The sequence below is a fragment of the Microcoleus sp. Pol1C5 genome, assembly GCF_036701115.1.
Lineage (GTDB): Bacteria > Cyanobacteriota > Cyanobacteriia > Cyanobacteriales > Microcoleaceae > Microcoleus.
In genome coordinates this window covers 173,014-230,684 of record NZ_JAUBQE010000001.1, presented here as the reverse complement: position 1 = coordinate 230,684, position 57,671 = coordinate 173,014, and the positions used below count along the sequence as shown (strand labels likewise).

At 45.2% G+C, this 57,671-nt stretch carries 46 protein-coding genes and 1 tRNA gene (1 of these 47 running past the window's edge); 18 read left to right on the top strand and 29 right to left on the bottom strand.

Annotated features, from left to right (window positions below):
- A protein-coding gene (locus QUA23_RS00890; RefSeq protein ID WP_333072785.1) for a lipid-A-disaccharide synthase crosses the window boundary here: on the top strand, positions 1-441 show its end. It extends 840 nt beyond the left edge of the window; only the last 441 of its 1,281 coding nucleotides appear in the window; the start codon falls outside the window, past its left edge; its stop codon occupies positions 439-441.
- Positions 442-573: 132 nt separating this feature from the next.
- Here QUA23_RS00890 and QUA23_RS00885 read toward each other — a convergent pair whose 3' ends face one another.
- From QUA23_RS00885 to QUA23_RS00875, 3 genes are read right to left on the bottom strand one after another with little or no spacing between them, the layout of a single operon-like run.
- Positions 574-744, bottom strand: coding sequence for a YqaE/Pmp3 family membrane protein (locus QUA23_RS00885; protein WP_333041499.1), 171 nt, complete (start codon positions 742-744; stop codon positions 574-576).
- A gap of 39 nt (positions 745-783) precedes the next feature.
- Positions 784-1,728 (bottom strand): fused MFS/spermidine synthase, encoded by a 945-nt coding sequence (locus tag QUA23_RS00880; protein ID WP_333072784.1) that lies wholly within the window; start codon positions 1,726-1,728, stop codon positions 784-786.
- Complete coding sequence (locus QUA23_RS00875; RefSeq protein ID WP_333072783.1) at positions 1,718-1,987, bottom strand: hypothetical protein; 270 nt, start codon at positions 1,985-1,987, stop codon at positions 1,718-1,720. The genes QUA23_RS00880 and QUA23_RS00875 overlap by 11 nt, the downstream gene beginning before the upstream one ends.
- A 355-nt stretch (positions 1,988-2,342) precedes the next feature.
- On the opposite strand from QUA23_RS00875, the gene QUA23_RS00870 reads away from it, so the two are divergent.
- On the top strand, positions 2,343-3,413 hold the full coding sequence (locus QUA23_RS00870) for an ATP-binding protein (protein ID WP_333072782.1): 1,071 nt from the start codon (positions 2,343-2,345) through the stop codon (positions 3,411-3,413).
- 79 nt (positions 3,414-3,492) lie between these two features.
- Entirely contained in the window at positions 3,493-6,054 is a 2,562-nt protein-coding gene (priA, locus tag QUA23_RS00865) for a primosomal protein N' (RefSeq protein ID WP_333072781.1), read from the top strand.
- 30 nt (positions 6,055-6,084) lie between these two features.
- Here priA and QUA23_RS00860 read toward each other — a convergent pair whose 3' ends face one another.
- Both QUA23_RS00860 and gltD read right to left on the bottom strand, forming a co-directional pair.
- The gene (locus QUA23_RS00860; RefSeq protein ID WP_333072780.1) at positions 6,085-6,618 is read right to left on the bottom strand and encodes a hypothetical protein; all 534 of its coding nucleotides are present in this window, start codon (positions 6,616-6,618) and stop codon (positions 6,085-6,087) included.
- Positions 6,619-6,894: 276 nt separating this feature from the next.
- On the bottom strand, positions 6,895-8,379 hold the full coding sequence (gene gltD / locus QUA23_RS00855; RefSeq protein WP_333072779.1) for a glutamate synthase small subunit: 1,485 nt from the start codon (positions 8,377-8,379) through the stop codon (positions 6,895-6,897).
- A gap of 526 nt (positions 8,380-8,905) precedes the next feature.
- Here gltD and QUA23_RS00850 point away from each other — a divergent pair.
- From QUA23_RS00850 to QUA23_RS00835, 4 genes are all read left to right on the top strand, one after another.
- Positions 8,906-9,937 (top strand): sulfate/molybdate ABC transporter ATP-binding protein, encoded by a 1,032-nt coding sequence (locus tag QUA23_RS00850; protein ID WP_333072778.1) that lies wholly within the window; start codon positions 8,906-8,908, stop codon positions 9,935-9,937.
- Positions 9,938-10,155: 218 nt separating this feature from the next.
- The gene (locus QUA23_RS00845) at positions 10,156-12,099 is read left to right on the top strand and encodes an ATP-binding protein (protein WP_333072777.1); all 1,944 of its coding nucleotides are present in this window, start codon (positions 10,156-10,158) and stop codon (positions 12,097-12,099) included.
- 155 nt (positions 12,100-12,254) lie between these two features.
- Positions 12,255-12,986 (top strand): serine O-acetyltransferase, encoded by a 732-nt coding sequence (gene cysE / locus QUA23_RS00840; protein WP_333072776.1) that lies wholly within the window; start codon positions 12,255-12,257, stop codon positions 12,984-12,986.
- A gap of 87 nt (positions 12,987-13,073) precedes the next feature.
- Positions 13,074-13,658: a Crp/Fnr family transcriptional regulator gene (locus QUA23_RS00835; RefSeq protein ID WP_333072775.1), complete on the top strand. Its 585-nt coding sequence runs from the start codon at positions 13,074-13,076 to the stop codon at positions 13,656-13,658.
- A 346-nt stretch (positions 13,659-14,004) separates the two neighbouring features.
- Here the strand turns inward: QUA23_RS00835 and QUA23_RS00830 are convergent, their stop codons facing one another.
- Entirely contained in the window at positions 14,005-14,238 is a 234-nt protein-coding gene (locus QUA23_RS00830; protein WP_333072774.1) for a hypothetical protein, read from the bottom strand.
- A gap of 110 nt (positions 14,239-14,348) precedes the next feature.
- On the opposite strand from QUA23_RS00830, the gene QUA23_RS00825 reads away from it, so the two are divergent.
- Positions 14,349-14,786, top strand: a complete 438-nt coding sequence (locus tag QUA23_RS00825) for an Rrf2 family transcriptional regulator (protein WP_333072773.1) — start codon at positions 14,349-14,351, stop codon at positions 14,784-14,786.
- Between the two features lie 18 nt (positions 14,787-14,804).
- Positions 14,805-15,785, top strand: coding sequence for a cysteine synthase A (gene cysK / locus QUA23_RS00820; protein WP_333072772.1), 981 nt, complete (start codon positions 14,805-14,807; stop codon positions 15,783-15,785).
- A 229-nt stretch (positions 15,786-16,014) separates the two neighbouring features.
- Here cysK and QUA23_RS00815 read toward each other — a convergent pair whose 3' ends face one another.
- The 9 genes from QUA23_RS00815 to QUA23_RS00775 form a co-directional block, all read right to left on the bottom strand.
- Positions 16,015-16,809 (bottom strand): sulfite exporter TauE/SafE family protein, encoded by a 795-nt coding sequence (locus QUA23_RS00815; protein WP_333072771.1) that lies wholly within the window; start codon positions 16,807-16,809, stop codon positions 16,015-16,017.
- Positions 16,810-17,112: 303 nt separating this feature from the next.
- Complete coding sequence (locus QUA23_RS00810) at positions 17,113-17,613, bottom strand: hypothetical protein (protein ID WP_333072770.1); 501 nt, start codon at positions 17,611-17,613, stop codon at positions 17,113-17,115.
- 171 nt (positions 17,614-17,784) lie between these two features.
- A complete protein-coding gene (locus QUA23_RS00805) occupies positions 17,785-18,021 on the bottom strand; it encodes a hypothetical protein (RefSeq protein WP_333072769.1) in 237 nt (78 codons plus the stop codon).
- A gap of 19 nt (positions 18,022-18,040) precedes the next feature.
- Positions 18,041-18,463, bottom strand: a complete 423-nt coding sequence (locus tag QUA23_RS00800; protein ID WP_333072768.1) for a DUF202 domain-containing protein — start codon at positions 18,461-18,463, stop codon at positions 18,041-18,043.
- Between the two features lie 39 nt (positions 18,464-18,502).
- A complete protein-coding gene (locus QUA23_RS00795) occupies positions 18,503-18,925 on the bottom strand; it encodes a DUF202 domain-containing protein (protein ID WP_333072767.1) in 423 nt (140 codons plus the stop codon).
- Positions 18,926-19,070: 145 nt separating this feature from the next.
- On the bottom strand, positions 19,071-19,742 hold the full coding sequence (locus QUA23_RS00790) for a hypothetical protein (RefSeq protein WP_333072766.1): 672 nt from the start codon (positions 19,740-19,742) through the stop codon (positions 19,071-19,073).
- 554 nt (positions 19,743-20,296) lie between these two features.
- The gene (locus QUA23_RS00785) at positions 20,297-20,947 is read right to left on the bottom strand and encodes a cadmium resistance transporter (RefSeq protein WP_333072765.1); all 651 of its coding nucleotides are present in this window, start codon (positions 20,945-20,947) and stop codon (positions 20,297-20,299) included.
- A gap of 20 nt (positions 20,948-20,967) precedes the next feature.
- Positions 20,968-21,672, bottom strand: a complete 705-nt coding sequence (locus QUA23_RS00780; protein WP_333072764.1) for a cadmium resistance transporter — start codon at positions 21,670-21,672, stop codon at positions 20,968-20,970.
- Between the two features lie 212 nt (positions 21,673-21,884).
- The gene (locus QUA23_RS00775; RefSeq protein WP_333072763.1) at positions 21,885-23,387 is read right to left on the bottom strand and encodes an APC family permease; all 1,503 of its coding nucleotides are present in this window, start codon (positions 23,385-23,387) and stop codon (positions 21,885-21,887) included.
- Positions 23,388-23,778: 391 nt separating this feature from the next.
- Here QUA23_RS00775 and QUA23_RS00770 point away from each other — a divergent pair, with 391 nt between their 5' ends.
- The gene (locus QUA23_RS00770) at positions 23,779-24,693 is read left to right on the top strand and encodes a LysR substrate-binding domain-containing protein (protein WP_333072762.1); all 915 of its coding nucleotides are present in this window, start codon (positions 23,779-23,781) and stop codon (positions 24,691-24,693) included.
- A gap of 137 nt (positions 24,694-24,830) precedes the next feature.
- On the opposite strand, the gene QUA23_RS00765 is transcribed toward QUA23_RS00770, so the two are convergent.
- A complete protein-coding gene (locus tag QUA23_RS00765) occupies positions 24,831-25,676 on the bottom strand; it encodes a prohibitin family protein (RefSeq protein ID WP_333072761.1) in 846 nt (281 codons plus the stop codon).
- Between the two features lie 56 nt (positions 25,677-25,732).
- Positions 25,733-26,938, bottom strand: a complete 1,206-nt coding sequence (locus QUA23_RS00760; protein ID WP_333072760.1) for an EAL domain-containing response regulator — start codon at positions 26,936-26,938, stop codon at positions 25,733-25,735.
- Positions 26,939-27,357: 419 nt separating this feature from the next.
- Here QUA23_RS00760 and QUA23_RS00755 point away from each other — a divergent pair, with 419 nt between their 5' ends.
- The gene (locus QUA23_RS00755) at positions 27,358-27,873 is read left to right on the top strand and encodes a heme-binding protein (protein ID WP_333072759.1); all 516 of its coding nucleotides are present in this window, start codon (positions 27,358-27,360) and stop codon (positions 27,871-27,873) included.
- Here the strand turns inward: QUA23_RS00755 and QUA23_RS00750 are convergent.
- The 3 genes from QUA23_RS00750 to QUA23_RS00740 all read right to left on the bottom strand — a co-directional run bounded on the left by QUA23_RS00750 (position 27,860) and on the right by QUA23_RS00740 (position 30,833).
- Positions 27,860-28,276: a secondary thiamine-phosphate synthase enzyme YjbQ gene (locus QUA23_RS00750; RefSeq protein ID WP_333072758.1), complete on the bottom strand. Its 417-nt coding sequence runs from the start codon at positions 28,274-28,276 to the stop codon at positions 27,860-27,862. The two genes, QUA23_RS00755 and QUA23_RS00750, sit on opposite strands and share 14 nt — an antisense overlap.
- A gap of 96 nt (positions 28,277-28,372) precedes the next feature.
- On the bottom strand, positions 28,373-29,473 hold the full coding sequence (locus QUA23_RS00745; RefSeq protein WP_333072757.1) for a glycosyl transferase: 1,101 nt from the start codon (positions 29,471-29,473) through the stop codon (positions 28,373-28,375).
- Positions 29,474-29,819: 346 nt separating this feature from the next.
- Positions 29,820-30,833 (bottom strand): hypothetical protein, encoded by a 1,014-nt coding sequence (locus tag QUA23_RS00740; protein ID WP_333072756.1) that lies wholly within the window; start codon positions 30,831-30,833, stop codon positions 29,820-29,822.
- 122 nt (positions 30,834-30,955) lie between these two features.
- Here QUA23_RS00740 and QUA23_RS00735 point away from each other — a divergent pair, with 122 nt between their 5' ends.
- On the top strand, positions 30,956-31,522 hold the full coding sequence (locus QUA23_RS00735) for a hypothetical protein (RefSeq protein ID WP_333072755.1): 567 nt from the start codon (positions 30,956-30,958) through the stop codon (positions 31,520-31,522).
- Positions 31,523-31,526: 4 nt separating this feature from the next.
- Here the strand turns inward: QUA23_RS00735 and QUA23_RS00730 are convergent, their stop codons facing one another.
- Positions 31,527-36,875 carry an AAA family ATPase gene (locus QUA23_RS00730; RefSeq protein WP_333072754.1) on the bottom strand — a complete coding sequence of 1,783 codons (5,349 nt, stop codon included), beginning with the start codon at positions 36,873-36,875 and terminating at the stop codon, positions 31,527-31,529.
- A 443-nt stretch (positions 36,876-37,318) separates the two neighbouring features.
- Between QUA23_RS00730 and QUA23_RS00725 the strand changes: the two genes are divergently transcribed.
- On the top strand, positions 37,319-39,787 hold the full coding sequence (locus QUA23_RS00725; RefSeq protein WP_333072753.1) for an ATP-dependent Clp protease ATP-binding subunit: 2,469 nt from the start codon (positions 37,319-37,321) through the stop codon (positions 39,785-39,787).
- 107 nt (positions 39,788-39,894) lie between these two features.
- Here QUA23_RS00725 and QUA23_RS00720 read toward each other — a convergent pair whose 3' ends face one another.
- The 7 genes from QUA23_RS00720 to gshA all read right to left on the bottom strand — a co-directional run bounded on the left by QUA23_RS00720 (position 39,895) and on the right by gshA (position 50,650).
- A complete protein-coding gene (locus QUA23_RS00720; protein WP_333072751.1) occupies positions 39,895-43,944 on the bottom strand; it encodes a hypothetical protein in 4,050 nt (1,349 codons plus the stop codon).
- A 214-nt stretch (positions 43,945-44,158) separates the two neighbouring features.
- On the bottom strand, positions 44,159-44,698 hold the full coding sequence (locus tag QUA23_RS00715; protein ID WP_333072750.1) for a redoxin domain-containing protein: 540 nt from the start codon (positions 44,696-44,698) through the stop codon (positions 44,159-44,161).
- 105 nt (positions 44,699-44,803) lie between these two features.
- The gene (locus QUA23_RS00710; protein WP_333072749.1) at positions 44,804-45,403 is read right to left on the bottom strand and encodes a peroxiredoxin; all 600 of its coding nucleotides are present in this window, start codon (positions 45,401-45,403) and stop codon (positions 44,804-44,806) included.
- A gap of 128 nt (positions 45,404-45,531) precedes the next feature.
- A tRNA-Met gene (locus QUA23_RS00705) sits at positions 45,532-45,604 on the bottom strand.
- Positions 45,605-45,742: 138 nt separating this feature from the next.
- Positions 45,743-48,217: a peptidoglycan DD-metalloendopeptidase family protein gene (locus QUA23_RS00700; RefSeq protein ID WP_333072748.1), complete on the bottom strand. Its 2,475-nt coding sequence runs from the start codon at positions 48,215-48,217 to the stop codon at positions 45,743-45,745.
- A gap of 582 nt (positions 48,218-48,799) precedes the next feature.
- Positions 48,800-49,261 (bottom strand): tRNA (cytidine(34)-2'-O)-methyltransferase, encoded by a 462-nt coding sequence (locus tag QUA23_RS00695; protein WP_333068971.1) that lies wholly within the window; start codon positions 49,259-49,261, stop codon positions 48,800-48,802.
- Positions 49,262-49,498: 237 nt separating this feature from the next.
- Positions 49,499-50,650 carry a glutamate--cysteine ligase gene (gene gshA, locus QUA23_RS00690; protein WP_333072747.1) on the bottom strand — a complete coding sequence of 384 codons (1,152 nt, stop codon included), beginning with the start codon at positions 50,648-50,650 and terminating at the stop codon, positions 49,499-49,501.
- Between the two features lie 417 nt (positions 50,651-51,067).
- Here gshA and QUA23_RS00685 point away from each other — a divergent pair, with 417 nt between their 5' ends.
- Positions 51,068-52,111 carry an AI-2E family transporter gene (locus QUA23_RS00685; protein ID WP_333062618.1) on the top strand — a complete coding sequence of 348 codons (1,044 nt, stop codon included), beginning with the start codon at positions 51,068-51,070 and terminating at the stop codon, positions 52,109-52,111.
- A 156-nt stretch (positions 52,112-52,267) separates the two neighbouring features.
- Here the strand turns inward: QUA23_RS00685 and QUA23_RS00680 are convergent, their stop codons facing one another.
- Positions 52,268-53,083 (bottom strand): cobyrinic acid a,c-diamide synthase, encoded by an 816-nt coding sequence (locus tag QUA23_RS00680; protein ID WP_333072746.1) that lies wholly within the window; start codon positions 53,081-53,083, stop codon positions 52,268-52,270.
- A gap of 494 nt (positions 53,084-53,577) precedes the next feature.
- Between QUA23_RS00680 and QUA23_RS30950 the strand changes: the two genes are divergently transcribed.
- From QUA23_RS30950 to QUA23_RS00665, 4 genes are all read left to right on the top strand, one after another.
- Positions 53,578-53,745 (top strand): Mo-dependent nitrogenase C-terminal domain-containing protein, encoded by a 168-nt coding sequence (locus QUA23_RS30950; RefSeq protein ID WP_445243460.1) that lies wholly within the window; start codon positions 53,578-53,580, stop codon positions 53,743-53,745.
- Between the two features lie 330 nt (positions 53,746-54,075).
- On the top strand, positions 54,076-54,939 hold the full coding sequence (locus QUA23_RS00675) for an Npun_R2479 family HD domain-containing metalloprotein (RefSeq protein ID WP_333072745.1): 864 nt from the start codon (positions 54,076-54,078) through the stop codon (positions 54,937-54,939).
- 252 nt (positions 54,940-55,191) lie between these two features.
- A complete protein-coding gene (locus QUA23_RS00670; protein ID WP_333072744.1) occupies positions 55,192-55,320 on the top strand; it encodes a hypothetical protein in 129 nt (42 codons plus the stop codon).
- 287 nt (positions 55,321-55,607) lie between these two features.
- Positions 55,608-57,533 (top strand): alpha-amylase family glycosyl hydrolase, encoded by a 1,926-nt coding sequence (locus tag QUA23_RS00665; RefSeq protein ID WP_333072743.1) that lies wholly within the window; start codon positions 55,608-55,610, stop codon positions 57,531-57,533.
- Positions 57,534-57,671 lie beyond the last annotated feature (138 nt).

Here is a 57,671-nt window from a genome sequence, read left to right as displayed (position 1 = left end):
TGCAGCCTGTGTTTAACTACTGTGGGAGCGAATACTGCCGAATTGGGTTCGTTAGCCGTACCGATGATTGTTTTGATTCCGACGCAGCAATTGGATGCGATGAAAGCTTGGGACGGATTGCCGGGATTGCTGGCAAATTTGCCGTTAGTCGGTTCAGCTTTTGCGACGGCGATTAATTGGCTAATCTGGCAATTGGGAAAGGGAAAGCTTTATGCTTGGCCGAATATTTGGGCACAGGAAGAGATTGTGCCGGAGTTAATTGGGAAGCTGGAACCCGATGCTGTGGCTCAATTGGCGATCGACTATTTGAGCCATCCTGATAAATTAGCACAGATGGGCGATCGTTTGCGTGCGGTTCGAGGAGAATCGGGGGCGGCTAAAAAAATTGCTGAATTGGTCTGTGAAGAAATTGAGGTGCAATCAAATTCTGATAAGAATTAGATTTTTTTATTTTTAACCGCAGAGGCACCCGGATAAACGCCGATTTAATAGATATTAATTGGTGAAAACAGGCAAAAGAAAACTTATTTTCTCTTGCCTGTTTATTATCCAAAAACTGGATTTGCCCTCAAGTTAAGCTCGATCGTGCTTAGCAATCACCCAAACAGCGTGAATGATACCGGGAATAAAGCCCAAAAACGTGAGAACCAGGTTGATCCAAAAATCAGTACCGATGCCGACAGTCAAAAATACGCCCAGAGGGGGAAGAAAAATTGCAGCGACTATGCGAATTAAATTGTCCATCTCAGTTACTCCAAACGAGTTTTCTCTTTCAATTTAACTTCACTGACCAACCGAACCTTTCCCGAAAAACTTAGGCGGTGCTGCCATAGTGTAAACTTCGGTTTCAGCGGCGATTACCTGTCGTAAGTGACCGGGAACTTGCATCAACCCCAACAGTGTAATCCCGTCCAACATCCGCAACCCGCCAGTTGTTTTCTCGGCGAGTAATTTGTCAGTAACTTCTGGTTCGGGTCGCGTATTTATTTCTTGATTAGAAGCTACGGCAAAACCCCAAGGAGCTCCATAGGTAGAAATAAAGCTGGTGCAGGATTGAACATTGGAGAAAACAGATTTCAGGGTATTTACAATGCGAGCGTGCATTTTCATTTCTGCCGGAGAAACGGGGCCCGCTTGCACTACGAAATATCCGTTAGGTGACATTACCTTGCGAACTTTCTCAAAATACTCTTTGGTAAACAACTGGAAAGATGGGCCTTCTTCAATGGGATCGGACAAGTCAGAAATGACAATATCCCAATCATTGTCAGTTTTATCTAAATAGTCCAAAGCATCGCCGATTACTACTTCGCAGCGGGGGTCATCAAAGGCATTTTGGTGCATTTCGGGCAGGTGTTCGCGACAAGCTTCTACTACTTCGCCGTCAATGTCGATCATCACGACTTTTTCAACTGTTTTCCAGCGCAGCACTTCTCTAATTGTAGCTCCTTCTCCGCCGCCAAGAACGAGGACTTTTTTGGGTGAACCGTGACAAATCATGGCTGGGTGCACCAGGGGTTCGTGGTACAGAAACTCATCGCCTGTACAAGATTGCCACTTACCGTCCAAAACTAAGCCTTTGCCGTAAGTACCGGTCTGAACGACATACATTTCTTGATAGGCTGTTTTCTTGTAAGCGAGCACCGCGATGACGCCGTGAACGTAAATATCCCAAGGGGTAATGTACTCGCTCATCCAAAAATCGGCACGAACTTCGCTACCTGACATCAATTACTCTCCAAATATAAACGGCTGTGTCGATGTTGTCACAAGTAGTAGTTATTAGCACAAAATGGTGCGGGTGTGTGAGTACGATCGACACATTAAAGTGAGATTTCTCAGCAATGCTATAGTGTGATTGCGTTCTGGGAGAGAGCAACGAGCTTGTTACTTGAGATTGCTTGTGCGCGATCGCGCGCCCAGTCGATCGCACTTTTCCCGTGCCCCCCCGTCGATCGCACTCACATTTAATATTTTCGCTTTGCATTGCTGACGAGTTTTGTACAAAGGTTGTCTGAATCGGGCAATTTTTCGCGCTGGGCCCGCCTTTATAAGTTTGCGATCGCCCTGCTTATTTACCAATAATCGGATGAAAACCATGCAAATGCGAGAGTTATGAATAAAAGTAGCGATCGGTTTTAACCATATTTGTTATTAATATGTTGACATTGTGAATGTATCTTCGATAAGATTTTTATATCGTCCAAAATAAAGGAAGTGTTGAAATTTTCGGACACAATTGGATAGACGATATGCGCCGAAATTCTAACTAGGTAAATGGTGCAACTAAATTTACTGATAAAACTGTTATGACACTATTTTTAGGTTCAAAATAATAGCCGATGGAACCAACAGACTGGGAAAAAAGAATCAAAGAGCTGGAAAATGAAAATCTAATTCTGCGGAAAAAACTCAAAAATTCGGAAATAGAACGCAGCAAATTACAAGCCCTTAATCAAAAACAAGAATCTTTGCTAAAAATAGTCACTGAGGAGTTTAGAGATTCCGAAAATATTTTTAAAGCAAAAATGTCTACACTAGAAAAAGCTCTAGAAAACCAGCAAACAACGCAGATCAAATTGATCGAAGCCGAAAAAATGTCGGCTTTGGGAATTTTGGTAGCTGGTATTGCCCACGAAATCAACAATCCCGTTAACTTCATCTACGGCAATATTACCTATGTCAATGACTACGCAGGCGACCTTTTAAAATTGCTCGCAATGTACCAGGATAGGTATCCCGAAACAGATGCAGAGATTGAAGCTTTTCTGGAAAAAATTGACATCGACTTTCTCCGCGAAGATTTGTTGAAAACTCTTTCGTCAATGAAAGTGGGCTCCGAGCGCATCCGCGAAATCGTGTTGACTTTACGCAACTTTGCGCGGGTAGATGAAGGTGAAAAGAAACCAGTTAACATTCACGAAGGAATTGACAGCACCTTGTTAATTTTGCAGCATTTAACTAAAGAAAAACCAGGTCATTCGGCTATAAAAATTATTAAAAATTATGGATCTTTGCCCAAGGTAGAGTGTTATGCTGGGCAATTAAATCAGGTGTTTATGAACCTCATTAATAATGCTGTGGATGCCCTGCGGGAGCGAGAGCAAAATTCGTCAGTGGACGAGATAGAAGCTAACCCTATCCAGATGACAATTACTACTTCTATTATTTCCGAAAATTGGGCAAGAATTAGCATCAAAGATAATGGCATGGGAATGAATGAAGCTGTAAAAGCGAAAATTTTCGATCCGTTTTTCACCACCAAAACAGTTGGTCACGGGACGGGTTTGGGATTGTCAATTAGCTATCAGATTGTTGTGGACAAACACGGCGGGAGGTTGGAGTGCATCTCCGCAATTGGAGAAGGCACTGAATTGGCGATCGAGATTCCGATCGCCAATTCCCGCAGCTAAGATCGATCGATCGAGCTAAACTGAGGGATAATGAAAACTCCCTTTGACCGCGGCTCCTCCTAGTTTGATGTGCAACCCTATGTCTACTGTCACTTTTGGTTTGTCAACCCCTATAGCGGCAGAGGCCGGGGCATCCTACGGCAGCAGCGAACCGCCACAGCGCCCCACCGTGCGGGCAGAGTGGATCGAGGTATTGGTGGACTCTCCTTTCAGGGTTGCGGGGGACTCGCCTGGGGAGGAAAATAAGTTATTTACCTATCGTTTACCTGCGGAACTTACCGTGCAACCAGGGGATATTTTGAGTGTACCCTTTGGCAGTCAACAGGTAGGCGCGATCGCGATTCGGTTCATTTCTCAACTGCCGCTAGACTTAGATCCGGCGCGAGTTAAAGATGTCGAAGATGTTGTCAGTACGGGATTTTTCCCACCGACTTACTGGGAATTACTCGAACGCACTGCGACCTATTATTGCACACCTTTAATTCAAGTAATTAGAGCCTCCCTGCCGCCCGGTTTGTTAAGCCGTTCTGTGCGCCGAATTCGCTTAATTAAGGACGCAATTTCTCCGAATGCCGAAACATTTCTCAATCCCGCCGCGAGTCAAATTTTGCAATTGCTGCAAGCTCAAAAAAACGGCGATTACACTTGGCAATACCTCCAGCGCCAAGTTAAGGGAAGTTATCGGGGATTGAAAGATTTATTGAAACGCGGTTGGGTAGAAAGTTATTTAGAACCGCCCAATCCTCCCAAACCACAACTCAAACCGGCAGTGACATTAATTGCTAGTGCATTTGTCACAGATTTAACGAAGCGGCAACAAGAAGTATTGGAAGTTTTGCGGCGCGGCGGTGGTGAAATGTGGATGAACGATTTGCTGAGAATTTGCAGCGCGAGTTCTTCTGTTGTCAAAAATTTGGAACAAAAAGGTAGCGTTGTCATCGATCAAAGGGAAGTTCTCAGGCGCGAGCGCGGAATTTCTCAATTGCCCGATGCACCCAAAACTTTAACTCATTTTCAAGCTCAAGCATTAGCGTTTATTAACTCTTTTTCGGGATTCCGTCAAGTCCTGCTGCACGGCGTTACAGGTTCCGGGAAAACCGAAGTGTATTTGCAGGCGATCGCCCCAATCTTAGCCAGCGGCAAATCCGCCCTCGTACTCGTTCCCGAAATCGGCCTCACACCGCAACTTACCGATCGATTCCGCGCCCGTTTTGGCGAGCAAATTTGCGTTTACCACAGCGCCCTATCCGACGGCGAACGTTACGATACATGGCGTCAGATGCTGACTGGAACCCCGCAAATTGTCATCGGCACGCGATCGGCCATTTTTGCTCCTTTACCTCACCTCGGCTTAATTATCCTCGATGAAGAACACGACAGCAGCTTCAAACAAGACCAACCAGCCCCCTGCTACCACGCCCGCACCGTTGCCAAATGGCGCGCCGAATTAGAAAATTGTCCCTTAATTTTAGGTTCCGCAACGCCCGCTTTAGAGACTTTTGTCGGGACGCGCCGAGATTATTACTCGTTACCAAATATCCATTATTTATCATTGCCCGATCGCATTTATTCGCGCCCGATGCCGCCTGTGGAAATAGTCGATATGCGCCAAGAATTGCGGCAAGGGAACCGCTCAATTTTCAGCGCTTCCCTGCAAAATGCCCTCGAACAATTGCGAGCAAGACAACAGCAAGGTATTCTATTTATTCACAGAAGAGGACACAGTACCTTTGTGTCTTGTCGGAGTTGCGGGTATGTGATGGAATGCCCGAATTGCGATGTTTCGCTTTCTTATCACCACGTCGGCGAAGCAACCGCAGAAATATTGCGCTGTCACTACTGCAACCACACCGAACGCCACCCCCAAAACTGCCCGGAATGCAGTTCTCCTTACTTTAAAAACTTTGGCAGCGGCACTCAGCGAGTCGAACAGGAATTAACGAGATTATTTCCAGAATTGCGGGCAATTCGCTTTGACAGCGATACGACTAGAAATAAGGGCGATCACCGCCGATTGTTAACGCAATTTGCCAATGGGGAAGCTGACATTTTGTTGGGTACGCAAATGCTGACGAAAGGGTTAGATTTAGCTGGAGTCACATTGGTGGGAGTTGTGTCTGCTGACGGGTTGCTGAACTTATCGGATTATCGGGCAAGCGAACGAGCTTTTCAAACATTAACTCAAGTCGCGGGACGTGCGGGCAGAGGCGACGATCCGGGAAGGGTAATTATTCAAACTTACACTCCCGAACACCGGGTAATTCAAGCAGTTAGGCGGCACGAATATGCAGATTTTGTGGAAACAGAATTAGCAGAAAGAGCGGCGCTGAATTATCCACCTTCGGGGCGGCTGGTATTGTTGCGGTTGAGCAGTGTAGATGCAGCAGAAGTGGCGGTGACGGCGGTACAATTGGCGTCTGTTTGTCAGGAGTATATGGAGCGATTGTCTGTACCGGGGGGTGAGTTGTTGGGGCCTGCACCTGCGGCGATTATGCGGGTGGCAAATCGCTATCGGTGGCAGATTTTGCTGAAGTTGCCTTTGGATGAGTCGGTGGATTTGTCGGATTTGATCGGATTGCGCGATCGCACGCCGCGTTCTGTTAGTTTAACTATTGATGTCGATCCGTTGAATTTTGGTTGAGCGAGGGCAACCTAAAAGCCCGGTTTCGGATTAAGGTTGTAAAAGCTTTTCTACCGATTGAGCAATAGCAGTCTCACCCTGGAACTCAGAATTATCAATCTCTAAATCCCAAGGCAGCTCGACCAGCAACGCACGTTCATTAATTTCTTTTAACCTATGGTCTGAAACAGGAATGTGGACTGAGGCATCTCTCGTCATGACTCGCTCTATACAGGTATCGAGTGGAGCTTGTACATGGATCAGGAACACGCGGAAGCCTTGTCGCAAGGCTGTTAATAACTTTGAGAAGGTATGGGCTGTGCCTGTAGACTCGATGCAAAGGGTGGAGTGTGATTTAGCTAACTCATCGAGTTTTTCTAACACAATTTGGAATCCTCGTTTCTCCAACGGAATTCCTTCTAATCCTGGCTCTAGCCTGAGTACCTCAAGAAATATAGGTTCAATCCGTAGAAACTTTACATCTAGATATTTCTCCAAAACACTACCAATGAACGTCTTGCCAACTCCTTTGAGTCCTACTGGCAGCAAAAGGTTACACGGTTTTGTATTGTAAGATGAGTACATATTTCTTTAACAATAGTTACGCTACATGAGTCAATTTTTATAATATGTTTTTTACACTATTTACACACTATTGACACTATTATGTAGTTGTAAGCTGCGTAGTTCGTACCCTACAAGTAGAGTCTCTGCGTAATACCAATTTTTTATGAGGCTGCATAGAATCTGATCCCCCTTAATAAGGGGGGGACAAGATTCTTCTCAAACTCCCCCTTCTTAAGGGGGATTTAGGGGGATCGAGATATGTGCAACTTCACCTTAAATTGGTATAAGTCCTATTTAAGGCAAATCAGTGCTCCCCATCAGATAAAGGTCGCACTCGCGGGCCACGCCGCGCCCTTCATTAATCGCCCAAACCACCAAACTTTGTCCCCGGCGACAGTCACCAGCGGCGAAAACTCCCGGAATGCTGGTTGTATATTTTTCGTGCTCGGCTTTCACATTGCTGCGCGCGTCCCGTTCCAATCCCAAGTCATCCAGCAAGGGCTGTTCGGGGCCGAGGAAGCCCATCGCTAGCAACACAAGCTGTGCCGGCAAAACTTTTTCCGTGCCCGGGATGTGGTTCGGAATGAACTGCCCTTTCTCGTTTTTCGCCCACTCCACCTCAACGGTGTGCACAGCTTTGACATTGCCGTTTTCGTCGCCCTCGAACTTGGTCGCCGTGGTGAGATAGCCGCGCGGGTCGTCGCCGAATTTGGCTGCTGCTTCTTCTTGGCCGTAGTCGAGGCGGTAGACTTTCGGCCATTCGGGCCAGGGATTGTTGGCCGCCCGTTCCGAGGGCGGTTTCGGCAGGATTTCTAACTGTACCAGGCTTTTGCAGCCGTGGCGGATGGAGGTACCCACGCAGTCGGTGCCGGTGTCGCCGCCGCCGATGATCACGATATCTTTGCCTTCGGCGGAGATGAAGTTATCGTTGGTGCTCTTGTCTAAAACTGCTTTGGTGTTCGCAGTCAGGAAGTCCATTGCGAAGTGGATGCCTTTTAATTCCCGGCCGGGGATGCCCAAGTCGCGGGGTTTGGTGGCGCCGGTACAGAGCACAACGGAGTCGTATTCTTTTAGCAGTTGTTCCGCTGGTAAGTCTTTGCCAACTTCGGTGTTGCAGACGAATGTCACGCCTTCGTCTTCGAGGACTTTGAGGCGGCGCATTACGACTTGTTCTTTGTCTAGCTTCATGTTGGGTATGCCATACATTAGCAGGCCGCCTGGTCGATCGGCTCTTTCGTATACTGTTACCCAATGACCGGCTTTGTTGAGTTGCGCGGCGGCGGACAAACCGGCGGGCCCGGAACCGATGACGGCGATTTTTTTGCCGGTGCGTTTGGCGGGTGGTTCGGCGGTAATCCAGCCTTCATCCCAGCCTTTATCGATAATTGCCGCTTCGATGTTTTTAATCGTCACCGGCGGGTTGTTGATGCCGAGCACGCAAGCGCCTTCGCAGGGTGCGGGACAGACGCGGCCGGTGAATTCGGGGAAGTTGTTAGTTTTGTGGAGTCTGTCTAGGGCTTCTTTCCAGAGTCCGCGATATACGAGGTCGTTCCATTCGGGGATGAGGTTGTTAATCGGGCAGCCGCTTGCCATGCCGCTGATAATTGTACCCGTGTGGCAAAACGGAATGCCACAATCCATGCAGCGCGCGCCTTGGGTGCGGAGTTTGTCCTCCTCCATCGGTAGGTGAAATTCGTCCCAGTTGTGGACTCTCTCGACTGGTGAGAGTTCAGAGGGCAATTCGCGCAAGAATTCGATAAAGCCTGTTGGTTTTCCCATAGTGGTGTTCTGGTTAGAATTTACTATTCTGTCAGTTTCTCAAAGGTGAAGCTGGCGGGCTTCTGAATTAACTATTGTGATCTAAATTGTGTGCGATCGCACTTCAGATTGAGCAATTCCTACCTGAAATCTTCAATATCGCCGGGAGTCGGGGAATTGTCGGCAGCCGTAAAATATACAGCGACAGCAAAGAAAGCGGGTTTTTTACGGGGATTAAAGGTTTTAAAGGTTTTGATGCAGTATTTTCGTCCATCAAACCCGGTTTCTACATAATTTCAGCATTGCTTACTCTGGGACGATCGCACGTCACCGATAATCCCACATCTGGAAACGCTGACGGGTTAACTCTTCGGACCCGCCAGGGTCAACTTTCAAGCCCAGTCCCCATCAGGAGGGCATCGAGATCCAATACAAAAAGTTACACGGGTTGCAGAATAAATATTATTTTCAGGATATACTACTGTAACCCGGTCAGATAAGCGGAGTTAACTTGTTTCACTCAGTCCGAAAATAGGTAAATAGACTCATGAGCATTACAATTCAGAACGTATCGAAACACTTCGGCTCGTTTCACGCAATTGACAACGTGAATTTGGAAATTAAAAGGGGCTCTTTAGTCGCGCTGTTGGGGCCTTCCGGTTCTGGGAAATCGACTCTGCTGAGGATGATCGCGGGGCTAGAACCGCCGGACAGCGGTCAGATTTACCTGATCGGTGAAGATGCTACTCATCAGTCGGTGCAGGAACGCCATATCGGTTTTGTGTTTCAGCACTACGCTTTATTCAAACACATGAGTATTCGGAAAAATATTGCTTTTGCGATGGAAATTCGCAAAGTTCCTAAAGGTTCTATTAGCAGGCGGGTTGATGAACTTTTGGAGTTAGTGCAGTTGACAGGTTTGGGCGATCGCTATCCTTCGCAACTTTCTGGGGGCCAGCGGCAGCGGGTTGCTTTGGCGAGAGCTCTAGCAGTTCAACCAAAAGTGCTGCTGCTAGACGAACCTTTTGGAGCATTAGATGCTAAAGTCCGCAAAGAATTGCGATCGTGGCTGCACAACCTTCACAAAGAAGTTAACATCACTACAGTTTTTGTGACTCACGACCAAGAAGAAGCTATGGAAGTAGCCGATGAAATTGTGGTGATGAACAAAGGTAGAGTCGAACAAGTTGGCACTCCTGCTGAAATTTACGACAAACCGGCATCAGCTTTTGTGATGAGTTTTATTGGGCCGGTCAATGTGCTCTCGAATGCTGCAGGTTTGTTCGCCAGCAACGGCACAACGGCTCGCCATAATGGAGCCGCTCATTCGGACGTAGTGTTTTTGCGCCCCCACGACGTGGAAATTAAAACTAAGCCGGAGTCTGGTTTTTCATTAGCAAAAGTCAGCCGCATCATTCATTTAGGGCGGGAAATACAAACCGAGTTAGTGTTAGAATCCGAGCAGGTAGTAACAGCTTACGTGAGTCGCGAGCGCTTCGATTCTCTACAGTTAACGCGAGATCAGCACGTTTACGTCAAGCCCAAACACGCGATGACTTTTCCTGCTTATTCAATTTAAATCAGCGACTGCATCTTACTCAAAATACTATCCGGGCGCTTCTACAAAACACTGCTCCCACATCGTTACCAGGCTCGTGCCTGGTAATGCTGTCTCGTGGCTCCAAACCGGAGGCAGAGCCTCCTGAATGAAATTCATTCCCAGGCAGACTGAGAACGAGAAAAACGAGAAATCCCAGGCAGAGGCTGGAAGAACTAGAAAAAAGATAGGTGAAGAATATGACTGCTAACAAATTCAAGAATTTAGCAACTAGCACTTTACTTAGTTATCGCCGTTACCTCCAGGCAGGATTAACACTTTGTGCAGGATTGGGACTGTCTGCGATCGCCTCTTCAGTTGCGTACAATTGGGAATACAAATCCATGCAAGCCGAACTGCAAGACCGGCTGGACAAAATAGCTACAGACATTCAGAGAGATGTTAGCGGCAATTTAGAAATAATTCGGGCGGTGGGAGCATTTTACAGCGTATTTGACGGCGTTAAAAAGCCCGAAATTAATACATTTGTTGGTCCTGCCCTGTACCGCCATCCGAGCCTGAAGGCGATCGCTTGGCTGCCCCGTTTTTCTGACTCTCCGCAATTCCTAACTGATGAAATAGATTTAGGTTTAGATTTGACTGCCAATCGGCTAGCGTTAGAAAAAGCCGCCAAAAGACAAGAAATTATCGCGACTGACCGTCAAAAATGGTCTTCACAAAAACAACCAAGCGTCTTTGTGTTTCTGCCAATTTTTAGTCAATTTTCTGCTGACGATACCGCAGAATTGCCGCAAAAATTACTGGCTAGAAACCCAGAAAATTTGAAAGGTTTTGCTTTGGGAATTTTGCTCGTTGATGCTATTGTGAAGTCGGCTTTACAGGAAACTCAACTCAACTTTGTTAATGTGTATCTTCAAGATGCTATGGCTCCTGAAGCAGAAAGATTTCTCGCTTTTTACGAAGCAAAGACTAAAAGGATCGTCACCGACGAAAACATTAAAAATCAACTCCAAATTGGGGAAAGAGCTTACTGCCCGGATGGCAGCAGTTGCACCCGCATTCTCAATATTGAAAATCGCAGGTGGTTGCTGCAACTGCGACTAACGCCAGAGTACATTAATCCTCTAAGATTTTGGCGCTCTTTGACTGTTTTAGTTTTGGGGACAATCTTAACTTTGGCGGGGACACTTTATCTAATGAGCTTGTGGAATTATACCGCTTTAATTGAAAAAATAGCAGCAGAACGCACGGCTAAATCTCAAAGGCTAGAACAAACTTTGCAAGAGTTGCAGCAAACTCAAAGTCAATTGATTCAGCAGGAAAAAATGTCTAGTTTGGGTTTATTAGTTGCTGGTGTCGCCCACGAAGTGAACAATCCTATTAGTTTTATTTACGGCAATATCCACCACGCCAGCGCATATACTAGCGATTTGTTGGAGTTGGTAAAACTCTACCAAAAACAATATTTACACCCTCCTTCTGAAATTTCCGAGTATTTAGAAAATATTGACTTTGACTTTCTCAGCAAAGATTTGCCGCAACTTCTATCTTCGATGAAAATAGGAGCAGATCGCATTGTTCAAATAGTCCAATCTTTGCGGAATTTCTCTCGCTTAGATGAAAGCGAAATGAAACCTGTCAACATCCATGAAGGCATTGACAGCACTCTGCTAATTCTGCAAAGTCGCTTGAAAGCTACAGCCGATCGCCCGCCGATCGAGATTGTTAAAAACTACGGCAATTTACCTTTAGTAGAGTGCTATGCCGGACAATTAAATCAGGTGTTTATGAATATTCTGGCTAATGCGATCGACGCCCTTGAGAGTTACAACTTCGATCGCGGGCCCAAAGCAGCAAAAGCCAATCCGATCGCGATCGCCATAACCACAGAATATTCAATCCCTGACAAAATAATTGTGCGGATATCTGACAACGGCCCCGGTATGGCAGAAAATGTCAAAAAACGGCTGTTTGACCCATTCTTTACGACGAAACCGGTCGGAAAAGGGACAGGATTGGGGCTGTCCATCAGCTATAAAATTGTCGTAGAAAAGCACAAAGGTACGCTGCGCTGCGATTCGACACCGGGATTGGGGACGGAATTCTCGATCGAGATTCCGCTGCGACAAGAAGTCAAACAAGCAGTACCGTTTGTTTCGCGGAAAATATCGGAGGCAGCTTAGAAAGGGCTGGGGAAAAAAATTTTTTTTACATAAACTACTGTAATTTGGTCGGATTACAGTATTATATGTAATAATGCCAAAATCAAGACTGCTTTAGGCAGCTTAAACCGTTGACACTGCCGATACTGTATAACCCAAACACGGCGAGACTAAATATGTTCAGTGACTTGCAAATTATTTACGAACGCGACCCCGCGGCGCGCAACTGGCTGGAAGTATTATTTTGCTATCCCGGACTGCAAGCACTTTTTTTGCACCGGATAGCAAACTGGCTTTATTCCGCTGGCCTGCCGTTTGTACCGCGCTTGATTTCCCAAGTAAGTCGCTTTTTAACAGGTATTGAGATCCACCCAGGAGCAAAAATTGGTAGGGGCGTGTTTATCGACCACGGCATGGGGGTGGTAATTGGCGAAACTGCGATCGTTGGAGATTATGCTGTAATTTATCAAGGAGCGACCATTGGCGGCACGGGTAAAGAAATAGGAAAACGGCATCCGACGCTGGGAGAAAATGTAGTTGTGGGAGCCGGTGCTAAGGTTTTAGGCAATATTCAAATTGGCAATAATGTTCGGATTGGTGCGGGTTCGGTAGTGCTGCGGGATGTCCCTAGCGATTGCACAGTTGTGGGAATTCCCGGCCGTATTATCTCTCGAAAAAAGCAGGTGGAAGATCCTCTAAATTCTCAAGGCTTACCGGATTTGGAAGCTCAAGCTATTCGAGCTTTGTTCGATAGAATTAAGGATTTAGAAGAGCAGGTGGATTTTTTAAAATCTCAATTATCTCCGCTCAAAACAACTCAATCAGAGCAAGCCGAGGTCGAAAAACATGAATTATTCCTGTCTTCGGATTTATTCATTACACAGTTCTTAGATGGTGCAGGAATCTAGTAAAGCTTTAATTTATATAGATTTTTGCCAGCCACACTATCCTGCTGTCATTGGACAAACTAACTTTTATTCTTTCAGTAACTGGCTATGACTATTGCTTCTCTTTCCACTAAAACTTTTGATGAAACGAGCAGACATATATTTTCTCGTCGCTCGCACTTGCCCAACAGAAGCAATGCTCTGTGGCGAATTGAAAGTGGAGTAGTGCGAACTGTAACGTGGCTTGAAGATGGCACAATTATCACCTTGGGATTGTGGGGGCCTGGTGATACGATCGGCAAAGCGATATCAAAATGCGATCCTTTTCAAATTGAATGCCTCACTAAAGTCGAGGCAATTTTACTATGTGGCGATCGCTGGCTAAATAGAGATATTTTGCTCAGTCACATTCAGCAGGCTGAAGATTTTATGGTAATGCGAGGTTACAAAAGAGTTGATTTTATGCTCTATCAACTCTTAACTTGGCTGGCTAAGAGGTTTGGTTCTGAGGTAGAGAAAGGACATCTAATCGATATGATTTTAACGCATCAAGACATTGCAGAAATCCTCGGTACAAGTCGCGTAACTGTCACTCGCACCCTCGGTAATTTTGAGCAGCAAGGCTTGATTAATCGTCTGCCGCTCCACCGGATTATTCTGCAACCTTCCGAGGTGTGGCACTACGAAATATAAAATGAGATTAACTGTTAAGTGTTAACAGTTTAGGGTTGCCGATGTAGGTGGTAGGAATGCGGTACAAAAAAAATTGGCGGACAATGCGATATTCGAGCAAATTCAGAGTTCTTTAGACAACAGATAATTTATATCGAATTTGCGTTAATTAAATTTTCTCATCTACTCGTCAATAAGTTCAAAACCAAGTGCGATGTCGCCCTTGCTTTTTTCTTTCTGTTGATTTCTTTCTTCTCACTGCCAACAGATGCGATATCTCGCACCTGTTGACTGCCCCTAAGTAGGTCAGTATGGATAAACTTAACTATGACAGAGCATATATGCGCCTACCTACTTAGCAGTTACTTTAAGGGGGCGGTATTGCCTGTAAAATACTCGCTCCCTGCAGCATTTGAGGCTTTCGGGCTCTACCCGCTTCTGGGTTTTCCCAAGAGGGTGCAAAGGGCGGAACCAAGAAGGGGCAAGCTTTCCACCCACCCTGTACCGCCACGCCGAGCATCTGGCAGTTTCCGCCCCTGTGCCCGTGCTGCTCGTAATACCGACAGTGCCGACAGCTTAAACCTACATTTACGTTGCTCACGGGATTTCTCCAACCGTTTTTGTAATAAAAAGATACTAACACCTGTACACCTACCGGAATTGTGTACTATGATATAATCTACAATTTAAACTCGATCGCCAGTGGGGAATGTGGAACTATCTTCTAGAGTAGAATATGCCCTGTTAGCGCTCTTGGAACTGGCGAGCCACCACCCGAAGGATTCGCCCCTAACAGTGAACGAACTTACTGCTTCTCAAGAGATACCAGAACGCTATCTAGACCAAATTCTTGCCGTGCTGCGGCGTGCAAGTATCGTCCAGAGTTTGCGGGGCGCTAAAGGCGGTTATTTGCTGGCAAAAGAGCCTTGGCAGATTACTTTGCTAGAGGTGTTTTCGACACTTGAAGGCGACGGCAGCGGCCAGACTCAAAAAGTTTCGGAATCTGTAACAATAGAAAAAACTGCGGTGCTAGAAATCTGGCAGGAAGCTCAACAGGCATCTTGGGCTGTTTTGGGCAAATACACATTACAAGATTTGTGCGAACAGCGGGATGTTCGCAAACAAGTACATCCCATGTACTACATTTAAGGGGAGACAAATTAAACCATGAGAATTGCTAAGGATGTTACAGGAATAATTGGCAGAACTCCTTTAGTTCAGCTCAATAAAATTCCCCAAGCCGAAGGAGTAGTTGCTCAAATTGTGGCCAAATTGGAAGGGATGAATCCGGCTGCTTCGGTGAAAGATCGGATTGCGGCGAGCATGATTCAGGCGGCAGAAGATGCGGGGTTAATTCAACCGGGGAAAACTATTTTAGTTGAACCGACTTCAGGAAATACTGGAATTGCTTTGGCAATGATCGCTGCAGCGAAAGGCTACAGTCTGATTTTAACTATGCCAGATACGATGAGTTTAGAGCGCCGATCGATGCTGAAAGCTTACGGAGCTCAGTTGGAATTAACTCCGGGACATGAAGGGATGTTAAGCGCGATCGCCCGTGCGGAAGAAATTGTAGAAGAAACCCCCGACGCTTTCATGCTGCAACAGTTTCGCAACCCCGCTAATCCGAAAATTCACCGGGAAACAACGGCTGAGGAAATTTGGGAAGATACAGAAGGTAAAGTAGATTTTTTAGTGGCTGGAGTTGGCACCGGCGGTACGATTACTGGAGTTGCTGAGGTAATTAAACAGCGGAAACCGAGTTTTAAGACGATCGCAGTTGAACCCGCTAACAGCCCCGTGCTTTCTGGAGGCAAGTCTGGTGCTCACAAAATTCAAGGAATTGGTGCAGGATTCATCCCGGAAGTGTTGAAACCAGAGTTAATTGATGAAACAATCGCAGTTAGCGATGAAAATGCGATCGCCTACAGTCGCCGACTAGCCAGAGAAGAAGGATTGTTGTCAGGAATCTCAGCAGGTGCGGCTTTGTTTGCCGCCATTCAAGTCGGCAAGCGTCCCGAAAATGCAGGAAAATTGATAGTTTTTGTGCAGCCTTCTTATGGCGAACGCTACCTCAGTACAGTCTTGTTCAAAGACTTAGAATTGCCGACAGTCAGCGAACTCGAAGCATTAGTCACCAATTATTAATACGTAGTAGAGCATTGGTGACAACTTAACGTCAAACCGACCGTCTCTCTTGTTGGATCGAAGTCTAGATCCCCCCTCACCCCCCTTAATAAGGGGGGGACAAGATTCTTCTCAAAGTCCCCCTTATTAAGGGGGATGCGAGGGGGAGCTAGACTCGGCTATAAACAAAATATACAAAGGTTTTTAGGGGATTGTTGACACCAATGGGCGGGTGACTACCCCCTACCTTTCAGACTTGATACAACTTCCAACTAGCCATCGCCAACATTCCGTAAATAACAAACTTTAGCGGGCGTTGAGGCATAATTTGGCAGAATTTAGCCCCTACCAAAACTCCCGGCACCGAACCCAACCAAATTGGCAAAACTAAACTCCAGTTTACTGTTCCGAGGCTGAGGTGTCCCACAGATGTAAACATCAACAAAATTGCCGCCTGCGAAATATCTGTACCCACCAATTTAGAAGTATCCAGGCGGAAAAAAGCAATCAGCAACAGTGCAAACATCGAACCGGAAGACACGCTAGTGATTCCCACTATGCAGCCTAAAATTGCTGCCGCACTCACAGTACAAATACGGCCATAATTAGTATTTAAGTCCCATTTAGGGGGCGAAGGCAATTTAAACTTAGGGAAAAATGTTTTGAGAACTAATTGGGTCAGCGATAAAGCGACAATTAGGGCGATCGCTACTCCGAGAACGCGCAGCAATATGCTGTCTAAGTCTTGACTTCCGCTGGATTTGATGCAGTGTAAAATCCACACGCCAGTCAGCGAACCGGGCACGCTGCCCAAAGCCAGCCACTTAACTACTTGCAAGTCCAGGGTCTTTTGCTGCCAGTGTTTGAAGCCGCCAACAACTTTCATAAGTGTGGCCGCTACGACATCTGAACTAATAGCAATTGATGCTGGAATTTGGAAAACAAAAATTAACATTGGGGTGATGAGCGAGGCTCCGCCAACTCCGGTCAAACCAACGATAATGCCCACGAAAAAGCTGAGAAAGGATAGTAATAAGTAGTTCACGGTTATGCCCAAAAACTGTGTAATTAAGCGCTGCCAACCAACAAATAGATAACTGGCGCGGCTATTGCAACACAGCTACACAGGCAAAATATTACTCGCATTTCAATATTTTTAGCCAGAAATTTTGGTCTTCAACGCTTGAAATTTACCGCGTGTTCAGCTACAAAATTCTTGGTAAAAGTAAGTAAATGCTAATAACCAAAACTACATAAATTGTAGTGTAAAAGCTCCCTGATTTTATTATATCTACCTGTGTAACTGATTAAAAACCCTCGATTTATTTATGGGTTTATATTCCGCTTTCTACCTGGAAGTGACGAGCGTCACAGGTAAAGCAGAGCTGAGGTTAACCGACTCTTTGCCGGAAAAGAAATCGGGAGTTTCGAGAAGATTAAAATGAATCAATGCCACAATGACAACAGTGAAGGCGGTTGAGGAAACTAAACCCGTCAATAACTCTTTTTTGAGGTTTTTTTCCTTGGGTTTGTCTGTAAAAACATCTAAAGTTCCTAGCTGCATCAACAGAATTCCCGCAATATTGGAAAACCAGTAGCCGACAATTGTGCAAGGAAACAGTAAATCTGGGGAAAGCCAACTACAGATATACCCAAAGGCGTAGGCAATTGGCAGATTGAAAAATATGTCGTTCCACCAACACAGCGGGGATAGCAAATATCCAATTGCCAGAAGCAAGCCACCTCTAATCTTTTTAAACCAGACTTCCTTAAAGCCCTTAGCTGGCAACTGTTCGATGAGTTGTCCTGCAAGTTGGTACTCTTCACTGACTTTTTTAGCGTTTTCCACGTTAATAGCTCATTACTCGATCGACTTACCGTAGTTTAGCATCGCAGCAGAGCTATGTCTAGTAAGTCGATCTAGTTACCGTATTTTATGGGGATCGCCTAAATATACTTGCTTTCCGGTACAAAAATATCTATCCGGGAGAGGTTGTTGAGAATGCTGGGTGGTGTATGTTTAGGCTGCGATCGAGAAATTGAAAGTTTCAGGCAAATGCTTGACAGTTTGCCAAAGATATGCGATGTCTATGCCCCAGTAAAATTGCAGGTAAACGAGCAACAGCCCGATCGCGACTGTCACGCCGAGCAATTTAGGGACTATTTTCGCTACAGTCTCCAGCACTACGAATGCGGCCCAGATAGCAGCACCTAAGATGAGAATGGAAGCGATCGTGGCAACTGTATCGCTGTTCATGGTTAACTCCTGTTGACAATCAATCGGGTATTACAAAACTACTTGGGCTCACGGCGGCTGCAAAGATAAAATAAATTACTCCAATCCCCAATAAGCCGACAGCCGAACTGAAGAGGAATATCAACCAATCTGAGGGTTCGTAGGTATGCTCGTCAATTTGGCGGCGAACGGTGAAGTAGTGCAAAGTTGAGATTAAGACTGTCGCCAAACCTATTAGAGAGAAGATTAAACCCAACTTCCACCCCATCCCCAGGCGGTACTGTACGGGCATTTGCCCGACGCGAAGTCGGACGATGATGACGCCAAAACCCATGAGGGCGACCGCAGCCCGCATCCATGCTAAGAAGGTGCGCTCATTTGCAGATCGATCGATCGCCCGCGACAGATTTTGCTTGTTTAGTTTCTCGTCATCTACTTGCATCGGTTGGAACGATAATTGCACGCGATCGAACTCTTTAAGATTAATATAAAACCAGCGCCATTATTCTGGTGCCATCAAACCTTCTAAGCTAGAAGGAATGGTGAACATATAATAAATTACCCCAGCCCCTAGGATGGCGATCGCGAGGCTGAAAAGAATTACCCAGCGATCGGTAGGTTCATAAGTATCGTAATCTATATCGTGGCGGACGCCGAAGTAGTGCTTAGTTGATAATAGCACCGTCAGCAAACCCACTATTGAAAAAAGCAAACCCAACTTCCAACCATTGCCGGGAGTTGGCAGCAGAGGGGGATGGAAGGCGCGAAGGCGCACGATAACTACGCCAAAACCCATCAGCGATATTGCTGTCCGCATCCATGCTAAATAAGTGCGCTCGTTTGCCAAGTGATCCCGCACCCGCGACGGATTTGGTCGCTTAATCTTTTCTGTATTTACTTTCGTGGATTTCCACTTTAATAGCATAGATCGACCTTTTAATTTTAACGGGAAATAAGAAGGTAAACCGATATATTTTCGCTGGGACGATTATCCGCCGGGGAGCGATCCCGGCGGGTTCTTGCGTTGCAACGGGCTTTATACAGCAGATCGCATTACAACTTCACCAAAACTAATCATTTTCCTCAGTAGGGGCGTTGGGAAGCTGCGTATCTATGTAGGCCTGAGTCACGTCAGGAACAAACCAATTCGCATCCCCAGGCTGGAAAACCTTAGCAGTAGGAACGTTGAATTCTACAGCCCCCGTATCGGGATTAGCTCTCGCTACAAATTGAGTTCCGTCAACTATCTTAACAGCTAGACCGCCAGTCAATTCTTCTGAAGGTTGATCGGTCGTTCTTAAATCGGTTGCATTGACATCGCTGGGTAGAAAAATCCCATCGCAATCCCATTTATGTTCAGTTGTTTGGCCGTCAGCTAGAAAATACAGGGCATTATCGTAAGAAGAGTCCGCTGCTTTTTTGCCTTTCGGACCGTAGACAGCCAGGGTTTTCCCTGTCTCGTTGCGGCACTGACCCCAAGGTTTTCCCGTTTCTAAAGTGTATTTTTGAAACTCCAATTGAGAGATTTTTTTGTGGAGTTCTTTAGGGGTATAATTCTGGGCGGTATCGGGTGAGTCTTTCGCAGCCTTGAGAGTGTTCAGAGCTTCAGTCAGAGCTTCACTCACCTCTATGTAATCGGGATTGCTCGCATATTTCGGCGTTTTTGGAGCGTCGGCCCAGGAGGGAGGAGCGAATACTAAATTGGCGACCATTACCAAGAGCACTAAAACAAATTTGAACATTTTCACAATTTTTCTCCTTTTCTAGATTGTCAGGTTTTTTCCAACTTTCTGTTTGCTTGCTATTTTAAGACTTAGGCAAAAACCAGCTCTCTTTAACTTGTTTGCCCGAGCGACCAAATTTTGCAGAATCGAAAAATCTGGTTTTTTAGCGTTCTACCTATTGTCAAAGCCGAGCTGCGTAGGTTAGTGGCGAAGTGTTCGGGCGCTCTTTTAGGGATTCATCCTCAAGTTTTTAGCTCGGTTTGATTCACCACTACAGGATTTCTTGAGACCACAGGTATGTTGTTGCCTAAGTCTGGCAATTGTCTAGCTCAAAAGATGGTTTCAACTTTCGTGAATACTTGAGGCTAAATTACTTTGAAGCTGCTTTTAGCTTGATTACTCACTTCATCATTAACTTAGCATATTTCTTGATATATTTCAAGCGATTTAGCGCAATTTTTAAGCAAACAATTGTTAAGGTAAAAATGATGAGTTAGGAGTTATGAATTATGGATAATTATCTACCTAAAGAGGGATGGAAGTAGCAGAACATTGGGTAATTATTAGTTAAGTTAAAAGGGCGGAATCAGCCGATAAGTACCGCTTTCAATCAGAATAAATATTCCCAAACCAATCAAAACAAAAGGAACAACAACCTTGGTATAGCGAGTCAAAATACGGGCGATCGCCCTTTGGCGAGTTAATCGGTAAGCGGCATAAGACCAAACACCTACCATCACCGAGAAAACCGCCAAAATCACCACCAAGCTCGGCAAATCGCTGCTAGCAAACAGCGGCAAATAAATACCGATGTTGTCACCCCCGTTGGCTATAGTAACAGCAGCCACATTCAAAGTTTGGGGGTTGAAAAGATTTGCTATTTTTGACACAAGTGAATTAGATTTCCGGTTAAATTCGCCCGATACGGCTTGTACGTCATTTTCCTCATTATCTCTCTTGACTAAGTGACTGATGCCGATCGCGATCGGAACCAAACCCAGCAAGCCAATCCAAGCTTTCGGCACAATTAAACCGCCAAAAAAACCGGGCAAACTAGCAGCGATGAGTGCTGCAAATCCGAGGTACTTACCCACAAAGATATGCCGGGGGCGGAAAGTATCATCTACCTGGGCGAAGAACAGCATGGAAAGCACCATATCGTCGATATTGGTTGCGGCGAAAGATGTAATCCCGGCAATAATCGCTGCTGCAATCCAATTCATGTGCTATCCCTTCAATATTTCTAAACTTCAGTTTCCCTGGCGTTACTTTTGCTCATAGTTATCAAACAGAAAGCGCAACCCAGTAAAGATATTATACTTAAAGTTGGGCTTGCCAGAGTGCCGCTTTTAACCAGAATCGCTATTCCCAATCCGATCAAAACAAAAGGCACAAGCTGATTGCCGTAGCGAGTCAGAGTATCCGCGATCGCCCGCATCTGAATTAACCGATAAGCAGCGTAGCACCAAACGCCCACCATCCCGAAGAATACAGTGAGAACCACCGCCAAACTTTCTAAAGTATTGCTAGCAAAAAGCGGCACATATATGCCGATATTGTCGCCCCCATTTGCCACCGTCACCGCTGCTACGCTGTAAGTTTGAGGAGACAGAAAACTGCTAAAAAAAGATTTCTTAGATTGCTCTAATTCTGCCTCAGCTTCCGAATCGTCAGTTTCTGGATTCAGCAAGCGGCTAAGCCCGATCGCAATTGGCAGCAAACCCAGCATTCCGATCCAATCTGGCGGAAAGATTAAGCGACTAAAAAACCCCGGAAGGCTAACCAAAACCAGTGCAGTAAAGCCCAGAAACTGACCGAAGACGATATGCCTGTGCCGAAATACTGCATTTACCTGCGAGAAAAACAGCAGCAGAATCAGAATATCGTCTAGATTCGTAGCCGTAAAAGCTGTCATTCCCGTAGAAATTGCTGTTAGTAATTCGTTCATTTCTGTGTCTCCTCCGATTTTTTATTTCGTTGTACTTGCTGGGTTCGTATCTTCGGAACTGGCAAGATGCCCGTTCCACAAAAATTAAATTTTATTGTGGGCTGTCGATCAGAGCAACGCCTTTGAAATGCTTATTGACAATGCTGCAATATCTCAGTAAAAACCCAGTTGCTCAACGCTCTTCGTCCTGACAGCGAACTGGTAAATGCTAATCAAAAACGCTCACTGTCAAAGGGGACGGCTTTCAATCGAACACCGCCGTAAATTGCATTTTCTTCCTCGAATTTGGCGTGAATTGCGTCAATACCCTGCTGCATCGATCCCGTCAGTTCAGGAGAACGCAGCCGCTGCCAGAAAAACCATCCGCAAGTAAGCACCAAGTACATCAAGAACAAGTAAGGAAACGCATCGTAAGGAGCTTCCGGAGGTGGGAACATAGTGCTGCCGGGAATGCCCACGCTGCCCGCAATCGGAATCATCATAAATGCGATCGCCACAGCCGAGAACGCTACATCCCGGAGGCGCAATTTACCAATTTTGTGCAGGTAAACCGGGGCTGCGATCGAAATTAAGACGTAAACGGTTAAAAATCCGTAGCTGCAAATTGCCCCCAAATAACCCATACAATCGAACAGTTTGATGTTAAACATAGACATCACAGCCGGCACCAAAAATGTCAGAAATGTACACATGGTTACTGCAACGTGGGGAGTTTTATTAGACGAATGCGCTACACCTAATGAAGAGTGAAACAAACCGTGGCGCGCCATCATAAAAAACACTCTTGCCGCTGGATTGATGCTGCCGAGCACGCAAGCAAAAAAGCTAAATAAAGCGCCGAAAGCCACTAACTCTCCCAGCCAGCCCATGCCCACTTGCTGCGCCAGAAAACTTAGAGGTTCTTCACTATTAGTAATAGAAACTCCAGTACCGCTAAAACCCAAAACCTCAATATAGGTCATCAAAATGAAGAATATGCCTGCCATGACAGCACTGCCCATAACAGCCCTGGGGATATTTTTTAAGGGTTTTTTCGCTTCGTCGCCCAGAGATGTCGCGCTTTCAAAACCAGAGAAACCAAACATTACTAATACAAGTCCCGTCGCTATGCTGCCGGGAGTTACACCTTCCAAAGTCAGTTGCGACATATCCAGGGCAAAACCTTTGTGCGCCCAGATGATGATTCCTAAAAGTGCGATCGCCGCCACTGATGCCCCCTCTAGCCACAGCATCGCCATAGCTGAAAGCTGGATATCTTTGTAACCTGCATACCAAGCAACCCCGGCCCCGATCGATAACAGCGTAATCGGTGACGGATGGATGCCTAAATGACCGATGAAAGTACCCGTAAAGTTGGCAAAACCACACAAAACGGCCATCGCAGTAAATAGATAAGCGAGTACCAAACTCCAGCCGCAAATTACGCCGGCAGTTGGGCCAAGTCCTTTAACAATGTAAGAATAAAGAGAACCTGCAGAAGCCGATCGACTCGCAAATTGGTTGATATTGATGCTGACAAATACTAGGCCTATCAAGCCGATGAGAAAGCTCAGCCAAGCCCCGTTACCCGAAAGAGCGACAATTAACCCTATATTAGATGCGGGTATAGTTGTAGGTGCAATAACGGCAAAGGATTGAGCTAAAACCTCCCCGAAGGAGAGGCAGTCCGGCTTTAAGCCGTGTGCACTCTGATTTTTTGGCGTTTTCTTGGTCATTTATCTTCTCTCTTTTTGTCGATCGACTTTTGGCGATCGGCTTAAACTTGTGGGTGCTGCTTCAGCATTGGGCCCTGCGTTAGAAGCTTGAATATAACTGTAATCCCCTTCTGGGGTAGAATCAAATGTTGTTTTTTATCGAATTAATAAATGCAAGTGATGCTGTGCCGCCACAAAATAACTGTTGGAATACCAGACGTATCTGTCGCCACCAGCTCAAACCCTTGACATTAAAAGGAAAATTAAAAGAGCGGCTGACAACCGTGCTTTCTGGGCAATTCCAACCTCTACAATAGAGTCGATCGAAAAGTTCACGTCAAAGCTTCGCCGCAATAGATTTTAATCTCAAAAAATAACTGTATTTAGTAAAAAGGTACTCAGCATGGCCGGAATGACACTTGACCAACTGCGAGTTTTTCTAGCTGTGGCGGAACACCTGCACTTCAGCCGCGCGGCGGAGGAACTTTACATTACCCAACCTGCTGTCAGCGCCGCTATCCAATGTTTAGAGGCGGAATATGGAGTAAAACTATTTCACCGCATCGGCCGCCGCATCGAAATCACAGATGCTGGGAAGTTGCTGCAAGTTGAAACTCAAAAAATTCTCGACCAAGTTGCTTTGACTGAGAGAGGTTTGCGGGAGTTGAACGACTTGCAGCGAGGCGAATTAAACTTGGGTTGCAGTCTGACCATTGGCAATTATTGGTTGCCTGATAAACTTAGCAAGTTTAAACAGCAATATCCTGGTATTTCCGTGAATTGTACTCTGGCAAATGCCGAAGAAATTTGTGCGGGGACAGCGACGGGAACATTTGATTTAGGTTTAGTGACGGGAGACATTAAAGCTTCGCTTAAGAGCACTCTGGAGGAAGAAGTTGTAGGCAGCGAACGCTTGCTGATTGTAGTTGGCCAATCTCACCCTTGGTTTGAACGGGCAGAGGTGAGTTTAACGGAAATTGCGAAAACGGATTGGGTGATGCGAGAAGCTGGTTCTGGAGTTCAGCAAATGTTGGAACAAGCTTTACAAAGTTGGGGCATTAATCCCCATGAATTAAATGTAACTTTAGTTTTGAATAGCAGCGAAATGGTAAAAGCAGTAGTGGAAAGTGGCACAGGTGCAGCGGCTATTCCTGAATTGATGGTAAAAAAAGAATTGCAGCTATCTACACTGCGAGCGATTAAAATTATAGATAGCCAACCAAGCTCTAATGTATGTTTTGAAATAATTAAACCTGTTTTAAAACTGAAGCACCGACAGCGTTTTCAAACTAGAATTACTAAAGCTTTTGAACAGATATTAACTTAAGGCACTGGTAATTGGTTATTCAGGACTTAGGCACGAATACTCAAGAAAGCGGTTTTTTTACCAACATCAAAAGCTAAACTCCCTGTATTTTCGTAAATAAACCCGGTTTCTGGCCACCCGTGCGTCCAGGATTATAATTATCTCTCCACCAATTTCCTCAAGTCCAATAAATTTTTACCCCCATCACCAACAATCAGCGGCAATTTCCCATTCCATTTTTCTATAGCCTGCCTTTCCAAAAGTTCTGGAGTCAAATTGTCCCGCAGCAACCTTTGCACTTCGGCTTCTCCCTTGGCTAAATTCACCTTAGCCTCGGCCTCTTTTACTGCCTTTAGCGCTAAAAACTCCCCTCTTTTTGCCTCCTGTTCGGCAATTTGTTTCGCCTCCACCGCCTCGCTAAACCGCTCAGAAAAATGAACGTGTACTAAAGAAATATCGTCAACGGCAATATGATATGTAACCAGTCTCAAGGTCAAATAATCATCAACTGCGGCTTTAACTTCTCCCCGTTTAGTAATAATTTCTTCAGCCGTGTATTTGGCCATGACTGCTTTTAATACTTCTTCAACTGCCGGATCGATAATGCGAACAACCACTTCTTTTTCGTCACCTATTTGTTGAAATATAGCATTAGCTTCTTCTGGGATAATGTGCCAGTTCAGCGCTACATCCGTGAAAACATCTTGCAAATCTTTTGAGGAAGCTTCAGCGGAACTTTCCTGTTTTTGCACCCTAACGCTCAACTTTTTTACACTATAAACTGTGGGGAATATTACGTGAAGTCCTTCTCCGAGTACCTGTTCTTGCACTTTACCAAACTGCATCAGTACGCCCCGTTCTCCAGCGTTGACAATGACAAAAAAATTGGACAAAATAGCTAGGAAAACTATCAGTAGAGCTAGTTGAACAGCTATGTAAAATTCCTTATTTTTTTTATTGTTTGATTTGAGTGAGTCAACCTTACTTCTGGATTCTTCCATCATATCCCACCCCGACGATCGCACTTAATTATAGGACCAACATTGACTTAATAGATATTTTATTTTCCGGCCACCAACAACTGTTCAAAATCCGCTGCTGCCAAAGGAGGACTAAACAAATATCCTTGCATTATATCGCACTTATAGCGCCAGAGAAAATCTTCTTCTGCTTCCGTCTCAACTCCTTCGGCAATTACCTTAAGACAGAGACTGTGCGCCATTTCAATAATAGCTTTCACAATCGCTGCATTTGTGGAACCATCGGTGATATTGCTGATAAAACAGCGGTCTATTTTTAAAGTATCGAATGGGTATTGCGTCAGATAGCTTAAAGAAGAATACCCTGTTCCGAAATCATCAATAGATATAGAAACTCCTAAATTTTTCAATTGTTGCAAAGTAGCGATCGCACTTTCGGCATCCTCCACCATCAAACTTTCGGTCAGCTCTAATTCCAAACTTGTCGGTTCCAAACCAGTTTCTGCTAAAATTTGGGCAACTCTGCTGCTGAGATCGGGTTGGTGAAATTGGCGCGGCGACAGATTCACCGCTACCCGCAACCCCGAAAAACCAGCATTTTCCCAAACTTGCATTTGCCTGCAAGCTGTCTGCAAAACCCAGTCGCCTAATTGTACGATGAAGCCAGTTGCTTCGGCATGGGGAATAAATTCTGCGGGTGAAATCAGCCCTTTTTCTGGATGCAGCCAGCGCACTAAAGCTTCTGCGCTCATAATTTTACCAGTGTGGACATTGATTTGCGGCTGATAGTAAACTTGGAATTCTTCTCGTTCCAGTGCACCGCACAAACTTGTTTTTATCTGCTCTAACTTGTCGGCGGCATCTTGGATCAATTCGCTGCTTGGCGATCGCAAAGTATTGTACTGTTCGGCGAAAGCTTCTTGTTTTTTCAAGCGGCTCGATATCGCCCCCACAAGTTCAGCTTTAGTAAAAGGTTTAGTCAGGTAATCATCTGCTCCCAATTCCATACCTTGCCGCATTTCAGAGCGATCGGCTTTACCGGTGAGAAAAACAAAAGGTACTGTAGCAGTAACAGGATTAGATCGCAAGGCCATCAGCACCCCATACCCGTCAAGTTCTGGCATCATCACGTCGCAAATAATCACATCGGGAAGATTTGATACCGCCGCATATAAACCTTTTGCTCCATTTTCTGCACCCGTCACGTCGAAACCTTCAGCTTTGAGGAGTTTGAGAATATTCTCCCGAATTACTTGCTCGTCCTCAATCACTAGAATCTTTTTCATACGTCATTCCCTGAAAGCGACATAATTGATAGGCGTTACTGAACGCGATCAGCGTGGCAATAACTGAGAACGCACAGCTCGATCGGCCCAACAGCCGAATATTTTCCGATACAAATAGCAAACGCCTGAAAACACTAATTTTTCAAGCACAACTAGATTAATGTTTCTCTGTTTAGTCAGTGCCGTCCGTATTATTACGAGGTTAATTAATAATCTCTCAACTAATTCTAGGCGATCGATAGTTAGCAGCGCCTTAAATAACTGCTAAACTAATTGTGCCACCTGAACGATTGTCTGCAAACAATCTCAGCCTATTTATACCAGTTGCCAAAAATAATGCAACTGCAAGCAAGTTCCAAACCCTTGCGGAGTCAGTCTTCCCCATTCTTCAATGTAAAATCTCAACTTTTAAATCTCAAATGGTATTACCTACTGGATTCCCTGAACCCGCACAGATTGGGGTCATAGAAGTTAAGCAATATCCTCACTACCGCGCTGTCACCTACACCCACGCGGGCGATTTGCGACAAGCAACTGGCATCGCCTTCAATCCCTTATTTCAACACATCAGCAACAACCAAATTGCGATGACAACGCCAGTAGAAGCGCGCTACACCGAAACTTCCGGGCAAATCGATGCAGTTCCCCAAGCAGAAGTTTCGTTCCTCTATCCCGAACCAAATATCGCCCCCACCAGCGTTAACTCCGCTGTAGAAGTCACAGATACTTCTCCGATGACAGTTGTCAGCATCGGCGTGCGCGGGGCCTACACTTGGGAAAGCTACGAAAACAACCTCCAGAAACTCAAAGATTGGCTTCAAGAACATCCCGAATACGAAATAGTCGGGCCGCCGCGCCGCTTTTTTTACAATTCCCCGATGACGCCGGAAGCAACTAAAATCAGCGAGGTACAAATTCCGATCAAGTGCCGCTGACGTGAACGACTAATTCGCGAATGTGACCCCGCTGGCGGTGTTCCCACAGGTAAATTCCCTGCCAAGTTCCTAACAGCAACCTGCCGCGATCGATCGGGATTTGTTCGGAAGTATGAGTCAGCGCAGTGCGAATGTGTGCCGGCATATCGTCTGGGCCTTCCGCATCGTGAATGTAGCGATCGCCCTCCGGTACCAGTTTAGCCAAAAAGTTAGCCAAATCCTTAAGTACATCCGGGTCAGCATTTTCTTGAATCACCAAACTAGCAGAAGTATGGCGCAAAAATAAACTACAAAGTCCAATTTTAATACCTGAATTCGCCACCACATCTTCTATCTTAGGAGTGATTTTGCACAGAGATTTTCCTGTAGTTTGAATCTTGAGTATCTGTTGATAGTGATTCATTCGATTTTAGATTTTAGATTTTGGATGAGACTGATGCAAAAGTCTTCTGTCGGCGGAGGTAGACTTTGTTTGTGTAAGATCGATTTCTAATCGCACTTATGCAAAATAGTCTACAACAGCTTGGGCGATCGCCTCCGTACCATTTTTATCCAATTTACCCGACAAACGGGGCGGATGCAGGGGTTGTCGCAAAAACTCCCACTCACCCTCAAAAAATTCCGTCTCCGTCAAGATTTGATGTTCCGCATAATTTTGAATCCCTTCCAGCAAGACCGCAGCTTCTGCAAAACCTTCTCTCATTATAGAAACAACAGGTATTTCCAAGCGCAAAGCTTCCGCAAAAGTGCTGTATCCCGGTTTAGAAACTAAGCGCCCGCAAACAGGCATAATATCAACCGGACGAGGTAAAATCGGGAAAGATTGTGCAAACTCCTGATTTTTGACATAAATCAAATTCGGCAAATCGGGGGCTCCCGCATCAAAAGTAATAAATTGCCAGTCGCTAAATTGCTGTAAATTTTGATAAGGAATTTCTTCTAAACCCAGTCCGCCGAAAGTCAACAATACAGTTTTTTCCAGGGGTGTTTCGATGCCGAATACTTCCCGAATTTTCTCGTTACTGTAGCGAGGATTACCGCCAGTCAAGCCAACATCTTGAATATTTGGGAAAGCTGCCATCGGTTCGTGTAAAGGAAGACGAAAAAGCCGATCGCACATTCCGAAACATTCACCAATCCAATCTGCCATTTCTACAAATTCTCCGCCCCAATCGCGATAGATAAAATCCCACCCAAAATTGCTCATCATCCAGCAAGGAACCCCAGCCGAGGCCGCCATTCGCGTTGCCAAAGGAGGAATGTCTGCCAGCACCAAACCCACCCGATTTTGATTGATAAAATTAACTTCGCTCGCAATTAGGGAATTTTGCTTTTTCCGAATTTCCCGTAATTTTTCCAGGGTTGCGTCTTTATCCATATTCAAACTGTCAGCTTGCACGACACCCACATCAAAAGCGCGGGGACGGTGGATAAAGTCGCCACCAATATAACATTCTAGCAGCCAGCGAGGTGCTGTTGTTGTGATAATTAGTAAGATATCTGGATTTAATTCTTGAATTTTTGCAGCTACGGACGCAACTCGGACAGCGTGGCCGAATCCGTGATTCGTGATGGCAATATATAATGTTGGTCGAGACATTGATAATTGGGAATTGGGAATTAGGAATTGGGAATTGGGAATTGGGCATTGGGCATCGGGAATTGCGGTAGAGACTGGAAGGCAACAATGCCAAGCTTCAAGCGACGCACCACCAACAATGACACAATTAATAACGAATGACTAATGACTAAGCGGTTGTGTATTTAACTTGTATATTCCTGGCGTTCCTCTGCGCAACTGCCCAGAAGAGTTTTATTATTATTGACTATACTAAAATTAGTTTTTAATGATGAACGGCACTCCTCTATTTATGAATAAATTAAAACTCAAATTTTTCCTCCTAACTTAATTATAATTTTACAGGGATCAAATATGCAAGAACTGATCAATCGGACGCGCCCTTAGACCAAACAGGCAATTGATTAATCTTGTCCAGCGTTATATCTACATACTTTTTACCGTCCGCCGCCAGATTTTCCCCAAAATATCCCTCATCGCCGTCGTGCTTGTGAGGGCCACTCAAAGCTTCTGCATAGCGGCCTTGCAAACGAGCTTGATTGAAAGGAGAAGTCGCGTACCAGTACCAGCGACTCGGAAAAATTATGCCGCCAATATCCTCAATTGAATCGCGAGTGCCGCGAAAGTGGAAAATGCGATCGGCTTCTGCAAAACCATTTTCTCCCGAAAACACGCCCCCAACCGAAACAACTGTAATTTCTGCCTTCAGCCATTCTTTAAGATAGCGAGTAGCACCCAAAGCAACTTGTGCACCGCCGCTAGTGCCAATTAAAATAACTTTCAAAGGTTGTTGAGAATTAACTGAAATGGGAGATTGAGCATTCATGCGATCGATAATTGCATTAGCCAGTCCCTGATTGTATGCAAAGCCGTAGCGATAATCTAGAGAAATTGCAAACCTCCAGAGATTGCGAATTTTGATGAATATATCCCCCGCAATCGGCCCTTTTTGTGCCTGTTCTGCAAACCGCCAAAAAGGAGCTAGCCACCGCTCTCCTCCTAAACTTTTGTTAGACGCTGAATAAGGAAAAACATCGCCCACTGCTACGCACTGCGGGTGACTTTTAACTAAACCCTTGAGAAAAAACTCTTCACCAGGGGTTAATTCGTCCCCCGAAAAATCGCCAACTCCCGGTAAAAAGATGATATAACAATTGAGTGGGGAAGACTTGCGCGCTTCTAGATTGCCCTTGTTTGAGGGCAATATCTCCGGCGGATTTTTCTTGAGACCCAAAGTTTCGGCACTTTGATTCAGCCACCATATAACAGTTCCCACCGGCGAAAGAATGCCCCAAATTATCAGGATTACACCTGCGATGAGCAACAAATTTAAACTTCCCCCGCGCACCCATGCAAGTATCCGTAAAATCAATCTTAGCATTTAATAAAATCTGGTAGAATGCCAATTAATTACTTAATTACCTAGAAATAGTTCGGTGATTCTGCTGTATTAGAGCTTATTTTGTAAAAGTTGTCAACTATCTTGAGGACCAGGAGTTCAACGTGAAGGGAGAAGATTCAATTGCAGGTTTGGGCGCAACGCTTTGGAACGCACTTTCTTTGAACGGCAATTTTTACGAAAAAACTCCCTACACTGGCAGAACTAAGCGAATAGCTTTAACAATTGTAATTTTAGCTGCGCTGTCCCGCGTGTTGGGCAGTGCTGTCATCTTGTTAATCAACCGAACTGAGCTATCAGTATTATTTCTAGGACTTTTGATAGAGGGTTTGGCAGTCGCGGGGGGTTATTATTTTTGGACTTTCACTATCTTTAAAATCGGGCAGTGGCTGCAACCGGGTCACGTAACTTATGGCGAGTTGCTGGTTCCAATCGGATTTGCCTACGCCCCCCAAGTTCTGAATTTTTTAACCTTAATTCCCTTGCTGGGAGAAGGAATAGAGCGGATATTAGCTGTGTGGAGTTTGCTAGCTGTAATTGTGGCGGTTCGCCAAGGTTTGGATATTCAAACTCGCTGGGCGGTGTTAATTTGTTTTGTGGGTTGGCCATTGATTCAAATTGCGATCGGCTTTGTGGAAGTAATTGAACAGTTGCTTTCACGATGGCTTTAATTCATCAATACGGCAGCAGTATAGTAAACTCGCTGCCCTGTCCATGTTCCGACTTGCAAATTAGCTTTCCTCCATGTTGTTCTACAACAATTTGATAACTGATAGACAATCCCAAACCACTCCCCTTACCTACCTCTTTAGTAGTAAAAAATGGATCGAATATTTTACCGCGTACCTCCGAACTCATCCCCACACCATTATCAACAATGCGAATCGCTACTTGATTTCCTTCCGCGACTTCAGTGCAAATCTGAATTGTCGGAGTCTGTTTCGAGTCAACTTCACTCCCTCTTTCGTGAGAAAAAGCATCAATCGCATTGGTCATAACATTCATAAATACCTGATTAATTTCTCCAGGATAGCAGTTCACTAAAGGCAAATTGTCGTACTCCTTGATCACTTGAATATCAATTAATTTGTGATCCAAAATCATCAACGTGCTGTCGATACCTTCGTGAATATTAACCCATTTTCTATCTGATTCATCTAGCCGAGAAAAGTTTCGCAGCGACAGCACAATATCGCGAACTCTCGCAGCGCCCACTCTCATTGAATCTATCATTTTAGTGAAATCATTCATTAAAAAATCTAAATCTATTTGCTCTGTTTCATTTACTATTTCGGACACGGGATTTGGGTAATTATTTTGGTATAAACGTAGTAGATTTAGTAAGTTTTCAGCGTATTCGTTGGTGTAATATAAATTTCCATAAATAAAGTTAATCGGGTTATTAATTTCGTGAGCAATTCCCCCGACTACTTGACCTAAACTGGACATTTTTTCACTTTGAATTAGCTGCACTTGAGTGTGGCGAAGTTCTTCCAGTGCAATATGCAAATTCTCAGTTCTTTGGGCTACTCGCGTTTCCAGAATAGTATAAAAACGAGCATTTTCTAGAGAAATAGCTGCTTGTGCAGACAGGATTCCCAAAATTTCTAACCTGTCGCTAGTAAAAGCACCTTTTGTTAAATTGTTTTCTAAATAAAAAATTCCCGTAAGGTTGCCTTGATGGATAATTGGCAATACCAGGATAGATAGGGGTTGATTTGCCACAATATAAGGGTCAAATTGAAATTGATCGGATCGGGTAGCATCATCTAAAACCAAGTATTTTTGGGTTCTTTCTACATAGTTAATCAATGAAATGGGGAGCATCTCGGATTCGGCAATCGGGAGAGATTGTAAAAGGGTTACATCATTAAACTGACCTGTAAGTCCAGCTTCTATGAATAATTGATTACCTGTATTGGCAAGAAATAATACTTTTTGAGCGCCTGCGTTTTCTTTTACAAGCTGTACGAGTTTCTCTAGCAAACGGCTGAGGATAATTTCGCTCGAAACAGCTTGAGATGCTTTGACAACAGTTGGTAAATCCAGCATCAAGCTATTGTCAACAGTAGTGGTAGCAGTCATGAGATCAACATTCTTAGATATTGCTCCTTGATTGCGATCAGCTAAATAAGGATAACGGGATTCTAAGTATTTAACTTTTGCTATAGCTCCCCAGCGGATGTAGGCATAATAAGCTTTTGTCAGATAAGATCGAGCAATTATCTCTTTATCCAAAGATTGATAAAACTCTCCAGCTAATTCATAAGCTAATGCTTCTTCTTGGATGTAACCGTTAGCAGCCGCTCCTTTAATAGCTAAGTCATAATAATCCATGGCTGCAAGTTTATCGCTGAAAAGTCGAGCTTTCTCAGCTTCAACTAACTCGTACTTGTGGTGATAATTCATGGGTGCATGGTAGGCCCACTTTTTCATAGTTTGCTGATTAGAGTTAACAATAGCTAGGTATGCTTCTTGATTGTCACTGTCAGGATAGTGAGCGAGGAGGGCCAGCGAATAGTAGAAATTGTGTACCCCAACAGTGATTAAGCCGATCGCGCCATCTGCATATTCTGCCGCTAATTTACCGCTGGCAACAGCCGCAGCATCATCTTTAAATAAATAAAGCAGCATCAATTTAGCAACATAAGCTGCAAACAGCGACATTCGATTATTTTCTTTCTGCCAACACGACATTACAGCAGGTTCATCCAACCTGCCACTAACTAACCGTACTTGCTCTACTGTTTTGCTTCTTAAGCTTGAAGCAGTTACTTGCCAAATCTGAGCATAAGCCCTGGCAAATTCGTGTTTATTTTTTTGCAAAAACTCCATATAAACGGTTTGTTTATCTTCGACATATTCTAGCGGTTCTCCCACAAAAAATAAATTGGTAATATAGTGCTTGCAATTATATATCGCCCATTCTAAATCACCAGTTTCTACACCAAATTTTATCCCTTCTAGGAATGAAGGAAGTGTATTTTTAGTAGACTCTTTCCAGATTCTTATATGAGCATTAAACATTACATAAACCTTAGCTTTCTGTTGGCTAGCATTGAATTGTTCTAGCAGCTTTAAAGCAATTAATCCAGCGTAGTAGCCAGCTTCGATGTCGCCTTCGATGCCGCACAGGATCATTCCATAAAGAGTATAGGGAAAAGTAGCTAATGCTGAATGACCGTGATCGATACAAAGATTGACCATAGTCAAGACGAGGGAGGACACAATTTCAGGTTTGGCAATATAAGCAGGAGGATAGAGAGCTGTCAGGATTTCCATAGCTGCCAGTAGATATGGATCTGTCATAACTGGCAGGTTTTCTAATTCCTCAATTCGCGGCAATTTTGGCACTGCAATGGTTTCGTTGTCTAATAGGTTGAGTCCCAGCATTTCCAGCACTTCTAAACCTGTTTCAACAGCTTTTAGCATCTGGCTTTGAGCCTGATAAAATAGGATCTTGAGCTGATACACTTTCACTATGTCAAGCTGGTTTTTAGCCGATCGCAAAACCACTTCTGCCAAAACTTCTGCTTGCTCAAAGTTGGTGTTTAAATATTCCGCTTCCAGCGTCTCTACATACAAGCGCAGCGTCATGCTATAGTTGCGATCCCAGCTATCAGGTGCTAATAACGACATTCCCGCATTCAAATACTTAACCGCGGGTTCGTAAGCATTAGCTGCTTTTGCCTTATGTCCAGCAATTAAATTTAATCGGGCTAATTCATCTTTTTCTGATTGCAGGAGCAGACAATCCATTCCTACATTCAACTGGTTGATAATATCAAAAATTTTCTCTTCTACTTTATCGGCGGGCGTATTTTCAAACAGCAATTTACCGATGCTAAGATGAGTGGCTTTCTTTTCATCATCAGGAATCAGCGAATATGCAGCTTGCTGGACGCGATCGTGCAAAAATTTATAGCTGATTCCCGAAGAATCGAAAGTTAAATTAGCTCCTCCTTCTCCATCTAAAAATAAAGGAATGAGGTAACTCTCATTCAAAGGAAGTATTAACCCTGCTTGCAAAGCATCCCAGAGTTCAGTCGCCGTGACGGATGGAGATTTTGCGTTGACAGTAGATAGAACATCTAAAGTGAATTTGTCGCCAACACAAGCCGCCAATTTCAAAATTTGTTGTGTAGTCTCTGGCAATTGTTGAATCCGACTGGCTACCAGTTCAACTACACTCTTATCTGTGATGCCAATAGCGTGAATCTCCTCCATGTTCCACTGCCACTCCCCTCTGCTTCCGGGAGACTGCAGCCGGGAAAAGTCAAATCTCAAAAGTTTTTCTTGATAAAGAGTGTTGAGCAATTGCGTCAAGAAAAAAGGATTCCCACCAGTCTTATTCCAAATTAACTCCGCTAAAGGTTGAATTCTGTCTGATTCATTCAATGTCTCCGAAATTAACTCAGTAACCTGGGCTAAAGAAAGAGGTCCCAGCACTAAATTGTTGATAATAATACCCGTTTTTTGAAGGTACTCTACTGTTTGCATTAAAGGATGTGTAGAGCTAACTTCATGGTTTCGATAGGCTCCAATAAATAGTAAATATTTGCTATCTGGGTCAGTCGCTAGTAATTCCATTAATTTCAATGTCGCTGAATCTGACCACTGCAAGTCATCGATAAATATAACTAATGGATGCTCTTTTTGCGCGAATACGTGGATAAATTCTTTGAATAGCCTGTTAAAGCGGTTTTGTGCTTCTGTGGGGGCAAGTTCCGCAACGGCAGGCTGTTTGCCAATTACCAATTCTAGTTCGGGAATCACGTCAATAATTACTTGTCCGGCATCGCCTAGTGCGGCTAAAAGTTGATGTTGCCAATCTTGTAATTTTTTGCTATTTTCGGCAAGTAACTGCTGGATCAAAGATTGAAAAGCTTGAATTAAAGATGCGTAAGGTATATTGCGTTTGAATTGGTCAAATTTGCCTGAAATAAAATAGCCTCGCTGTCTGGTGATGGGTTTTTGAATTTCGCTAACTACGGCAGATTTGCCTATGCCTGCATAACCCGACACTAGGATCAGTTCAATTTGGGAAGGGGAAGAATTTCCCTCGCAAGGATTAGCTACACGTTCAAATGCTGCCAATAGTTCGCTGACTTGTGTTTCCCGACCGTACAATTTTTGAGGAATCAACAACTGACTCAATATATCTAAGTTTCCGGGGGTAAAATCTACTATCTTGCCTGTAGTTTCTAACTGATGCAAACAAATTTCTAAATCTGCTAATAATCCGCCTGCTGTTTGATATCTATTTTCGGCATTTTTTTCCATCAATTTCATCACAATTTGTGAAATTGATGGTGGAATGTCTGAATTAATTTGATGCGGTAAAATTGCTTGAGAAGCTATGTGACTGTAAACTATTTCTAAAGGATCGTTGCTCATAAATGGCAATTGACCTGTCAGCATTTCATATAAAGTGATACCGAGAGAATAAAAGTCGGTGCGGTAGTCTAGGGTGCGGTTCATTCTCCCGGTTTGTTCGGGAGACATATAAGCAAAAGTACCGACTATCGAGTTAATATTATTAATTTGGGGATTTTCTTTGGACAATCGTGAAGCAATCCCGAAATCTGTCAGTTTAATAATTCCTGTTTGGCTGTTGATGATGATATTGCTCGGCTTAATATCTTTGTGAATAATTTTTTGAAGGTGTAGATATTCTAAGGTTTTTATGAGTTGGATGCCAAACCTCAAACAGGTGATGACTTCGAGCTTTTGTCTGGACATGAGGCGATCGATAGATTCGCCATTAAAGTCTTCTAAAAGCAAGCCGAGACGGTTATCAAAGGTTTCTAGGCTAATGACTTTAACTAGGCCGGGATGGTCTAAATGTTGGCGAATGCGATACTCGTGCTTGATCCGGGTAATTGCATCGAGGGTGGGATATTCAGCTTTGAGGATTTTGAGTACGGTTGTATCCTGGTGGGTGGGGATTTTTCCTCGATAAATAATCGTTTCGATACCTTCGTGGAGAGTGGAGTGGATTTGGTATTGCGAGAGAAATTGCATGGAGTTCTCCTCAGAGTTGAAAATATATCTGATTCTACTCGCTGTTCGCTGTTGACTGTTGGCTGTTGGCTGACGGCACGACCACTCTCAACCTTCAAAAGTCTTGACAGGGCAACTGTTATATGCTTAATTCAACTATGTACTTAGGCAAAGAAAAATCAAGCTTTATTTACTCGGACAAGAATATAATTTATACATAAAATGATAGTATTCAGGCAATCAAGCCATTTTGCTACTATTATTCTCAATTAATATCCGATCGACAGCGGACGGCAACCACACCCCTACTATTCGGGTCTCCCCACTGTCCCTACCCCTTTAGCAAGATACATTGTTAGAGAAGGAAATACACAAAAATTTACATCTATAATTTGTGTAGTGTTCCAAATCGCTCCTCACCAGCAGCGATACAGCCCTCGCCAAGACAGTAGGATAGAAAAAATATGTTTGAACGCTTTACAGAACAAGCCATTAAAGCAATCATGCTAGCCCAAGAGGAAGCGCGACGCCTCGGTCACAATTTTGTAGGCACCGAGCAAATTCTTCTGGGACTCGTCGGCGAAGGCACTGGCATCGCTGCAAAAGTATTACTGGATATGGGCCTCAACTTGAAAGAGGCGCGCAATGAAATCGAAAATATCATTGGTAGAGGTTCCGGGTTCCTCCCGCCGGAAATTCCTTTTACGCCCCGCGTCAAGCGCATTTTTGAGACGGCGCTGAACGAAGCGCGGCAGTTAGGCCACAATTACATCGGCACCGAACACATCCTGCTGGGGCTGATTCAGGACGATGAAGGGGTGGCGGCGAAGGTGCTGCAAAACTTGGGGATCGATCGCCAGAGAGTCCGCACGCAGGTAATTCGTGCCGTGGGAGAAGTCGCAGCGGTACCCGGAGGTAGGGCAGATAGCGGCGATCGCAAAATCCCGACTTTAGAAGAATTTGGCACAAACCTGACCAAGTTAGCCGCAGCAGGTAAACTCGACCCCGTAGTGGGCCGCGAAAATGAAATCGAGCGCGTGATCCAAGTGCTCGGCCGCCGCACGAAGAACAATCCAGTATTAGTAGGCGAACCGGGAGTGGGCAAAACAGCCCTCGCCGAAGGCCTAGCCCAGCGCATTGTTAATAGAAACGTCCCGGAAATTTTAGAAGACAAACAAGTAATCAGCCTCGATATGGGTTCGCTGATTGCTGGTACAAAGTTCCGAGGCGAATTTGAAGAACGGCTGACGAAAATCATGGCCGAAATTCGCGCTGCCGGCAACATCATTCTGGTAATTGATGAAATTCACACCTTAGTCGGTGCAGGCGCAATTCAAGGCAGCATGGACGCCTCTAATATGCTCAAACCCGCCCTTGCTAGAGGCGAATTGCAGTGTGTCGGCGCCACTACCTTGGACGAATATCGCAAGCACATCGAGCGCGACGCTGCCTTAGAACGCCGCTTCCAACCGATCAAAGTCGGCGAACCGAGCGTGGCTGAAACAATAGAAATATTGTACGGGTTGCGATCGGCTTACGAACAGCATCACAGACTGACAATTTCCGACGCAGCTTTAGAAGCAGCGGCTACACTGTCAGACAGATACATTAACGATCGGTTTTTGCCAGACAAGGCGATCGACTTAATTGACGAAGCAGGTTCCCGCGTCCGCGTGATGAATTCACAAACCCCGCCCGAAGTTAAAGAACTCAAAAAGCAACTGCCTGCAGTAACAAAAGAAAAAGATGCAGCAGTGCGCGAGCAAGACTTCGACAAAGCTGGAAAATTGCGCGATCGCGAATTAGAAATTGAAGCCGAAATCGCCGAAGCTACGATCAACAAAAGCCAGCTCAAAACCTCTCCCGTCGTCACCGAAGAAGACATCGCCCACATCGTGGCTAATTGGACGGGAGTACCGGTCAGCAAGCTGACAGAATCCGAATCGGAATTGCTGCTGCACATGGAAGATACTTTGCACCAGCGCTTGATCGGTCAAGAAGAAGCAGTCAGCGCAGTTTCTAGGGCTATCCGTCGCGCGCGGGTAGGCTTGAAAAATCCCAATCGCCCGATCGCCAGTTTCATCTTTTCCGGCCCCACAGGCGTTGGCAAAACGGAACTTACAAAAGCATTGGCAACTTATTTCTTCGGTTCCGAAGAAGCCATGATTCGGTTAGATATGTCCGAATTCATGGAACGCCACACGGTTTCTAAACTCATCGGTTCGCCTCCCGGTTACGTCGGCTACGATGAAGGCGGCCAACTAACAGAAGCAGTCCGGCGCCGTCCTTACACGGTCATCTTGTTCGACGAAATCGAAAAAGCTCACCCGGATGTCTTCAACATGATGCTGCAAATCTTGGAAGACGGCCGCTTGACGGATGCTAAAGGTCGGACAGTAGACTTTAAGAATACACTGCTGATCATGACCTCCAACATCGGTTCGCGAGTGATTGAAAAAGGTGGTGGCGGTCTCGGTTTCGAGTTTGCTGAAAGTGCCGCAGACGGACAGTACAATCGCGTTCGCAGCTTGGTAAACGAAGAACTGAAACAGTTTTTCCGTCCCGAATTTATCAACCGCTTGGATGAGATTATCGTCTTCCGCCAGTTGAACAGGGAAGAAGTCAAGCAGATTGCGGACATTATGTTGCAGCAAGTCTTCAGCCGCTTAACCGAACAGGGTATTACTTTGTCGGTGACGGAACGGTTCAAGGACTTGTTAGTTACAGAAGGCTACAATCCCAGCTACGGTGCTCGACCTTTACGCCGCGCAATCATGCGGTTGTTGGAAGATGTACTGGCTGAGGAAATGCTGTCTGGGAAGCTGAAAGATGGCCAAAAGGCGATCGTTGATGTGGATGAAAACGGTCAGGTTAAGGTAGTGCCCGATGGTTCATCTGAGCCGAAATTGCCCGAATTCGCATTGAGCCATTAATGCGCTCTACAGACGGCTAAATACTGTTGATTAAAAACCCGGTTTCTTTGAGAAACCGGGTTTTTAATTAAAAAATACCAGTAAAAAAAAGCAACTTATCGCTGAATCTAATCCCAGGATTGCAATTGCCCAACCCAATGCTGCACAAAAGCAGAAATGCGATCGCGCCGCGTTTCAAAAGTAGCAGCAATCCAGATAAACACAATCCCAAAAGCCAAACCAATCGCCCATTTAATCAGCGGATAATCGAAGATCAGAACCACCAACTGATAGAAAACATTGATTAAAAAAATTCCCGTTCCCACAAACAAAAACGCCCGAACTCGCAGCGCCAAACCCGCTGCAATCGCCGCCAAACTAAAAGCTCCCGCAACTAAACCGTGGCTTTGCTGAGTCAAAAGAGGCATCCCGCAAATCAGCGCAGTTGCTAGCATTCGCAGAGTGTGGCGCAGCGGTTTTTCTGCTGGTAATTTGAGAGTGGGATCGAACTGAGTAATGTAAAGTAAATAAAGTGCTAAAGGAGTAACATAAAACTCTGGCTGAGTCAATCCTATTTGCCAGAACCACCGCAGCATTATCCAGTCAATTATCGCCGCACTCACATAGGTAAAACGGACTTCCTGCCTTTCCCAAGCTAGGAAAACATACAAGGCGGCAGCTATCAGCAAGCTAATCGGATAAAACTTATACGGACTTTCCAAAATAGTAATTATTGGAATCACCGAAGCAATTACCTGCCAAGGTTTTTTTGACCAACCCCAGTTGTCCCAAGGCAAAATGTAAATGAAATAGGCTAATAGGGAAGCGAAGGCAACTTTCCAAGGCCCCAGCGGCCCGGAAATATACTTAACTAAAGGTGTATTGATCCAGTAAAGCCGGATGCCAAAGGCTTCTAGCCAGCCCAAGTAAACCCAAATTTCTGCCCATTGGCGATCGAGATTATTTCGCCCTTGCAAGAAAGCGTATTGAACTAATAAAGCACCAGTGACTAATCCTAAACTTAGGCCGGACTTAATATCATCGGCCGAAGCCCAAATCAGCAGCAAACTGCTCAAAACCCAATGCAGGTGAGCAAATATTTTTAACTCTGCATTCGTTAAATGTAAATAATTGCTGAGCCAAGGAGATAAAATGCGATAGATATATGTTAAAGTTGTGCCGAGAGTGGCCAGGACAATTAAGCCGTCGCCAAAAGCTCCTCCTGGTGTTTGAAAAAGTTGATAGAGTAGCGATTCGTAAGCAGCAAGGGACACGCCAATTAATCCTAAATAAACCAAAGGTTTGAATTCTGGCTCCCGCCTACCAATGCCGATCGCAATTAAAGACGCACCCAACACAGTTAAACCAGTCCAATTCGTCAAAGTGTGCGATCGAAAAGTTAAACCCAATACCCCATACACCAAAGGTATAAAATCAATGCTAGGTAAAATTGTTGGATCGGGGTGGCGGCGCCGCCACACATCACCCAATAATTGAGTAAACAATCCGAGAGCGATATTAGCAACTGCTAAATTAATCGTAGTGCGATCGACAAAACTCAAACCCACTGCTGTCAACAACTCCAAACTCCAAGCCAGAGCATAAATTGCCAGAGGGGAAAGTTGGCGTAAACTTCGGAAAATTATCGCAGCCATTATCACCAAAATAGCAGCCAAAACTTCAGTAGATGGTGGAAAACTCAAGGTACTGTCTGCGTAGAGTTCATAGGAATAAAAAGTAATAGTTGTTAACAGCAAGCCTGCCAGCAAGATTGCCCATCCATCTAAAGCTCGATCGTAAATTTCTGCTAATTGAGAAGACTCAGGCAAACGGCTGGAAAAACGAACAATCATGCTGCGAAGCAACCACAGAGACAAAACAGCGATCGCCCCAGCAATTCCCCAATCCCAACCCGACACAAAACCTAATCGATCGCTCGCCGCAGCTACGAAACTCAAGCCAAACCCCACTCCAATCGCAGCCGCTGCTATCTGGACTAAATAGTAAGTATTAACCAACATTAATCCGGCTGCCAAACCCAGACCAATTAACCGATATCCCGGAAAAATAACAATTAGAAATTGTGCAAATATTAGGGCGATCGTACTAAAGGTACTGGCAACTTGTTTGTGAGGAATCTCAGTATATTTAGCAACAGCAGTCAAAGCCAAAGGAGTCGCCAGCCAGAGCAAACTCCACTGAGGGCGATAAGTGGCAGTACCCGTAATTAAATAATTTTGCAACAATATAAAGCTGAATCCTGCTAATATTAAGCCCAGATACCAGGAACTTTGAAACAATGCAGGAGACCAGCGGAAAAAATCAGAATTTTCTCGGTAATTTGCCGCTTTCATCCATACAAAAAATCCCCACTCAGCCGCCATAAAAATCAATAATATTGCCGACCAAATATTTGGTGGCTGGTTGGGAAAAAATAAGTCAATTGCCGAAGCGATCGCGCCTAAACCAATAATGTGAGTTATGGGAAGCAAAATTGCCGGATTTCCCCGTTGTTCAGCCGCAGAAGCCGGCCTCGAAACTCGCCGGGAATTATCGGGAATGACGTATTTATAAGTGATCCAACCTAAAATTAAAGTAGAGACTAATAAATTGAGCGATCGCCAAAACGGATTGACAAAACTAATAACAGTTAAAGCACTCCCCAAACCCAGAGCAAGGTTTTCGCCAAAACTGGCAAGTTGAAACTTTCGCTTGCGGTAGAGCCACTGCGCTGCACTTACCATTAAAATTAAATAAGGCAACAGCAGAACACCCCAAAAAGCCCAAGGAGTTTCCTGAGAGTTTGTAAGCTGAGCTAAAAATGCCACAACTTGTGTTCTAATCCCTAAAGGAAGCACTCGCCAAAACAGCCAAATACTCTGAAGTCCCACCGCCTCCAGCATTAGCAAATCAAACTCTTGCCAAAACCGCACTAAACGATTGTAAAAAAACCAAACAGCCAATCCGCTAACTGCGATCGCCTGTAGCGGAATGTCGCGAAAACAAACCAGCCATCCCAAACCCAACAAACCCATTCCCGCTAATTGCCATTTAAAAAAATTGCTGGGATTTGCCTGGTCGGATATATTGTTTTCAATAGTCCCAGATGGCCGGGGTTGCTGCCAATCTAGCCATGCTAAAAGCACGCCACAAATCGCCAAAGCTAAACCCATTTCAGCGATATTTACATCCTTGACAAATATCGCTCTACCCAGTAAAATTCCTAATGAATAAGCTACTAAAGCAGCTTTTTTGTAAGTCAAAAAATCTCGGCTTAAACTGAAAGCAGCGGGGAATGTTTCAGTATTTCCCCCACGTTGGATAGATTGCAATCGTTGTTGCTGAACTTGATAAACTGTAGTAGCAGCAGTTCCCACTGTACCCACATAAACCGCAGCCAGGGAAAAGCCGGCCACTGCCCACCCCCAGTGCAAATAACTCAATCCCAAGTGATTTAGGGCGATCGAGCGAGTGATGTTTTTTCCTGAAAAGCTTTGATATTGATATTTGATAATCCGGGCAGTTATCCAAGTCAAAATAAGTGCCGCTGCGATTGCTACCGCCCAATCCCAAGGATACCGCCACAATCCAAAAGTATCCATTGCCCAAAAATTGATCGGCACTAGCAACAGGGTCACTTCTTGCAAAGTTTGAGCAGTCAAGTGCAAATTATGCTGTCTGTTTGCCCAACTGCTAATCGCCCAAAAGGTTAAAGTATAAGCTAATAAAACTCCATATTGTCCGGCGGCAGGAAATCTTTCCCACTGACTGGCAGCTAAGACTCCAGAGGAGACAACTACCATGAACACTCCTAAAAACAACAGCCACACCACGCTAATTTCTGCCATTAGTGAGTGCAAAATTTGAGCGATAAAATTAGGGGTTTGAGTAGTTTCTGTGGGCCTAGCAACGCTTTCTCTGCTGCGAGGTACTACTTTTTGCGTTGATAAGGCAGGTATTTTTGGCTCGGCAATAGGATCTCGCGAGTCTTCAATTTCAGAAAGGTCTACAGCGGGCTCTGTGAGTGGGCAGACTAAATACTGGCGGCACAATTCCTCAACCTCAGCGGGCGAAAGCAAACCCAGCCGCAGCCACGCTTCTAAACCTGTCAACAACTCAGGATGCGACGCTAAGACGCTCAATTCAATTTTGCTCGATCGATCTTTGGGAGACGACATTGGCTTAAACTTGTACTAAGTACCTTCAAGCTATAGCCTAGATTAATGTCGAGCGAACATGGCAACATTCCGCCATCGAAATTGGCACAATAAGTATTTATAACTAAAGGGCTGTCGCAACCAGTGTCAACCGGTCAAAAAATCCCGCTGATGGGCCTAAACCAGCGTACATCAGCGGTGAAAAACTCCTAATTAGGACACAGCAGCGGTGTCCTTACCGATCGACATATTTCAATAAAGTGTCCACACTAGCATTGTGGTCTATGAAAGAAAACAAATGTTTGAAGAGGAGTTTTCCATCTGCATCCAAAACAAACTGAGCAGGCAAAGGAGCACCTAAAGCCTGACCGACTTGATAAGCCCGAAAAACTTGACAGCCTGGATCAGAAAGCAGAGGCATTTTCAAGCCTAAATCTCTAACCACAATTTGGCTTTGGCGATCGTCGGTACTAGCAATCATCAATAATTCTATATTGCGATCGGCAAATTTTTCCCAGTTTTCATTCAAAGCTTTAATGTGAGGAAAACAGAAAGGGCAATATTGCTTTTCAGTAAAAATCCGCGTAAAAGCCAAAATTACCGGCTTATCGCCGCGATAATTCGACAGCCGTACCAATTTTCCATTATTAATATCCGGCAATTCAAAATCTGGCGTCATCTGCCCCAGGTTCAGAACATTAGTCGCCGGAACAGGCAATAAATTTTGGAAAAATCGCTGATTTAACAAGCCGCTAAAATTAGTAGAAGTCAGCATATTTCCTAATTGGGTAATTGCTAATTGCTAATTAAAAATCCAGTTAAATGAATTTCCCTGCTGGTAGGGACACGACACTCCCGTGTCCCTACACCTATAATGTGCTTAAACTGCAGCAAAGAATACCTTAGACTTGACCGGATCGGGAGTCATAGTCTTGTCACCGGGCTGCCAGCCGGCGGGACAAACTTCATCGGGGTGAGACTGGACGTGTTGGATAGCTTGCAGAGTGCGGAGAGTTTCGTCCACGTTGCGGCCGAAGGCAAGATTGTTGATAGTAGAGTGTTGGATGATGCCTTCTTTGTCAATGATGAACAGACCTCTGAGGGCAACGCCTGCTTCAGGGTCGAGGACGTTGTAGTCTGAACTAATTGTTTTTTTGAGGTCAGCAACTAAGGGATAGTTGAGGTCGCCGACACCGCCTGCTTTGCGGTCTGTTTGTATCCAAGCGAGGTGAGAGAATTCGCTGTCAACGGATACGCCGAGGATTTCGGTATCGATTTTCTTGAAGTCCTCGAAGCGATCGCTAAATGCTGTAATCTCAGTCGGGCACACAAAGGTGAAGTCCAAGGGGTAGAAGAACAGGACTACATACTTTTTGCCTTTATAGTCTGACAGTTTAACAGTCTTGAATTCCTGATCCACTACGGCTGTTGCTGCGAAATCGGGTGCAGCTTGACCAACCCGGAGGCATTCACTGGTCATAGATTTTGTTTCCTTTTTTACGAACTGTTACAAATATATCATACTCATAACGACTACAAGTATCTTCTCGATAAATCAAAAAACAATACGCTCTCAAAATTGAGAGCGCAGTTTTTTTTATTTAATAATGGCTCAGGCGGGATTTGAACCTGCGACCTTGGGCTTATGAGTCCCCTGCGCTAACCACTGCGCCACTGAGCCAAATCTACTTCACGATTTACTATCGTAGCACGGTAGGGCTAGCTATGTCTTCTTTTCACACAACATTATTTCTCATAGCTTCCAGTAAAAGTTATGAGTTTTGATAATCATTCAAAACCCATAACTTCCGACCAGTCGTTACCGAGAAGCGCTAGACGCATCGTCTGGCAGTAAAGCCATGGGGTTGATAGCACCCTGTCCGGCGGGATGAATTTCAAAGTGCAAGTGAGGCCCGGTACTGAAGCCCGTGCTGCCCATTTCGGAAATCTGTTCCCCTTGAGCGACTTTCTGACCCTTTTGCACCAAAATCCGGCTGTTGTGGGCATAGACAGTCTCAGTGCCATCAGGATGGGTAATTTCCACCAGATACCCGTAGCCGCCGTCGTTCCACTGAGCATAGGTAACCACCCCGTCTGATGCTGCCACAATTGGCGTGCCGATCGGCCCTGCAATATCAATTCCTTTGTGCATCCGTCCCCACCGCCAGCCATAGCCAGAAGTAAGAACGCCCTTAGACGGCCAAATAAACCCGTTAGCCGACTGTTGTTTGCCGTTAGGCAGATAAGTATCAGGGCTCGAAAGCGGAGGCAGTTCTGGAGAAACCATCCGTCCCAAAGACGGGTTGCTTAGGGGATCGTAACCGTCGGCTCCCAAAGGAGCAGTTGCTACCACAGGCCGCTGCCCAGCAGAGGTCGGCGTCAGGTTTATCGGTTGCAGTTCCGCGGCGCGAGAGGGGTCTAAACGCTCTTGCTGCTGCTTCTGAACCTGCTCAGACCAGGCTCTCGATGGCGGTCTGCTGATTTCATTCTGCACCGCCTCAGTATAGTCGGGGGTGTAGAGATATGGATTGACACTTGGCATATCCTCAGACGGGTTGACCGAGGGCCCGTCAGTTGGAGCCAGGGACACCGCATTGGCGCCGATCGAATTGCGTGAGGCACGATATTCTTCTCGTAGCCTGACCACTTCTGCCCTCAAGCGTTCGGAATAAGGGTTGAGAGCTTCTGCGGTGGGGAGAGCCTCCGAATTCGACTCTGGTAAAGCGCTAGTTGGATCGGCATTTGAAGCCTGGGCGCTAGTATTTGCCACGAAGCTGATCGGCTGCGGGTATGCTCCCGTAGCGATAGCGGTAGCATTTTCACGGGCTGGTCCAGGCAGGGCACTGGTGTCAACTGCACCTGTAAATGTTGGTTCGCCTTGGAGATCCAGCTTCCGTGGATCGCTAATGGTTTGGGAAACTTGAGTCAGCGGAATGCTGTTAATTTGGGGAACCATGGGCGCTGAAATATTGTTCAGACCTTCCAGGTTCTCCAGGGGAGAGACAACAGGCACTGTGGGCGCGGGTGCTGCAACACCAGCACTGGCTATTTCCGAGGTAGACGAGCTGGGGTTTAAAGATGCGGGAACCGAACTCGCCGCCCATACAGATGTAGAGTTGGAGGCAGAATAAGAGGCTGCCGCCTGTACCCCTGGATTTTTAAACCCAACTTGGGGAATTTTGAGCCGTTGATTGACATTCAGCAAGTTGGGGTTGCCCAGCTTGTTGACGGAGATCAGATCTTTGGGCGATACGCCGTGACCTTTGGCGATCGCATCTACCGTATCTCCCGGACGCACGCTGTAGAGAACCTCAGCCGGCGCGGCGGTACTTCCCGCAGGGGGGACTAGCACAGCCGAGGGCACACTTGGTGTTGCCAAAGACTGTTCAATTGACTCGAATGATCGATCGGGCAATGCTGCTTGACCTTCCCCGGCATTGGGAATTACAGGTGTGGCATTGAGGTCAGGAATAGTTGTCCCAGTTGCATACCCGGGAGAGGTCTGCGTCGGTGCTGACTCGGGTAAAAATGCCCCAGGTGTAGATAAATTTGCTCCCGCCTCAGACCCTAACAGGGTTCGACCCGATTCTGTGGTGCGGTTTTCCTGTTTTTTCAAACTGTCGATCGCCCCGTCTGCATTCGGGATGTCGATCGAACTTTGTTCCGGTACCGCCGTGACCAGCGGGGTCGCTGCGGTTGATGGCAGCGCTGTCAGGGCTGCACTATCCAATGGCTCGGAGCCAGTCAGATTTAACTCTTGTTCGGGATTTACCGTCGCTGCGTGCTCTAGCACAGCCGATGTGCTATAGCCTGCGTTCTGTTGTGGTGTGGCTTCCGTCGCAGTCGGAATTCTGAGCTGTTGGCCAACTTGGAGTATGGTATCGGGTTGGATGTCGTTGGCAATTGCTAGTGCCGACGGTTCAACTTCATAATCCCGAGAAAGCTCCCAAAGGCTTTGCCCCTGCTGGACCTTAACCGCCACCGGGTCAGAAGGTGATCCGGGCTGTTCGACCCTGGAACCGTCAACTTGTGCGGAGGTAGCGGGCCCGTTGGCCGAGACTGGCTGTACTTCAGCGGTGGATTCTGATGTCGGTGCGAGTTCAGACGCGCGAGCGCTGTCTCCATTTCTCGGTAGCAGAATGCCAGAAGCACCTACCGATATTGCCAGCCCGATCGTGGCGAGAGAGCGAACTCTGCCTGTGCTGAGCGTTGTCTGTTTGGATGGTTCCGCAGAACCGTCTCTGTCGATTTCACTAGCCTGAACAGGCTTAATTTGGGGATATGTTCGTTTCAAAAAAACGACCTCCTACTGAGAAGCGCTAACTGTCCTTGGAAACACTCAAGGGGATCGCATGACGCTGAGTTTAAATCAACAACCAAAAATATTCTGATTGTTGACAGCTATCATGCTTAGGCCAGATTACCTTGCTTTTTTAATTTAGACAAGCTCAAACCGTCAGAAATTTTAAAATTCTCGGTCAAACCTGCTGCAATTAACCCCACAAGCCTTACACCGCAATAGCTGGAACGAATACATAAAATCTTCGTTCCGGTAAGGCTCTGAACTCTCACCTATTATCAGACTTTAGGCTAATTTCCGGACAACCTACAACCGTATATTTACTAGATATAGTGTTCAGACCCAAGCTGGTACTCGCTCACGCCCTAAATCGCTAAAATCCTCGGTTTTTATTGCTGAATCATCTTGGGAGTAATTTGGTGTTGCTGATAACAATCTGTTTTTGAATGAATAAAATATATTAATGTCTGCTATCTAGATTTTCACCCCTTAGATACAAATTTCTTATATTTAAAAGAAGATTTGGCAGCCTGCAGCAGCTATTAAATATCTATATGTTTATGTGTTGATAATGATTTATCCCAGCTCGCCCAACTGTCGTTTAGCCTCAAATAAACCCACAGCGGCGCTGACGGACAGGTTCAAACTCCTGACTCCAGGCTGGCTCATAGGAATAAAAACTGTGGCGTCGCAGGCATCCAAGACGAATTGGGGAATGCCTACAGTTTCCGAGCCAAACATCAGCCAGTCGCTGGGCTGAAATTGGAATTGCGCGTAATTGCATCGCCCGCCAGTGCTGAATCCGATCGATCGTCCCCCGCGCTGCTGCCGATAGGCCAGAAAAGCCGCTAAGTCTTCGTGGCAGTGGAGGTTGACGTAGGGCCAGTAATCTAAGCCAGCCCGTTTCAGGTAGCGATCGCTAATTTCAAACCCCAGCGGGCCCACTAAATGCAGTTCCGTGCCTGTGGCAGCGCAAGTGCGGGCGATATTGCCAGTATTCGGGGGGATTTGCGGGTGAATCAAGACAAGTTGGGGCATGAAGCTAATTAACAGCGAAAAATACAGCTATTGGGAAATTTCTAAAACTACCCAAAGGTAGATCTACCTTATAGCTTTTATTTATAACCTTTGTGGAGCTCCATTGATTAAATATTCTGATTTGTTTTTGGGAGTCGCTCTGCAACTTTTGACCGGGAGGTTCGGGCTATTTGTATTGGCTGAGTACGCATAGCCAGGGGGCTAGTGAAAGCCCCCGTTATAACAACGGCGGGTACTTCAGGCAACTAACTGGGCACACAAGTTGTCTTCTAGCTCCCATTCTTGGTGAGCCATCCCCTGAATCCCTTGCAGAATAATACTGCGGGTGTCCGAACCAGCCTCGTGCAGCTTCAACCACTGCTGGGCGGTGTTGCCTTCCCGGAGAATCTTTTTGAGCGGTGAGAGAAAGCAGCTAAAGCCGCGTTTTTTGGCTATAGGCCACACTTCTCGGTAAATTTCCTCAATCCAATCTCGTGCCAGAATAGTTCTGCCGTCTTGCCAGTGGGTGAGTTCGGCATCCAAACTTTGCCGGGAGGCAGCAATTTCGTTGGCGTCTGTGAGGGCAACTAAGTCTTCGTTACGGGTGGCCACCGGCAAGGTGCTGAGTTCTAACGGGTCTAAGCTGGGGTCTTCCATCATCTGCCAAATGCGAGCTTCTAGTAGGGCAGTGATAGCCAGCAGGGCTAGAGGATTGACCTCAAGGTCGCAAATTCTCAGTTCGAGGCGGTTGAGACAGTAGGGGCGACGATCGCCATTTGGTCGCACTGCGGACCACAAATGGCGGACGTTTTGCATGGTGCCGAGTTCTAGCTGTTCTTCAGTCCACTGAATGTAATGCTTGTGACTTTCAAACAGGGGGACGATGGCGGGAGTTTTGGGAAACAAACCCCACCGAGTGGAATGATAGCCCGTGACTTCGCCGTCGAGGAAGGGGGAAGAGGCGCTCAAGGCAAGGTATAGCGGTGCTTCGACGCGGGCGAGGCGGATAGCGCGCATCAGCATTTCTGGTTGGGAGATGCCGATGTTGATGTGAATGCTGGCGGTGACGACTTTGGTGCCGTAGGTTTGCTCGATGTAGGTGTGGTAAGGGTTGTTGGGATCGGATCTGTAAAATCGATCGCTTCCTCCGAGAGACAGGGTACTTCCCGGCAGCAAGGTATAGTCGCCCAATTGTTTGAGATACTCGCGCAGCCGGACTCGCGGCTTGACTAAGGCGCACAACAGGCGATCGTAGCTGCACAGCGGGGCGGTCGTGTACTCCACATTGCGGCTATCAGGCTCCCGGACAAATCCCTCTAGATCGGCGACTATGCGATCGGAGAGACCGACAACCTCACCTTCGGGAGTGCCGGTATACATTTCTACTTCAAAGCCTTTTGATAGCAGCACGTTTGTTCCTCAGCTAAGTTGAGTGCTAGTTTCTAGTATCCCAAAAATTGACCTGTTCATACTATCTTCCAGGAGGCAGAGTTGAAATTTTTCGCGACGGGGACTGAAACATGGTTTTTCGGCGTCCGCTAGTTTGAGGGTTTTTGTGTTAGTTGCGATTGGGCTGCGGCAACAAATACTGCCATCGCAAAGAGCTTCCGATGCCGTTTTAGACTCAAAAAGGCTGTTTGTTCGATCGCGGACGTGTTTCATGGGGCATTCGTGAGGATCGAACTTATGGTGAATAGAATCCACTCCTGCCTCCGTTCGTCATCTGTTTTCTGCCTTGAGGGGGATAGCCGCAGATATATCTTGGGTGCGATTCTAAAAGATCACTCTGCAATAGTTTTGAGCTATTATTAACCCCTAAAAATCCCTGTGAAAGAGCAAGAAAGAACCCCTCCCAATTTTTGGAATATGCTAAGCAATTTAGCCTTAGTCCGGTTTTTGCTTTTATTTGCTTCTGGTTGGGCTGGACTGCAACTTTTAGCTTACTTTGAAACTGCCGTCGCGGTTTTCACCATTGCTGCACTCGTGGCTTTTTTGCTCAACTATCCGGTGCGAACTCTCCAAAGATTTTTACCGCGAAGTTTAGCTGTCGCCTTCGTTGTCTTGCTCACCATTTTAGTTTTGGGCGGTCTCACCGTCACTGTAGGCGTCACTCTTTTATCTCAAGGACAGCAATTAATTGACAGCATGACTGAATTTTTGAATGCTCTGGCGCCTCTGTCCGAGCGCATCGAAGCATTTCTGCGGGCGAGAAACCTGCAAGTTAACCTGCGAGTTATTGAGGAACAACTGCGAAATCAAGCTTTGGCGGGAGTTGTATCGAGTATTGCTTTTTTACAAGTATTTTTAACCAATTTATTGAATTTAATATTAATTTTGGTGGTGGCTTCTTTCATGTTACTTGATGGAGAGAGGCTGTGGGTGTTAGTTCTCAAATTTATACCTCGACACCTGCACAGGCGTTTAAGCGTAACAATAGAGAAAAACTTTTTAGGATTTTTTCAGGCACAAATCCTATTAATGTTATTTTTGACAACAGCAAGTTTTTTAATTTTTCTGCTGTTAGATGTGAAATTTCCCTTGATTTTAGCCTTTATTATCGGATTGTTTGATTTAGTTCCAGGGATCGGAGCGACGCTGGGAATTAGCTTAGTTTGTTTTATTGTATTGTCTCAAAATGTGTGGCTATCTTTAAAAGTATTGGCAGCTTGCATTGTTTTGCAGCAAATTCAAGACAACTTTATTCATCCGAGACTGATGCAAAATTCCCTTAACCTCAATCCGGTAGTGGTATTTTTTGCACTGTTAGTCGGAGCAAGATCAGCAGGACTTTTAGGTATATTTCTGGCAATTCCGCTAGCGGGAGTGATAGTTAGCTGGTTTGACATTGAAGAAATGCAAGCGGAAGGTTAGTTGATACAACCCTCCTATTTTATATCTAATCCGGCTGAAAAATTTGGTTTTAACCTGCCGACTCAAAGTCCCATGATTCAAAAACTATCCTGTTCCCAAAGCGCAACTAAAAGTAAAGAGAAAAAAGCAACGTAGGGTACACCTTATTGCGTCAAGTTAATGAATAAATTGCAAGTCAGTAGGAAATCTTTCTTCTTCTGGTTCTGGATCGTAAATGTAATCGCAGTCAAAACGCAGAGCTTGAGAGTGCCGGCTGATAGAAAATCCGCAATTACTCACCATTTCTGTAGTAAAAGTTGCCATGACTAACTCAATTAGTCTTCTGTAGGAAATGTTAGGTAGTTGAACGTAATAGGTGCGTCTGGCAAAAAAGATTCTCTCATCTTTCGGTATAATTATGCCATTAATTCTGTGTGCGTGTTGAATCGGCTTGATATAGGTTTCAATAAACTGGGACTGATTTTTTTGCAGTCTCGCTAATCTTTCGTGTTGCAACCAGCTCATTTGAAACACAATTTTAATAAATTCAAAACCCAAAATATAGTTAAAAACATTATTGCGTTCTTCTGTACTCAAGACGAAGCGGAGTGCAGATTCTAAATATTGGTCAGTTTCTCGGCGCGATTGTTGAGCTGAGTGGATATAAAATTGTTTGATGTAGCTTCTTAAATCTGATTCGTTTAATTGCTTTTTTACCCTAAATCTGATTAAATACTCTTTGACTCGGTGTAGAGTATCTACATCTTCAAACATTTTTGAGACTAAACCGTCGGCTGTATAATTATCTAGAAATTCGGCTTGCAAGTCGGGAGTAGATGCACACAATATGTAGCAGAGAGACAAGACATAGCGCCGTTGGTTCCAAGGCAAGCTTTGGGCCCAATCTTTAACTTCTACAGGGAGTTTTTGGAGCACGGTATCTGTGTGGGGGAGTTGAGCAAGGTCGGCATATTTATGTTTTTGTTTAATCATTGCCTGAAACCTTATATTAGTAAGTATACAGAGTCGTAGAGCGCAGATGATGGGAGAGGGGAGCTGCGAGGGACGGCTGCAAGTTATTCTGTCTTATTTTCTTGCCATCTATCTAAATATACATTCTGTAGGGAACAGAGGGCGTGATCTGTCTCACACTTTAGCGAGTTTTAAATCACAAAGGCTAGCTCTTCGCATCACATTTTGCGACTGTGAGTGTCACTCATAAAACTTATTCAAGTCACCGGAGCAATAGTGGGTTTCGTTGAGGATTAAGTCGGGTGATTGATAAGTTTTTGTTAGTAATGATTACTGAGATCAATCATGAACTTGACTACAAGTCTTTTCCCGGAAAATCAGTGCCAAGACTTAACTTTTCGCGATCGCCTCGTGCAAGCAGTGCGGCAGTGACTTGATAGCACTGCTGGGGGAGAGCCGCCAGTAACTTAGCGGTGTGCCAACTTATACTCGCACGGTGTTGTTGAGAGAGAGATATTCAGTTATTGGGACACCATCTTTTCTACATACCGCCTATGTGCAAGCTTAATCCTGTGTATGAGGAATTAATGGGGTTGCGTTTTCCATCGCTCTCGTTTTTGGGCACGAGCAGCGAATACAAAGACAAGTTTCCGACAACAGTGGTGAGCAACCCAAAGTTTTAGATCCAACTTCTCGCCCCCAGATGTATCTGTCGAGTAAATGTAAAATTTAAAATCGACTGACCTATGCACGGAAGATGGAACACCGTACTGCTGATTGAGGGGTGTCATACCTCGATCGTCCATTTATCTCAATTATTGATGGGGTGTGTCGCTCTGGTAGTTGCGAGAGCCATAATTTAAGCCATAATTGTTGATAATATCAATGGATGCGTCTCGATAGGAGTGGGTATCCATCGTCGCGCTTAAGCCAAAAATAACATTAAACGGTAGCACCAAAAACAATAACTATAAAAATAATTTAATGCTCTACGTGGGCTCAGGGAAGTGAATATGTTTAATGCAACTGAACTGCTGATTAATGCTTTTGTTAATCGACTGATTGAAGGCTACCGGTACACCTACGGCGGGTTAAAATCTGACTATAGTGAAATTATTGCTTGGGCAGCGAGTATGGCTTTGGAAAATATTGCTAATAGCGATGCTCTTTACCACAATGTGGAACACACTATTTTAGTGACCTTGGTGGGACAGGAGATTCTGCGCGGCAAGCACATCCGGGAGGGTGGTGTTTTATGTGAACATTGGTTGCATTTCCACATTGCTTTGCTGTGTCACGATATCGGGTATGTGAAGGGGGTTTGTCGGCAAGATCGAACTGATTTGAGACTGTATGCAACGGGGATAGAGGATTCGCAAGTGAAGCTACCTCCGGGGGCGACGGATGCGAGTTTGACGCCTTATCATGTCGATCGCGGAAAAATGTTTATTGATGAGCGTTTTGGCGGTCACAAACTGATTGATGCTGAGGTGGTTAAGCGTAATATTGAGCTGACTCGTTTCCCAGTTCCTGCCGATGAAGATTATCAAGAGACTGTCAATTATCCAGGTTTAGTGCGCGCTGCTGATTTAATTGGTCAGTTGAGCGATCCACGATATTTGCAAAAGATTGCGGCGCTGTTTTATGAGTTTGAGGAGACTGGGCAAAATCTGGTTTTGGGCTATCAAAATCCGGGAGAGTTGCGAAATGGTTATCCGAAGTTTTATTGGAATGTAGTTTATCGATATGTGAAGGATGCGATCGGCTATTTGGAACTAACGCAGCAGGGGAAACAAATTGTTGCTAATTTGAGCGCGAATGTTTTCCGGGTGGAGCATTCTCAGGTTCCCGAGTCTGCGGTGGCTGTAGTTAGCTAGGGTTGGGGTGGATGTCGGGCGATCGTTCTTTTTTGGGATAAGTAGATCGCTCTAGTTAAATACTGCTGCATAGTCAGGGTAGCTGAGATGTTGCACGATTCTCAATAATCCTTTCAGAGCGGGCTCTCCTGCCCTCCCACAAAAAAATCAACTCTTTGTCGAATCGGCCCGAAAGCCTGTGCGAGCGAAAATGGTGCAAGATATAAGGATAAACGACTTGCACAAGGATTACAACAGGAATTGTAGCAAGTAATGCAGCAAGGAAGGGGAGAAAATGCTCTGGAAATTCTTAGACCACTTCTCAATCTAATTAACAATCAAACCATTACTCAAACAATTGGTTTGAGGGTTGAAGATATCCAAAGTTTGGGGGAGGAATGATAGGAAGGAAAAAAGGACGATCGCACAATTAGTACACCTTTTCTCATTACCAGGCTTAGCCTGGTACGGCAGGTTTTTGAGGATCTGCCTCTTTGAGGGAGAATTACGCTAAATATTAACTCTCATTCACCTAATCCTTAAGGATGAGTCTGCCCTCTCTCTGAAGGAAGATTTCTTTAAACGAGTAAATTCCGTATGATGCTGTAAAACTCAGTCAGAGGGGAAAGCTATTTCCGACTTGAGCTCCCAATAACTGACCAATCTTACAATATAAAAAAATACATCTCATGACATCAGTCACCCCCAATCAAACTTCCTCTCAATACGAAGTTAGCCAACCAGAAGAAAAAATTGAGTCTCTGGTAGAAGAAGTTAAGCCAGAAAGCGAACTCGATTTAGAATTTCTCTACACCAGAGACATTGAATTCCGACAAGAAACAATTTATTTCATTGTAGTCGATCGCTTTTACGACGGCGACCACACAAATAACGAAGGCCCAAACCCAGAACTTTACGATCCAGAAGGCAAAGATTGGGGCAGATATTGGGGCGGCGACTTGCAGGGAGTTATTGACAAACTCGATTACTTAAAAGATATGGGAGTGACCGCAGTTTGGCTGACTCCACTGTTCGAGCAAGTTGAAGCATTATTTGTCGAACAAGCTGCAATTCATGGCTACTGGACTAAAGATTTCAAGCGACTAAATCCCCGCTTTATTGCCAAAGGCGACAATCCTTCTATTAACCAAACACAAGAAAGTAAAGATACGGTATTTGACAAATTAGTACACGAGTTGCACCAGCGAAACATGAAACTCGTACTCGATATTGTCTGCAATCACAGCAACCCAGATTTTAGCGGTAAAAAAGGGGAACTCTACGACGACGGCGTAAAAATAGCTGACTTTAACGACGATGAAGATGACTGGTATCACCACTATGGCGAAGTCACCAACTGGGAAGATGAATGGCAAGTCCAAAACTGCGAACTGTCGGGTTTAGCAACTTTCAACGAAAATAATATTGCCTACCGGAATTACATTAAGTCAGCAATTAAACAATGGCTGGACAGAGGTGTTGATGCTTTGCGCGTTGATACAGTCAAGCATATGCCTATTTGGTTTTGGCAGGAATTTACTGCTGACATTTTAACACACAGACCTGATGTTTTCATTTTTGGCGAATGGATTTACAGCGATCCTCGAAATGATCGTTCTGTGGAATTTGTCAACGAGTCGGGGATGACTATTTTAGATTTTGGTCTGTGCGTGGCAATTCGAGAAGTATTAGGAAAGGGTGCCGACGCAGGATTTAAGTTAGTCCAAGATGTCCTGAATTTAGATCACCGCTACTACGGGGCGACGGAGTTGATTACTTTTATTGACAACCACGATATGCCGAGGTTTCAGTCGTTGAATCCCGATCCAGAAATGCTGCAGTTGGCGATATGTTTAATTATGACGACTCGCGGCATTCCCTGCATTTATTACGGCACCGAACAGTATTTGCATGATGATACAGATGGGGGCAATGACCCATACAACCGCCCGATGATGGAAAAGTGGGATACTGATTCGCCAATTTACCGGGATGTGCGGTTGCTGTCGGGATTGCGGCGGCTGAATCCAGCTATTTCGATGGGGAGTCAGTGGCAAAAATATCTAACTGCTGATGTTTATTGTTACGTGCGCCGCTATCGCGATTCTGTGGTGTTTGTAGCGATGAATCGTGGCAATGCTGTTACAATTAAAGAGGTTGATACTGAGCTGCCTGATGGAGAGCATACGGAGGTTTTATCGCGCCGTAAGTTTGAAGTTAAAGATGGAATGCTGTACAACTTAGAATTGGGTGCGCGGGAAGTAATGATTTTTAGCAGCGTCGGAGAGCGAGTTAAGGCAAAAACTATTGTGCGGGCCCAGCTTAACAGCGTTAGAACTCAGCCTGGTGAAAGAATTGTGGTGATTGGAGATTGTCCTGAATTGGGGAATTGGGATATTAGTAAGGGTTTCCCCTTGGAGTATATCAATACTAATACTTGGTTTGGTGAAATTCCTTTTAATGAAAGTGCGGGGAAGTTGATTTCTTATAAGTATGCACTTCTACGGGAAGGACTGTCGCCTCTCCGAGAAAATCTGGTTTGTCGCCGCTGGGTTTTAGTTTCGGAAGGGACTGTGAAATGGCGGGATAAGTGGGCGAGTGGACGGGAGTCTTAATAGTTTTGAGTTTTGAGTCTTGAGTAAGATAATCATGGGTGCATCAACCGGGTTGGATGGACGAAAATACTTGTTTGAGGCTTTCGATTATGTTTTGAAAACCCTGTTGATTGAGTAGGGGTGCGTAACTGCTGTCAG

Coding starts and splice junctions, on each gene's coding strand:
- QUA23_RS00885 (WP_333041499.1), bottom strand. CDS start 744: ATGGACAATTTAATTCGCATAGTCGCTGCAATTTTTCTTCCCCCTCTG.
- QUA23_RS00880 (WP_333072784.1), bottom strand. CDS start 1,728: ATGTCAGGTAGCGAAGTTCGTGCCGATTTTTGGATGAGCGAGTACATT.
- QUA23_RS00875 (WP_333072783.1), bottom strand. CDS start 1,987: ATGCAAAGCGAAAATATTAAATGTGAGTGCGATCGACGGGGGGGCACG.
- QUA23_RS00870 (WP_333072782.1), top strand. CDS start 2,343: ATGGAACCAACAGACTGGGAAAAAAGAATCAAAGAGCTGGAAAATGAA.
- priA (WP_333072781.1), top strand. CDS start 3,493: ATGTCTACTGTCACTTTTGGTTTGTCAACCCCTATAGCGGCAGAGGCC.
- QUA23_RS00860 (WP_333072780.1), bottom strand. CDS start 6,618: ATGTACTCATCTTACAATACAAAACCGTGTAACCTTTTGCTGCCAGTA.
- gltD (WP_333072779.1), bottom strand. CDS start 8,379: ATGGGAAAACCAACAGGCTTTATCGAATTCTTGCGCGAATTGCCCTCT.
- QUA23_RS00850 (WP_333072778.1), top strand. CDS start 8,906: ATGAGCATTACAATTCAGAACGTATCGAAACACTTCGGCTCGTTTCAC.
- QUA23_RS00845 (WP_333072777.1), top strand. CDS start 10,156: ATGACTGCTAACAAATTCAAGAATTTAGCAACTAGCACTTTACTTAGT.
- cysE (WP_333072776.1), top strand. CDS start 12,255: ATGTTCAGTGACTTGCAAATTATTTACGAACGCGACCCCGCGGCGCGC.
- QUA23_RS00835 (WP_333072775.1), top strand. CDS start 13,074: ATGACTATTGCTTCTCTTTCCACTAAAACTTTTGATGAAACGAGCAGA.
- cysK (WP_333072772.1), top strand. CDS start 14,805: ATGAGAATTGCTAAGGATGTTACAGGAATAATTGGCAGAACTCCTTTA.
- QUA23_RS00805 (WP_333072769.1), bottom strand. CDS start 18,021: ATGAACAGCGATACAGTTGCCACGATCGCTTCCATTCTCATCTTAGGT.
- QUA23_RS00795 (WP_333072767.1), bottom strand. CDS start 18,925: ATGCTATTAAAGTGGAAATCCACGAAAGTAAATACAGAAAAGATTAAG.
- QUA23_RS00790 (WP_333072766.1), bottom strand. CDS start 19,742: ATGTTCAAATTTGTTTTAGTGCTCTTGGTAATGGTCGCCAATTTAGTA.
- QUA23_RS00785 (WP_333072765.1), bottom strand. CDS start 20,947: ATGAATTGGATTGCAGCAGCGATTATTGCCGGGATTACATCTTTCGCC.
- QUA23_RS00780 (WP_333072764.1), bottom strand. CDS start 21,672: ATGAACGAATTACTAACAGCAATTTCTACGGGAATGACAGCTTTTACG.
- QUA23_RS00775 (WP_333072763.1), bottom strand. CDS start 23,387: ATGACCAAGAAAACGCCAAAAAATCAGAGTGCACACGGCTTAAAGCCG.
- QUA23_RS00770 (WP_333072762.1), top strand. CDS start 23,779: ATGACACTTGACCAACTGCGAGTTTTTCTAGCTGTGGCGGAACACCTG.
- QUA23_RS00765 (WP_333072761.1), bottom strand. CDS start 25,676: ATGATGGAAGAATCCAGAAGTAAGGTTGACTCACTCAAATCAAACAAT.
- QUA23_RS00760 (WP_333072760.1), bottom strand. CDS start 26,938: ATGAAAAAGATTCTAGTGATTGAGGACGAGCAAGTAATTCGGGAGAAT.
- QUA23_RS00755 (WP_333072759.1), top strand. CDS start 27,358: ATGGTATTACCTACTGGATTCCCTGAACCCGCACAGATTGGGGTCATA.
- QUA23_RS00750 (WP_333072758.1), bottom strand. CDS start 28,276: ATGAATCACTATCAACAGATACTCAAGATTCAAACTACAGGAAAATCT.
- QUA23_RS00745 (WP_333072757.1), bottom strand. CDS start 29,473: ATGTCTCGACCAACATTATATATTGCCATCACGAATCACGGATTCGGC.
- QUA23_RS00740 (WP_333072756.1), bottom strand. CDS start 30,833: ATGCTAAGATTGATTTTACGGATACTTGCATGGGTGCGCGGGGGAAGT.
- QUA23_RS00730 (WP_333072754.1), bottom strand. CDS start 36,875: ATGCAATTTCTCTCGCAATACCAAATCCACTCCACTCTCCACGAAGGT.
- QUA23_RS00725 (WP_333072753.1), top strand. CDS start 37,319: ATGTTTGAACGCTTTACAGAACAAGCCATTAAAGCAATCATGCTAGCC.
- QUA23_RS00720 (WP_333072751.1), bottom strand. CDS start 43,944: ATGTCGTCTCCCAAAGATCGATCGAGCAAAATTGAATTGAGCGTCTTA.
- QUA23_RS00715 (WP_333072750.1), bottom strand. CDS start 44,698: ATGCTGACTTCTACTAATTTTAGCGGCTTGTTAAATCAGCGATTTTTC.
- QUA23_RS00710 (WP_333072749.1), bottom strand. CDS start 45,403: ATGACCAGTGAATGCCTCCGGGTTGGTCAAGCTGCACCCGATTTCGCA.
- QUA23_RS00695 (WP_333068971.1), bottom strand. CDS start 49,261: ATGCCCCAACTTGTCTTGATTCACCCGCAAATCCCCCCGAATACTGGC.
- QUA23_RS00680 (WP_333072746.1), bottom strand. CDS start 53,083: ATGATTAAACAAAAACATAAATATGCCGACCTTGCTCAACTCCCCCAC.
- QUA23_RS00675 (WP_333072745.1), top strand. CDS start 54,076: ATGTTTAATGCAACTGAACTGCTGATTAATGCTTTTGTTAATCGACTG.
- QUA23_RS00670 (WP_333072744.1), top strand. CDS start 55,192: ATGCAGCAAGGAAGGGGAGAAAATGCTCTGGAAATTCTTAGACCACTT.
- QUA23_RS00665 (WP_333072743.1), top strand. CDS start 55,608: ATGACATCAGTCACCCCCAATCAAACTTCCTCTCAATACGAAGTTAGC.